The organism is Marinobacter sp. L-13 (genome assembly GCF_056857715.1).
In genome coordinates this window covers 113,220-169,713 of record NZ_JBSXNQ010000050.1, presented here as the reverse complement: position 1 = coordinate 169,713, position 56,494 = coordinate 113,220, and the positions used below count along the sequence as shown (strand labels likewise).

Annotated in this window: 57 protein-coding genes and 2 riboswitches (1 of these 59 running past the window's edge); of the genes, 27 read left to right on the top strand and 30 right to left on the bottom strand. The window is 56.3% G+C overall.

The features are described 5' to 3' along the window. Positions 1-75 precede the first annotated feature (75 nt). From AC13DD_RS08835 to AC13DD_RS08805, 7 genes are all read right to left on the bottom strand, one after another. Positions 76-492, bottom strand: a complete 417-nt coding sequence (locus AC13DD_RS08835; protein ID WP_139043634.1) for a hypothetical protein — start codon at positions 490-492, stop codon at positions 76-78. Between the two features lie 113 nt (positions 493-605). After that, on the bottom strand, positions 606-824 hold the full coding sequence (locus AC13DD_RS08830) for a hypothetical protein (RefSeq protein ID WP_099615972.1): 219 nt from the start codon (positions 822-824) through the stop codon (positions 606-608). Between the two features lie 27 nt (positions 825-851). After that, positions 852-2,207, bottom strand: a complete 1,356-nt coding sequence (locus AC13DD_RS08825; RefSeq protein ID WP_104270555.1) for an APC family permease — start codon at positions 2,205-2,207, stop codon at positions 852-854. Between the two features lie 11 nt (positions 2,208-2,218). Further along, positions 2,219-2,575 carry a hypothetical protein gene (locus AC13DD_RS08820; protein ID WP_199456073.1) on the bottom strand — a complete coding sequence of 119 codons (357 nt, stop codon included), beginning with the start codon at positions 2,573-2,575 and terminating at the stop codon, positions 2,219-2,221. Positions 2,576-2,721: 146 nt separating this feature from the next. Continuing rightward, positions 2,722-3,471 (bottom strand): copper resistance protein B, encoded by a 750-nt coding sequence (locus tag AC13DD_RS08815; RefSeq protein ID WP_092031102.1) that lies wholly within the window; start codon positions 3,469-3,471, stop codon positions 2,722-2,724. Continuing rightward, positions 3,468-5,249, bottom strand: coding sequence for a copper resistance system multicopper oxidase (locus AC13DD_RS08810; RefSeq protein ID WP_482931067.1), 1,782 nt, complete (start codon positions 5,247-5,249; stop codon positions 3,468-3,470). The genes AC13DD_RS08815 and AC13DD_RS08810 overlap by 4 nt, the downstream gene beginning before the upstream one ends. A gap of 87 nt (positions 5,250-5,336) precedes the next feature. Next, positions 5,337-5,864 carry a cupredoxin domain-containing protein gene (locus AC13DD_RS08805; protein WP_482931066.1) on the bottom strand — a complete coding sequence of 176 codons (528 nt, stop codon included), beginning with the start codon at positions 5,862-5,864 and terminating at the stop codon, positions 5,337-5,339. A 201-nt stretch (positions 5,865-6,065) separates the two neighbouring features. Between AC13DD_RS08805 and AC13DD_RS08800 the strand changes: the two genes are divergently transcribed. The 3 genes from AC13DD_RS08800 (at position 6,066) to AC13DD_RS08790 (ending at position 9,613) form a co-directional block, all read left to right on the top strand. Next, positions 6,066-6,731, top strand: a complete 666-nt coding sequence (locus tag AC13DD_RS08800; protein ID WP_053113967.1) for a response regulator transcription factor — start codon at positions 6,066-6,068, stop codon at positions 6,729-6,731. After that, positions 6,718-8,046, top strand: a complete 1,329-nt coding sequence (locus AC13DD_RS08795) for an ATP-binding protein (RefSeq protein ID WP_482931065.1) — start codon at positions 6,718-6,720, stop codon at positions 8,044-8,046. The genes AC13DD_RS08800 and AC13DD_RS08795 overlap by 14 nt, the downstream gene beginning before the upstream one ends. Positions 8,047-8,923: 877 nt before the next feature. Beyond that, positions 8,924-9,613 carry a hypothetical protein gene (locus tag AC13DD_RS08790; RefSeq protein ID WP_053113969.1) on the top strand — a complete coding sequence of 230 codons (690 nt, stop codon included), beginning with the start codon at positions 8,924-8,926 and terminating at the stop codon, positions 9,611-9,613. A 2-nt stretch (positions 9,614-9,615) separates the two neighbouring features. On the opposite strand, the gene AC13DD_RS08785 is transcribed toward AC13DD_RS08790, so the two are convergent. Together AC13DD_RS08785 and AC13DD_RS08780 are read right to left on the bottom strand one after the other, a co-directional pair. Next, positions 9,616-9,915, bottom strand: a complete 300-nt coding sequence (locus AC13DD_RS08785; protein ID WP_008169415.1) for a hypothetical protein — start codon at positions 9,913-9,915, stop codon at positions 9,616-9,618. An 847-nt stretch (positions 9,916-10,762) separates the two neighbouring features. Continuing rightward, positions 10,763-11,230 carry a hypothetical protein gene (locus AC13DD_RS08780; RefSeq protein WP_041343552.1) on the bottom strand — a complete coding sequence of 156 codons (468 nt, stop codon included), beginning with the start codon at positions 11,228-11,230 and terminating at the stop codon, positions 10,763-10,765. 172 nt (positions 11,231-11,402) lie between these two features. Between AC13DD_RS08780 and AC13DD_RS08775 the strand changes: the two genes are divergently transcribed. The 7 genes from AC13DD_RS08775 to AC13DD_RS08745 all read left to right on the top strand — a co-directional run bounded on the left by AC13DD_RS08775 (position 11,403) and on the right by AC13DD_RS08745 (position 17,022). Next, entirely contained in the window at positions 11,403-12,299 is an 897-nt protein-coding gene (locus tag AC13DD_RS08775) for a cation efflux transmembrane domain-containing protein (RefSeq protein WP_482931064.1), read from the top strand. Between the two features lie 4 nt (positions 12,300-12,303). After that, complete coding sequence (lspA, locus tag AC13DD_RS08770) at positions 12,304-12,843, top strand: signal peptidase II (RefSeq protein ID WP_482931063.1); 540 nt, start codon at positions 12,304-12,306, stop codon at positions 12,841-12,843. 70 nt (positions 12,844-12,913) lie between these two features. Next, positions 12,914-13,822 carry a cation diffusion facilitator family transporter gene (locus AC13DD_RS08765; RefSeq protein ID WP_008175827.1) on the top strand — a complete coding sequence of 303 codons (909 nt, stop codon included), beginning with the start codon at positions 12,914-12,916 and terminating at the stop codon, positions 13,820-13,822. 33 nt (positions 13,823-13,855) lie between these two features. Continuing rightward, positions 13,856-14,857 (top strand): arsenic resistance protein, encoded by a 1,002-nt coding sequence (locus AC13DD_RS08760; protein WP_227507881.1) that lies wholly within the window; start codon positions 13,856-13,858, stop codon positions 14,855-14,857. A 44-nt stretch (positions 14,858-14,901) separates the two neighbouring features. After that, positions 14,902-15,540, top strand: coding sequence for a DsbA family protein (locus AC13DD_RS08755; protein WP_482931062.1), 639 nt, complete (start codon positions 14,902-14,904; stop codon positions 15,538-15,540). A gap of 19 nt (positions 15,541-15,559) precedes the next feature. Beyond that, entirely contained in the window at positions 15,560-16,402 is an 843-nt protein-coding gene (locus tag AC13DD_RS08750; protein WP_144779533.1) for a cytochrome c oxidase assembly protein, read from the top strand. After that, complete coding sequence (locus AC13DD_RS08745) at positions 16,399-17,022, top strand: SCO family protein (RefSeq protein WP_023010649.1); 624 nt, start codon at positions 16,399-16,401, stop codon at positions 17,020-17,022. The genes AC13DD_RS08750 and AC13DD_RS08745 overlap by 4 nt, the downstream gene beginning before the upstream one ends. Before the next feature lie 330 nt (positions 17,023-17,352). On the opposite strand, the gene AC13DD_RS08740 is transcribed toward AC13DD_RS08745, so the two are convergent. Then, the gene (locus AC13DD_RS08740; protein ID WP_273073015.1) at positions 17,353-18,978 is read right to left on the bottom strand and encodes a GMC family oxidoreductase; all 1,626 of its coding nucleotides are present in this window, start codon (positions 18,976-18,978) and stop codon (positions 17,353-17,355) included. Next, the gene (locus AC13DD_RS08735) at positions 18,975-20,954 is read right to left on the bottom strand and encodes an alkyl/aryl-sulfatase (RefSeq protein ID WP_482931061.1); all 1,980 of its coding nucleotides are present in this window, start codon (positions 20,952-20,954) and stop codon (positions 18,975-18,977) included. Before AC13DD_RS08735 ends, AC13DD_RS08740 begins: the two co-directional genes overlap by 4 nt. A 144-nt stretch (positions 20,955-21,098) precedes the next feature. Here AC13DD_RS08735 and AC13DD_RS08730 point away from each other — a divergent pair, with 144 nt between their 5' ends. Then, positions 21,099-21,995: a LysR family transcriptional regulator gene (locus tag AC13DD_RS08730; protein ID WP_008177359.1), complete on the top strand. Its 897-nt coding sequence runs from the start codon at positions 21,099-21,101 to the stop codon at positions 21,993-21,995. Between the two features lie 66 nt (positions 21,996-22,061). Here AC13DD_RS08730 and AC13DD_RS08725 read toward each other — a convergent pair whose 3' ends face one another. The 5 genes from AC13DD_RS08725 to AC13DD_RS08705 form a co-directional block, all read right to left on the bottom strand. Continuing rightward, on the bottom strand, positions 22,062-22,364 hold the full coding sequence (locus AC13DD_RS08725; RefSeq protein ID WP_008177357.1) for a monooxygenase: 303 nt from the start codon (positions 22,362-22,364) through the stop codon (positions 22,062-22,064). 98 nt (positions 22,365-22,462) lie between these two features. Further along, complete coding sequence (locus AC13DD_RS08720; RefSeq protein ID WP_053113909.1) at positions 22,463-23,398, bottom strand: DMT family transporter; 936 nt, start codon at positions 23,396-23,398, stop codon at positions 22,463-22,465. Positions 23,399-23,488: 90 nt separating this feature from the next. Then, on the bottom strand, positions 23,489-24,835 hold the full coding sequence (gene gdhA / locus AC13DD_RS08715; protein WP_482931060.1) for an NADP-specific glutamate dehydrogenase: 1,347 nt from the start codon (positions 24,833-24,835) through the stop codon (positions 23,489-23,491). Between the two features lie 13 nt (positions 24,836-24,848). Further along, the gene (gene rnk / locus AC13DD_RS08710) at positions 24,849-25,235 is read right to left on the bottom strand and encodes a nucleoside diphosphate kinase regulator (RefSeq protein WP_482931059.1); all 387 of its coding nucleotides are present in this window, start codon (positions 25,233-25,235) and stop codon (positions 24,849-24,851) included. A gap of 318 nt (positions 25,236-25,553) precedes the next feature. Continuing rightward, positions 25,554-26,153, bottom strand: a complete 600-nt coding sequence (locus tag AC13DD_RS08705) for a trimeric intracellular cation channel family protein (protein WP_227497903.1) — start codon at positions 26,151-26,153, stop codon at positions 25,554-25,556. A gap of 40 nt (positions 26,154-26,193) precedes the next feature. Further along, a riboswitch (glycine riboswitch) is annotated at positions 26,194-26,292 on the bottom strand. Next, a riboswitch (glycine riboswitch) is annotated at positions 26,293-26,378 on the bottom strand. Positions 26,379-26,600: 222 nt separating this feature from the next. Between AC13DD_RS08705 and AC13DD_RS08700 the strand changes: the two genes are divergently transcribed. Then, positions 26,601-27,158: an NADPH-dependent FMN reductase gene (locus tag AC13DD_RS08700; protein ID WP_008177349.1), complete on the top strand. Its 558-nt coding sequence runs from the start codon at positions 26,601-26,603 to the stop codon at positions 27,156-27,158. Positions 27,159-27,228: 70 nt separating this feature from the next. Here AC13DD_RS08700 and codA read toward each other — a convergent pair whose 3' ends face one another. From codA to AC13DD_RS08665, 7 genes are all read right to left on the bottom strand, one after another. Continuing rightward, positions 27,229-28,458 carry a cytosine deaminase gene (codA, locus tag AC13DD_RS08695; protein ID WP_008177348.1) on the bottom strand — a complete coding sequence of 410 codons (1,230 nt, stop codon included), beginning with the start codon at positions 28,456-28,458 and terminating at the stop codon, positions 27,229-27,231. Between the two features lie 33 nt (positions 28,459-28,491). Further along, positions 28,492-29,196 (bottom strand): PucR family transcriptional regulator, encoded by a 705-nt coding sequence (locus AC13DD_RS08690; protein WP_008177347.1) that lies wholly within the window; start codon positions 29,194-29,196, stop codon positions 28,492-28,494. Next, positions 29,197-30,480 carry a cytosine permease gene (codB, locus tag AC13DD_RS08685; protein ID WP_008177335.1) on the bottom strand — a complete coding sequence of 428 codons (1,284 nt, stop codon included), beginning with the start codon at positions 30,478-30,480 and terminating at the stop codon, positions 29,197-29,199. A gap of 250 nt (positions 30,481-30,730) precedes the next feature. Then, the gene (locus AC13DD_RS08680; protein ID WP_053113905.1) at positions 30,731-31,912 is read right to left on the bottom strand and encodes an acyl-CoA dehydrogenase; all 1,182 of its coding nucleotides are present in this window, start codon (positions 31,910-31,912) and stop codon (positions 30,731-30,733) included. A 43-nt stretch (positions 31,913-31,955) separates the two neighbouring features. Continuing rightward, complete coding sequence (locus AC13DD_RS08675; RefSeq protein WP_008177333.1) at positions 31,956-33,110, bottom strand: acyl-CoA dehydrogenase family protein; 1,155 nt, start codon at positions 33,108-33,110, stop codon at positions 31,956-31,958. 9 nt (positions 33,111-33,119) lie between these two features. Continuing rightward, a complete protein-coding gene (locus tag AC13DD_RS08670) occupies positions 33,120-34,316 on the bottom strand; it encodes an acyl-CoA dehydrogenase family protein (protein WP_424005317.1) in 1,197 nt (398 codons plus the stop codon). A gap of 23 nt (positions 34,317-34,339) precedes the next feature. Then, positions 34,340-35,116 carry an enoyl-CoA hydratase gene (locus tag AC13DD_RS08665; protein ID WP_424005315.1) on the bottom strand — a complete coding sequence of 259 codons (777 nt, stop codon included), beginning with the start codon at positions 35,114-35,116 and terminating at the stop codon, positions 34,340-34,342. A gap of 215 nt (positions 35,117-35,331) precedes the next feature. On the opposite strand from AC13DD_RS08665, the gene AC13DD_RS08660 reads away from it, so the two are divergent. The 6 genes from AC13DD_RS08660 (at position 35,332) to AC13DD_RS08635 (ending at position 41,740) form a co-directional block, all read left to right on the top strand. Then, complete coding sequence (locus tag AC13DD_RS08660) at positions 35,332-36,984, top strand: AMP-binding protein (RefSeq protein WP_482931058.1); 1,653 nt, start codon at positions 35,332-35,334, stop codon at positions 36,982-36,984. 36 nt (positions 36,985-37,020) lie between these two features. Next, complete coding sequence (locus tag AC13DD_RS08655; RefSeq protein ID WP_053113897.1) at positions 37,021-37,788, top strand: SDR family NAD(P)-dependent oxidoreductase; 768 nt, start codon at positions 37,021-37,023, stop codon at positions 37,786-37,788. Positions 37,789-37,833: 45 nt separating this feature from the next. Beyond that, on the top strand, positions 37,834-38,616 hold the full coding sequence (locus AC13DD_RS08650; RefSeq protein WP_053113894.1) for an enoyl-CoA hydratase-related protein: 783 nt from the start codon (positions 37,834-37,836) through the stop codon (positions 38,614-38,616). Positions 38,617-38,675: 59 nt separating this feature from the next. Further along, on the top strand, positions 38,676-39,815 hold the full coding sequence (gene aliB / locus AC13DD_RS08645) for a cyclohexanecarboxyl-CoA dehydrogenase (RefSeq protein WP_482931057.1): 1,140 nt from the start codon (positions 38,676-38,678) through the stop codon (positions 39,813-39,815). A gap of 64 nt (positions 39,816-39,879) precedes the next feature. Beyond that, positions 39,880-41,091, top strand: a complete 1,212-nt coding sequence (locus AC13DD_RS08640; RefSeq protein WP_008177323.1) for an ABC transporter substrate-binding protein — start codon at positions 39,880-39,882, stop codon at positions 41,089-41,091. 178 nt (positions 41,092-41,269) lie between these two features. Continuing rightward, positions 41,270-41,740, top strand: a complete 471-nt coding sequence (locus tag AC13DD_RS08635) for a MarR family winged helix-turn-helix transcriptional regulator (protein ID WP_008177322.1) — start codon at positions 41,270-41,272, stop codon at positions 41,738-41,740. A gap of 42 nt (positions 41,741-41,782) precedes the next feature. Here the strand turns inward: AC13DD_RS08635 and AC13DD_RS08630 are convergent, their stop codons facing one another. Continuing rightward, the gene (locus AC13DD_RS08630; protein WP_053113887.1) at positions 41,783-42,175 is read right to left on the bottom strand and encodes a glutaredoxin family protein; all 393 of its coding nucleotides are present in this window, start codon (positions 42,173-42,175) and stop codon (positions 41,783-41,785) included. A 160-nt stretch (positions 42,176-42,335) separates the two neighbouring features. Here AC13DD_RS08630 and AC13DD_RS08625 point away from each other — a divergent pair, with 160 nt between their 5' ends. Continuing rightward, complete coding sequence (locus AC13DD_RS08625) at positions 42,336-44,051, top strand: FAD-binding oxidoreductase (protein ID WP_273018000.1); 1,716 nt, start codon at positions 42,336-42,338, stop codon at positions 44,049-44,051. Here AC13DD_RS08625 and AC13DD_RS08620 read toward each other — a convergent pair. After that, on the bottom strand, positions 44,029-45,198 hold the full coding sequence (locus tag AC13DD_RS08620) for a putative sulfate/molybdate transporter (protein WP_008177310.1): 1,170 nt from the start codon (positions 45,196-45,198) through the stop codon (positions 44,029-44,031). The genes AC13DD_RS08625 and AC13DD_RS08620 overlap by 23 nt on opposite strands. A gap of 38 nt (positions 45,199-45,236) precedes the next feature. Next, positions 45,237-46,121 carry a helix-turn-helix transcriptional regulator gene (locus tag AC13DD_RS08615; RefSeq protein WP_008177309.1) on the bottom strand — a complete coding sequence of 295 codons (885 nt, stop codon included), beginning with the start codon at positions 46,119-46,121 and terminating at the stop codon, positions 45,237-45,239. Between the two features lie 118 nt (positions 46,122-46,239). Between AC13DD_RS08615 and AC13DD_RS08610 the strand changes: the two genes are divergently transcribed. The 7 genes from AC13DD_RS08610 (at position 46,240) to AC13DD_RS08580 (ending at position 51,967) form a co-directional block, all read left to right on the top strand. Then, positions 46,240-46,938: an ABC transporter permease gene (locus AC13DD_RS08610; RefSeq protein ID WP_008177308.1), complete on the top strand. Its 699-nt coding sequence runs from the start codon at positions 46,240-46,242 to the stop codon at positions 46,936-46,938. After that, positions 46,935-47,678: an ATP-binding cassette domain-containing protein gene (locus AC13DD_RS08605; protein ID WP_008177307.1), complete on the top strand. Its 744-nt coding sequence runs from the start codon at positions 46,935-46,937 to the stop codon at positions 47,676-47,678. Before AC13DD_RS08610 ends, AC13DD_RS08605 begins: the two co-directional genes overlap by 4 nt. A 68-nt stretch (positions 47,679-47,746) precedes the next feature. Next, on the top strand, positions 47,747-48,553 hold the full coding sequence (locus tag AC13DD_RS08600) for an ABC transporter substrate-binding protein (protein WP_008177306.1): 807 nt from the start codon (positions 47,747-47,749) through the stop codon (positions 48,551-48,553). A 182-nt stretch (positions 48,554-48,735) separates the two neighbouring features. After that, positions 48,736-49,605 carry a formate dehydrogenase accessory sulfurtransferase FdhD gene (locus AC13DD_RS08595; protein WP_008177305.1) on the top strand — a complete coding sequence of 290 codons (870 nt, stop codon included), beginning with the start codon at positions 48,736-48,738 and terminating at the stop codon, positions 49,603-49,605. A gap of 12 nt (positions 49,606-49,617) precedes the next feature. Continuing rightward, positions 49,618-50,205, top strand: coding sequence for a molybdenum cofactor guanylyltransferase MobA (gene mobA / locus AC13DD_RS08590; protein ID WP_008177304.1), 588 nt, complete (start codon positions 49,618-49,620; stop codon positions 50,203-50,205). Next, entirely contained in the window at positions 50,202-50,693 is a 492-nt protein-coding gene (mobB, locus tag AC13DD_RS08585) for a molybdopterin-guanine dinucleotide biosynthesis protein B (RefSeq protein WP_405418094.1), read from the top strand. Before mobA ends, mobB begins: the two co-directional genes overlap by 4 nt. Before the next feature lie 26 nt (positions 50,694-50,719). Then, positions 50,720-51,967, top strand: a complete 1,248-nt coding sequence (locus tag AC13DD_RS08580; RefSeq protein WP_053113871.1) for a molybdopterin-binding protein — start codon at positions 50,720-50,722, stop codon at positions 51,965-51,967. Here AC13DD_RS08580 and AC13DD_RS08575 read toward each other — a convergent pair whose 3' ends face one another. The 4 genes from AC13DD_RS08575 to AC13DD_RS08560 are packed head-to-tail and all read right to left on the bottom strand — an operon-like array spanning position 51,968 to position 55,987. Continuing rightward, on the bottom strand, positions 51,968-52,444 hold the full coding sequence (locus AC13DD_RS08575; protein WP_008177294.1) for a DUF6505 family protein: 477 nt from the start codon (positions 52,442-52,444) through the stop codon (positions 51,968-51,970). It lies immediately after the preceding gene. Next, positions 52,441-53,145, bottom strand: a complete 705-nt coding sequence (locus tag AC13DD_RS08570; protein ID WP_482902066.1) for a biotin/lipoate--protein ligase family protein — start codon at positions 53,143-53,145, stop codon at positions 52,441-52,443. Before AC13DD_RS08570 ends, AC13DD_RS08575 begins: the two co-directional genes overlap by 4 nt. Then, the gene (locus AC13DD_RS08565) at positions 53,142-53,990 is read right to left on the bottom strand and encodes an Mrp/NBP35 family ATP-binding protein (protein ID WP_008177290.1); all 849 of its coding nucleotides are present in this window, start codon (positions 53,988-53,990) and stop codon (positions 53,142-53,144) included. The genes AC13DD_RS08570 and AC13DD_RS08565 overlap by 4 nt, the downstream gene beginning before the upstream one ends. A 17-nt stretch (positions 53,991-54,007) precedes the next feature. Further along, complete coding sequence (locus AC13DD_RS08560; RefSeq protein ID WP_482902065.1) at positions 54,008-55,987, bottom strand: 4Fe-4S binding protein; 1,980 nt, start codon at positions 55,985-55,987, stop codon at positions 54,008-54,010. Positions 55,988-56,130: 143 nt separating this feature from the next. On the opposite strand from AC13DD_RS08560, the gene AC13DD_RS08555 reads away from it, so the two are divergent. Continuing rightward, positions 56,131-56,494, top strand: partial view of a DUF3305 domain-containing protein gene (locus AC13DD_RS08555; RefSeq protein ID WP_482902064.1) — the 5' portion only. The gene runs 215 nt beyond the window's last position; only the first 364 of its 579 coding nucleotides appear in the window; it begins with the start codon at positions 56,131-56,133; the stop codon falls past the right edge of the window.

Sequence of the window (56,494 nt, the reverse complement as noted above, 5' to 3'; positions counted from 1 at the left end):
CTCGCTTCTTGGTTCCGCATGGGCGAACCGTACTTCCCGAGCAAACAGAGGCTAAAAACTCACCCGCAGATATCCTTACTCCAGTCCATGATGCTTCCCTTCATATACCTTGACGTTCCTTATCTTGCCTCCCTCATTGAGCAATTCGAAATCATTTCCAGACAAAGGCTTTATCTTGTTACAGGAATAGTCGCGACCATAGACAGATGTGCAAAATTTACCGTCTTTGACCTCCCATCTTCCGATATAGTGGGTAAGGTTTCCCTGCTGTTCGCGATATTTGGTCATTCCATAGATCGAACCATCAGGATCATAGTACTCATGAAAAGTTCGAGTGCGAAAATTGTCCTGAGCATCTCGGAATTCCATTTGCACCGTGTTTCCGACGACAACATCTGCGACATCTTCGCCAGAAAGAACTTCTTCAGCGTGCAAAAATGGCGCTTGCAAAAAAGTCAAAAATACGAACAGTTTAAAATTTATTGCTTTCATCTGGTTATCTCCCAGTTTCTTTCAATTATTGTGATCACACGAACAACAGCCTTAAGTCGTATCGTAGGATTGTGAAGAAAGCTCAATGTATCAATTGCATTACAACAGTCCACTTATTTTCCACTCCGCTCAACTGGCCAGTCACTAAAAGCGATGAAGTAGAGCAAAACCAGATTGACGATGGGGATAAGTATCAAGACCCCCATCCACCCCGGATATCCCGTGCGCTGGCAGATACGCCAGGCCGGTATCACTACCACAATGCCAATCACCAGCATCCAGAGCCAGTGACCTGCCCACATTGTGTTGCCAAACATATCACCTTCCATCACGGTGCTGTCCTCCCGGTTGACTACTGATTAGTGGTGATCATGGGCATGAGATTCATCATGTCCCGAATGTCCGGTTTCCTGGAACCTTTTCAGAAAAAACTGCTCTGCTGCCGCAATAACAACCATCGTGCCAACCGCAACGCCAATCACAAACGGGTCAGAGTTCAGTTTGACCCAAACAAACCCTCCGAGTACGAGCAAATCCAGGAGGATGGCAACCGCTGGCACCCACGCCTTTGCCTTCACATCGTGGCGCAAATAACGAAGGACTCCCCAGTGAATGGCAATATCCATTACCAAATAGAATACGATACCTAATGCTGCAATCCGGGAGAGATCAAAGAAAGCCGTCAGAACCAGCCCCAGGACCACGGTGTACACCAACGTGTGCTTTTGGATACTGCCCGGCATACCGAAATGACGATGGGGAACCAGTTTCATTTCGGTTAACATCGCAAGCATACGTGAGACCGCAAAAATACTGGCTAGAATACCGCCGGCGGTGGCCATCATGGCAATGGCAACGGTGAACCAGACCGCGTACTCTCCCAGAGCCGGGCGCGCGGCGGCAGCAAGCGAGTAATCCTGCGTTTCGATGATTTCAGCCAGCGACAGGTTACTGGCCACAGCAAAACCAACCAAAGTATAAATCACCACGCAGGCCGCGATGGAAATAATGATGGCCCGCCCTACATTCCGCTTGGGATCTATGACTTCAGAGCCGCTGTTAGTGATCGTAGTAAAGCCCTTGAAGGCCAGTATTCCAAGTGCCGTCGCACCCAGGAAATTCCCCGTTGCTCCGGCTTCGCCCGTGCCTGAAAAGTCGACTGACAGACTATCTGCAACCCAAACACCCACGACCCCGAAAATCACTATACCTCCGATCTTCAGGATGCCTATGAAGGAGGCCACCCCCTGAATCATTCGGTTACCGAGCAGGTTGATCAGAAACGCCGCCAGGATCAACGACACGCCGAGAATGGGCACCATGCGACCGCTTTCATCGCCACCGAACAGCTGCATGGTGTACGAGCCGAACGTGCGCGCGAGGAAGCTCTGGGCGATCACCATCGAGAAATACATCAGCAGGGCGTTAAACGCCGTCGGCAGACGGTTTCCGTAAGCCTTGTGAAGGTACATGCCAATGCCCCCGGCTGAGGGGTAGGCATCAGAAATCTTGATATAGGAATAAGAGCTGAAGCTGACGATCACCGCAGCCGCCAGAAACGCCAATGGGAAAAGAACACCGGTCATCTGCGCCATCTGCCCGGTAAGTGCAAAGATACCGGCGCCGATCATGACGCCGGTACCGAGCATAACGGTTCCCGCGAGTGTGAGACTGCCTTCCTTATAGCGAGTGGTTCTATCTTGCTCCCTGCTCATTTAACCTCCGGTTATTTTCGTTTCATGGGCGGGATCTTTGAACAGCAAAACGGATCATGCTTGGCATTGGCACGAACGTTGTCATCTGTAAATCGATACCACGCCAGCTTCCTTTGAGCCCACCACCCCGCCTTCAACCGGCCACCATGTGCTCCAATCACCTCCAATAACTCGTCGGTAGACCAATGAGTCCCATCGAAGGTAACGTCTAACAGATTATTTGGCTTGCGTTCGGCAAAATCAACACAGGGGTGATGATTGAGTTCGTGAATAAAGTCAGACCATTCACTCTCTTCAAAACCTTCCACGACAAGTTTCCGTCGCAGCAGGAACTGTTCCTGGTTCGATGCTTTATGTGCTTTAGTCATGGCGGGCCCCTCTTCGCCTTATCATTTCCCCTCAATGACAACATGCGGACCTGAACTGCGACTGAAAATCAGTGAAGGTTTTCGATGAAATTGACGTACATCATAAAATAGAGCCAGGGCAACCCCTGGCTCCTTATTCATTCCGATCAGAACGAGATGCGGGCACCGACGACTGCGAACCAGTCTTCTGTGCCACCGCCTTCGGCTTTAGCGAGATCTGCGGTATCACCGTACTTGCGCTCATGCACCACGCCCACGTAAGGCGAGAATGCGCGATCGATCAGGTCATAGCGTAACCGGAGCCCAGTTTCGGTGGAAACCAAGCCTTTGCCCACGCCAATTTCCTCATCCTCGCTGAATGCTACCGTCGCATCCAGGGTTGCAGACAGGATCCAGTAATTGGTGAAAAGCAGCTCGTATTCCGCGTCGATTTCGGCAGACGTATCACCATCCTTGCTGGCATACAGGTTGGCATCGACTTCAAACCATTGTGGGGCAAGCCCAGCGACACCCAGCACGGCATAAGTGCGATCCGGCCCTTCAGGGGTGTCGAAGCGAACACCCGCTTTGGCGTCGAAGAACTTGGAGATGGGGATCTGGCCGACCAACTGGTTTTCCAGTGTTTCGTAGGCCTGTTCCTCTATCTCGTATTCCCCGGTTGTGAGCAGCCGGACTTTGAACTCGTCGGTGCCATAGAAGGCATCCGCATTCCAGACGCCCAGTTCCTCATCATCATCGCTGTATCGGTACTCAAACTCCTCAAATTGAACACCCCAGGCTGTGAGCGGTTGTTTACGAGCGGTGGTATCGGAAATCATTTCCTGAGCTATCACCGTCGTTGAGAAACCAATAGAGGCAAGGAAACTGACTGCGGCAAGTGATCGAATACAGCTCATGCCTCACCTCCATCTTCAGCAACAACGCCTGTCTTGGCCTGCGTGGACTCAGGGCCACCCTCAACAATCACCTTGCGGAACATCCCGGCAGCCGCATGGTAAGAAAGATGGCAATGGAACGCCCATTGGCCTGGCTCGTCAACCTCGGTTTCCATGTACACCGTAGTGCCCGGGTTCACGCTAACGGTGTGTTTGATCGGGTTCCACTGACCTGCGCCAACATCAAGGATGGACCACATACCGTGCAGGTGCATGGGATGAGTCATCATGGTTTCGTTCACAAACTTGAAACGGACCCGTTCACCATATTTGAGACGAATGGGATCCGCGTCTTCGTATTTAACACCGTTGATACTCCACGTGTAGCGCTCCATATTGCCGGTCAAACGAAGCTCGATCTCCCGAGTCGGTTCGCGGTCTTCGTACAACGGGTCCTGAGCCTTCAGATCAGCATAGGACAGGAACTTGCCACCATTGGCCGCCGTCGGCACAAGGCCACTGCCCTTGGCATAGAAGGGATCGCTGGGACCGCCTTTTCCCATCGCCATGGAACCATGGTCCATGCCGGACATGTCAGAGTGATCCATTCCTTTCATGTTGGAGTGATCCATTCCTTTCATATTCGAATGGTCCATGCTGCCCATGTTTGAGTGGTCCATTCCGGACACACCTTCTGAGCTGCCCATATCCATGTTTCCATGATCCATGCCTGCCATGCTGCCATGGTCCATACCGGGCATACCGCCCATATCCGCCATGGTCAGTCGGGCAGCTTCACGCAGTTGCGGCACGGCCGCTTCCATACCCTCTTCAGGGGCCAATGTTGCCCTGGCATAGCCCGAACGCCCCATGGATTCAGCAAAAATGGTGTAGGCCTGCTCATCTTTCGGACGGACGATCACATCGTAGGTTTCCGCCACACCGATCCGGAACTCGTCCACACTAACCGGCTGAACGTTGTTGCCATCTGCCTGCACAACCGTCATGTCCAGACCGGGGATCCGGATATCAAAGTAAGTCATCGCCGAAGAGTTGATAAAACGCAGCCGAATGCGTTCGCCCGGCTCGAAGATCCCTGTCCAGTTTTGGCTTGGTCCTTTGCCGTTGATCAAGCCCGTAAAGCCATGGATATCCTCAACGTCCGCTTTCATCATCCGCATGCCACCCCAGGCCATACGGTCACTGACGGTGTTCATCAGGCCATTTTTTGACACGTCCGAGAAAAACTCGCCCACAGTTTGCTGCTCACGGTTGTAATAATCCGACATCATTTTCAGGTTGCGCATGATGCGGTCACCGGAATGGGGGTGTTTATCGGTCAGTTGCACCACGTATTCACGATCGTAGCGGAACGGTTCACGGCCCTCGGGCTCAATGACAATGGCGCCATAGGCTCCGTCTGGCTCCTGAAAACCAGAGTGGCTGTGGAACCAATAGGTGCCTGCTTGCTGGATAGGAAATTCATAGGTGAATGTTTCACCCGGCTTGATACCTGGAAAACTGATACCTGGCACACCATCCTGGTCGAAGGGAAGGATCAGTCCGTGCCAGTGGATCGAGGTCATCTCGTCCAGGTTGTTGGTTACGTTGATCCTGACATTTTCACCTTCCTTGAAGCGCATCACCGGTCCCGGAGATGCACCATTGTAGCCGATACCTTCTTTCACGAAATCGCCGGTATCAATTTTTACCCGGTCGACCGTCAGGTCGTACTCACCGGCCATAACCATGGCTGGCATCAGCAGGGTCAAAAGCCCTGTCAAAAGGCGTATCTTCATCTGTTTTATTCCCAACTGCACTTCATTGGAGTTAGGCTGGAAAGCCTTCACCAGCCCTTGCAATCGTGCGGCGCTCAGCACACTGCATTATTCGAAATTTACGTCACCGTACATTCCTGACTGGTAATGGCCCGGCACGTTACAGGCAAATTCGATATTGCCTTTATCAGAGAACTTCCAGACAACTTCCTTGCTCTGCCCGGGTTCCAGTAAGACGCTGTTGGGATCGTCGTGTTTCATCGAATGGCCATTGCCCATATCCATGTTCATCATGTCGTGATTCAGCTTGCCGCCCTGGATCACGCCATGCTCCACCATCATCATCATTTCCTTCTGATGGGCTTCGTGCATATCCGGGGTGCCGATGTTGAATTCATGCACGAGGTTTCCCTTGTTCTCCACCACGAAGCGAACGGTTTCACCCGGCTTTACACTGATTTCTTCGGGCTCGTAATAGTTGTCGTACATTTCCACGGTGATGGTGCGAGCGACCTCGGAAGCCTTTCCGGGCTCTCCGCTGCTAGCCCCGTGCCCGCCACCGTGGACTCCTGCGGCAAAAGCACCCGCTGACATTGAAAAGGCCACACCCGCTACCAACAACTTTGATACATTCATACCATCTTCTCCTGTGAAATCGTTCAGCAACAATTAATTGTATTTTCAGGACACTTGATCAATGTCCAGAATCGTTACATAAGATCGCTTACCAACCTGAATTCTTACTGAAAATTCAAAAAAATTTATTTAGGCTGAATTCAGGACTACTAAAGACATTACGTTGAATTCACAGTCGCCGCTCAGCAAAAAGGAAAAAAAATGCGTTTACTACTGGTTGAAGACGATCAGATGCTCTCAAACAGCCTTTTGCATCAACTTGAAAAATCGGGGTTCAGCGTGGACCCTGCGTATACGGCAAAAGAAGCAATAACTCTGGGTGAACAGGAAGATTATCGGGTCAGCATCTTGGATCTGGGGCTGCCCGACGGCAACGGTTTAGATGTTTTAAAAAAGTGGCGCGCAAAGAACATTGCCTTTCCCGTACTAATCCTGACAGCGCGAGATGACTGGCATGATAAAGTGGCTGGACTAAAGGCAGGGGCAGACGACTACCTCGCAAAACCTTTCCAGACCGAAGAGTTAATTGCACGGCTGAATGCTATTGTTCGCAGGAGCGAAGGGAGAACACATTCATTGGTTAAGGCAGGCCGCTTTGTGCTGGATGAAAATCGTCAATGCTTGTCGGTGGACGATGGAACTGAACATCCACTTACCGGCACAGAGTTTCGTCTCCTGCGCTGCCTGATGAGTAAGCCGGGCCATGTCTTTTCAAAAGACCAACTGCTAGAGCAGCTTTACAGTCTCGAAGATAGCCCAAGCGCGAACGTTATCGAGGCATATATTCGGAGGCTGCGAAGACTGGTGGGAAATTCCACAATCTCAACCCGACGTGGCCAAGGCTATATGTTCAATGACAACGTTTAAGAAACCTGCCTCTGTAAAAGGCACCCTGCTTGTAATACTGCTGCCCGCAGGTGTTGCCTTGATGACAATAGCCTGGTTTGCACATGGTGCTCTGCTCGAAAGAATGTCCCGTGAATTTGTCACGGACAGGCTGAAAGAGGAGGTTTCGTTTTTAGAGCATCAGATTCGGGACAGTGACGGAGCCTTCGACGGACTCAAGACGGGCGATTACTTTCAGCGCGTATTCCACCATGCTTTTGTTCAACACTCCGATTCCAGGACCATCATTTCGCCAGAATCATGGAAACCGCTACTATCGCCGCTCATCAAATCGGAAAAAGAGGGCACGATTCGGGTCGAAAATTCTGAAATAGCAGGGGCCCCAACGGACATATTGGCATATCGGAGTTCCTTCATCGCAAACGAAAAACCGTTTGTTGTTATCGTTGCAGAAGACCTCGGCGCATTGAAGAATAGCCAGGCAGAGCTACATGCATGGACGGCAATCGCATCTCTTTTACTTATCTCGCTAATGGTTTGTGCAATCTGGCTCGGCGTCAATTTGTCCATGCATTCTGTCACACGACTCAAGGCGTCACTGAAAAGACTCCAGGATGGGAGCGTCTCGCGTATAGATATGACTGTCCCCGAGGAGTTCCACCCTCTCGTCGAACAGTTGAACCAGCTGCTTGACTCACTTGATCAACGATTGGAGCGCTCGAGGAATGCGCTGGCAAACCTATCCCACAGCGTTAAAACTCCGATTGCGTCTGTCCAACAAATTCTCAGCGACACTTCTACGCCGCTAGATAGCGAGTTAAGGCAGCAAATAGCTGCGCGTCTCGGGGATATTGACAAACAACTTGAAGCTGAAATGCGCCGCAGCCGGTTTGCTGGGCCGCAGGTAGGAAAAAGCTGCTATCCAGTAGAAAAAGCACGGGACCTTCTGTGGATGATGGGAAGACTATACCCGGCAAAATCATTTGAGTTATCAAGTTCTCTCCCAGAGAATAGCCGTTGGCCAATTGTAGAATACGACCTATCTGAAATACTGGGGATCGTGCTGGACAATGCGGGGAAGTGGTCACATAGAGAGGTGGAGCTAATATTGGAACAATGCGGCCCCTCAAAACGAATTGTCGTGACAGACGATGGTCCCGGCGTTGAGGAAGCTGAATTGAGCAAGCTTGGTCAACGAGGATTAAGGCTGGACGAACAGACTCCGGGCCACGGGCTCGGCCTTGCAATCGTTCAAGACATTGTTAGCCGGTATGGCGCAAAGATTGTCTTTTCCAATCGCCCACGAGGTGGATTAAAGGTCACGATTGAATTTTGAATTCACGAAAGTTAACGAGTGGGTTATCGCGCCTGAAAAACTCTGACAACTCTACCCTTAGCAAGAACCAACGCAGTCAAACAAGTACGATTTGCCACACAACCGCACTGGCCTGACGGTGGCAACCATTCAGCGGGACCACATGCTCGATGTCGATCTCACTGCTGTTCTGGATGACTTTGCCTGTGAACGGACTGATTCAGCGGCCCGAAACCACTCTGCAACGACGTTCATCTGCAAGCCGGACCTTGGTCGTGGATTGTGCAATCAATGCCTCAGTACGGCTGTCTTGACAATCTCCATCGGCGTCTTCCCAACCTTGCCCGAACGCAGACCGTTCGTAGCTTTGTAACTTGCCTTTCTGCTCTTGGACCTGTTGAACCGAGGCCAAAGAGACACCATCCGGAAGTTTACCGCCTGAATCCAGGCAGGCATCAACAGAGTCGTAGGGTTGATATTTCTTGATTCGCTCATACCAACTTCCTTGCGGTGGATGGCAAAGGCCGCTGCTCGACTTTTTATATTGGAAGCATGAGCCGGAGCACTGATAAGACCTGCTACCACAAAAACGAAGAGGGGGAGGATTCTTAAAGCGCAAACCATGATGTGTAAAGGCTCTCTCAAGTGTAAACTTACGGAAGGCTGCACACGTATGGTCCCTCGCAGCCTTACACTCCATGGACGATGCTTCACTCCTAGGAAGCGACAACGATTGACCGAAGGTCGGTGTTTCCAGTTTGCAGCCCAAAGAGACTGAGAAGTTTATTGACCATTTTCGATTGCAGCAAGCTGACGTAGGCCTCAGAGTAGAGCAGGCGACGCCTGCTTGGCTGCGTACTATCTTTAACGTGATTTGGACGGGAAAGATCGACTATCCATGGCTATTAGCTTTTATGAAAAAGGGGAGCTGACCTCTGGCTTCCACGGTTGGCGAGTTGTTGCCACCATCCGAGGCAAACGCTATCAGAAGTATTTCTCTCTTAAGAGGCCGAACAACAGAATTACTCAAGAACTCTGGTACCAGTATCAAGAGACCAGGGCCAAGTACTATGAGGCCCGTTACATGGCCCGCTCCGCAGCACTTCAATATCTGGATTTCATTGGAAAAGACCATCCCTCAACCCTCCCCTGTCGCGGTGTTGGCTTCCAGGGCATCACGCTTGGCATCGGAAGCGGGAAAAGTGCTGCACAGGAAACCTGCTATTTCTCCGTAAACAAACGAGGAGCTGCTAACAAATTCTACATAGATGAGCGGGCATCTCTATCTCAGGCCTGGGAGCATGCCGTAAAACATTGGGGAGAAGTGTTCAATATCCGACCCAAAGACATAGCTAAAAAGCTCGAACAGGTTCCCAGTCCTGATCAGTTCAAATCGCTTCGAAAACAACTGAACAATCACGAGGGCTGCGACTATCAAGCCAGCGTCCTCCATCATGTTTACGCCGAACAACGTAGCCAGCTGGAAAAACATAAGGCTAAGGCAACCACCAGAGGAACGCTCAACGAGGATGATCTTCTGGCAATGTACGCGAACCTAGAGCGCCAGGTGTCAGAGTTTCGGAATTAGATCTATTCAGTGTCTTGGCCGAAGGACCGGCCCAGCGCGTCCGGTTTAGACGAAAAAACCCTGACCATTGGCTGTCGTCCTTCCACGACGCCAACAATTCTGTCATGTCCGATGAAAGCCCCTACCATGTAGACACCGGGGCCAAGCCGTTTGTAGGGCTCAAGAATCATCGTTCGCCAAGCTTCGATATCCAATAGAACCGACTTTAACTCTAGAACTAATCGTAGAATCCTGCGGTCCGCCACGCCGAGCCAATGAGAAAGCTCAATATTATCTTCTGTAACGATGCCGACGGTTTCCATTGACGCAAACGCTTGAAGGGTGGCGTAGTCATATTGTGTCGGCGACGAAACTCCGTCCTCAGCTCGCTAATCCCGTTCACGTGGATTTCCAACTAGTAAGGTCAGAAGGCAAATACCGTAACCTTTCCAAAGGCAATGCGGACAGTAACCGATGCTCATTGAGAGTGATGGAACACCTCTGACCCAAAACTGAATATTCGAACATTATTCTGATAATCCTGATTGACTAGGTCAAGATTGGGTCGATCAAAGGGTGCGAATTGTCACAAGCGGGGGTGGTGCCAAGTCTCTCCTTGGCGCGTCACACCACTGGGCAGGTGTCGCGTTTGCCTAGCATCCGTGCCGGCGTTGAGTCCCGGTCGTCCTGACCAGCTGACTCGGCCCCAACCCTATCATTGTCAATGCAGGATTCGTGTGAGATATATCTTAAAGCTGCGTAGGATCCTGAATTGGGCGTGGCGGCGACTGTCCGACCAGGGATGAGGAGGATTAACAATCAACCTGTTTCGCAAGGTAGGCTCTACCGACCTTCTTTGCATATCGAGTCTAATCTACCGACATATGCCTGAAGTCGTTAATTGAGAAAGACTCAGAAACAAGTTTAAACAATGAATCAGCCAACTGGTCATGCCGCTATAGCGTGGTCGGAAATTGACACAACAAATTATCCTGTGGTCGCAAAGCGAACATTCGAAGTGGTGCCCAGAGCGCCATCTTCCAGCCGTAAAAGGCCAGGGATTTCGTTGAGACCGAAACCCAGCTACTGCGCCGTTTTCACAAACTTCAGCCTATCAAACTCGCCAGTTACTACGCGTCTGTTAAGTAAAAGTATTTGAAGGCTTCTCGATCACTCTACCTTTAGATTTTGCTGGTATTGCAGCATTTGCTCCATCATCAGCTGCATTTGATCCATGCGCTCCTGCATCATCTGAATTTGTTGCTCGTTAGACAGACTACCACCATTCTTTGATTTACCGCCGCCGTTCATCATGTGCTGACCTCCCATCATGCCGTTTTGTCCACGCATCATGCCGGGGCCCATCATACCGTGATGCATAAAACCCATTTGCTCTTGCATCGCCTCCCTGTGTTCTCGCATCAATCGTTGCCGTTCTTGCGGTGAAGCTTCATCAGGAATGCGTTGCATCAGCTGGTTCATGTGAGACCAGTTCTGGTGCATCTGTTGCATTTGCTCCTGATCCATCATCATGCCAGGACCATGCCCTTGCCATGAGCCTTGATCACCATGCGCTAGCACGAATGCAGGAAAAACCAACAACGCAGCGGTTGCTGTAAGTCCTTTAAATGAAATCATAAAGTTTACCCTCGAAATAAAATTAGACGTCCACATCATCGCACTTATCATTGTAGATCTTTATCCAGACAAACGCCGATTTTGACGACTACTAGTGTAGATTAGTTATTGACCCTGTAGTGGCTACAGGGTTTTAAATTGCATCATTTGTACGAAAACCGGAGCCGAGAAAATGAGCAAACCCTGCAATGGGCAGTGTGGTAGTGAAGACTCTGTCGTAGATGACAAGTTTCAGGGACGCGCCACCGCCGAAACAGGTAGCCAGCTAAGCACCTACAAAATACCAAAAATGGATTGTCCCTCGGAAGAGCGAATGATTCGAATGGCACTGACTGGCGTTGAAAACATTCAGTCGCTGTCATTCGATTTATCGGGTCGTACATTGGAAATTATCCACCATGGAGAAACCGGTCCTATTACCAGCAAACTGGAAAACCTGGGCCTGGGTGCTTCCTTGCAGCGGACAGAAGACGCCAGCGCTGAATCCGTCAGAGCGGCTGAATCTTCTAAGGCCAACGAAAGCGAAGAATCCGGCACTTTATGGATACTGCTGGCAATCAACGGCCTGATGTTTCTGGTCGAGATGACGATGGGCCTGATCGCCCAGTCCGCTGGCCTGATTGCAGACTCGCTAGACATGCTTGCCGATGCCGCCGTCTACGGTCTCGCACTTTACGCCGTTGGGCACGGCATCAAAATGCAGGTCAGAGCGGCCCATGTGGCAGGCATCCTCCAGCTTATCCTTGCCGTCGGTGTACTGGTTGAGGTTGGCAGGCGTTTTCTGTTCGGCAGTGATCCCCAGTCGTCAATGATGATGACCGTCGCCTCTGTTGCTCTCGTTGCCAACATCAGCTGCCTTCTTCTGATCGCAAAACACCGTGAAGGCGGTGCTCACATGAAAGCCAGCTGGATCTTTTCGGCCAACGACGTGGTCATCAATCTGGGGGTTATCCTTGCAGGGCTTCTTGTTGCCTGGACCGGCTCCAACTACCCGGATCTGGTTATTGGCGGTATTGTGGGAGGCATTGTACTCATTGGTGCCAAGCGAATTCTTGCGCTAAAAGGATAATTCGATGTCTGAAGACCGTTCTCGCTTTTTTACGCTCACCTTTCTCGGCTTTTCGGCACTTATAGCACTGGCCGACCAGCTTATTAAATGGCTCGTCCAGCAATCCATGGCTTACGGGCAATCGGTTGAGATCACTCCTTTCTTTAATTGGGTGCACGTATGGAATAAAGGCGCTGCCTTCAGTCTCTTTGCCGATGGCGATGGCTGGCAGCGATATTTTTTTATTGCGATAGCCATTGTCGTCTCGGCTGTTCTGGTCAAATTGATTCGGGACAGCCATAAGCGAACCGAAGCCCTGGCCTATGCGATGGTACTTGGCGGTGCATTCGGAAATGTCATCGACCGAGTTTTTCGAGGCTATGTTGTCGATTACCTGGATTTTCATTGGCAATCCTGGCACTGGCCGGCATTCAATATTGCCGACGCCTTCATAGTCCTGGGCGTGATCATGATTTTTGTCACGGGCTTCAGGGCCGAAAAAGTGTGGGAAACAACATGGAAAATCGCCAGAATGGCTAGTTTGCGCGATGTCGCCAACGCATAACCCTCTTAGTCAGGCTTAGCGAGTATTGCGACTACATTTAGTTGAACAGTAACCGAACAAGGAGAAAATAATGGGCCACGAGCATGCTCACATGTCGCCGGATACCAAGGACAAGCGAGTTGCAGTAGCCATCTGGGCGAATGGCGTCCTGACTGTCGCCCAGATCGCGGGCGGGATCTTCGCTGGCAGCCTGGCGCTGATCGCCGACGCTATACATAACTTTTCAGACATGGCATCGCTGGTTATCGCTTTTGCCGCCCGGAAAATTGCACGCCGCCCGGCCGACTCAAAGATGACCTTTGGCTATGGGAGAATTGAGATCGTTGCGGCACTCATAAACTACACCACCTTGATCATGATAGGCCTTTACCTGATCTACGAAGGTACCATGCGATTCATTGAGCCGACGGAAATCAAGGGATGGTGGGTAATCTGGCTTGGCATTGTCGCACTGGTAGTGGACGCGCTGACCGCGCTGCTGACCTACTCGATGCAGAAGGGCAGCGTTAATATTCGTGCGTTGTTTTTACACAACTTGTCTGATGCGTTTGCCTCAATAGCAGTCGTTATAGGCGGTGCCCTGATTCTGCTCTACGACATGCGCTGGGTTGATCCAGCGATCACAATTGGTATCGCCAGCTACATTCTCTACCTGGGCCTGACGGAAATCGGCGGAACCATCCGAACACTCATGCTGGGCAGTCCTGTGGATATCGACACAGATTCGGTCATTGAGGCTGTATCAAACGTAGAGGGCGTTATCGACCTTCACCACGTACATTTCTGGCAGATGGGTGAGCATGATGCCTCCCTTGACGCCCATGTGGTGGTCGAGATAAGTGCATGGAATGAACTTGAGAAAGTCAAGGACAAGATAAAACGAACTTTGGAAAACGAGTTCAGCATCACTCATTCAACATTGGAGTTTGAACATCCTGATCACAGTCACAAAGATGCCCATACTTATGGCCATGGCTAGCAGGGCTGCTGAAATGGGTGCCGTGTGGCAGATATGCTGCGAATGGCCGACATGCCTCACGGTTACGAGCACGCCATGCGAGACGTAATTGAACGCCATCAGGTCTGGGCCTACCTCATCGCGGTTATCCTCGGTCTTGTTGTCGGTTGGACAGGATCTCTCGGCGACAATGTGCCGGAATACCTGATCTGGGCCTTGCTTGGGGTTTTGCTCTACGCCACGTTTACTCAAACACCGTTGACTCACCTGTCTGATGTGTTCCGGGATCGTCGGTTCATGAGTGCCTTGCTCACCGGCAACTTCCTGGTGATGCCAGCGATCACTGCCTTGCTGGTGTTGGCACTGCCGGATAATGACGCGCTGAAGCTGGGTGTGCTTCTGGTATTGCTGATGCCCTGTACCGACTGGTTTGTCACCTTCACTCACCTAGGCAAGGGGGACAGCACCCGAGCCATTGCGGCAACACCGGTTCTGCTGATTGCTCAACTGGGTCTTCTTCCACTTTACCTCTGGCTTTTCATGGGTAATCAGTTCGACGTGAATCTTGAGCTTGGGCGGCACCTCCTGCCGGCCTTTGGCGGGCTGATTATTGTCCCGCTTATCCTGGCATTTCTGACTGAAAAATGGGCCGAAAACTCCAGAAAAGCCATCGGGTTCATTCGCTTCATGGGTCTGATGCCGGTCCCTCTGCTGACAGTCGTACTGTTCATCATCTCAATGACACAGGTCAGCCAGATCGACAGTACCGGCTCACTTATCTGGCCCTTGATGATTCTGTTTCCGGCCTATCTTCTAGCTGCGGCTCTGGTTGGAAAGGCTCTGCGCCGGGTCTTTCGATTACCGGTAGAAACCGGTCGCACCGTCATCTTCAGCCTAGGAACACGCAACTCCTTCGTGGTTTTACCTTTGGCACTGTCAATGCCAGAGGCCTGGGCTGTGGCCGTCGTGGTGATTGTCGTCCAGTCTTTGTTGGAACTGTTTGGAATGATGCTTTATCTGCGGTGGGTGCCTAGTCGGCTGCTACCGGACACCTGAATAATCTGAAACCCGTAAACTCATTTAAAATAGGAAGATCTCCCGTGCAAACCCGAACCCTGGTCATCAGTCTCCTTCTTTTTTGTCTGGTTGTCTTTGCTGGTGCTTTTGTTATTTACGATCGCTCCCAGGGCACTAATGAACCCGCCGTTGTTGAAAAAACGCCACTGGTGAGGGATTACTCTCCCGTTATTGGCCCTGAGGACGCGCCGGTAACCATTGTCGAGTTCTTCGACCCATCCTGCGAAGGTTGTCGCGCCATGCATCCCTATGTGAAACAGATTCAGGCTGCCTACCCGGACAACGTGCGTCTGGTACTGCGCTACGTATTGTTTCACAAAGGCTCGGAAGAGGCCGTCAGAATCCTGGAAACCGCCCGTGAACAGGGGGTCTATGAGCCGGTACTGGACGCTGTTATGGAAGCACAACCGAAATGGCACGATGATCCAAAGGTCGCCGCAGCATGGGATGCGGCGGAGTCAGCCGGACTTGATGTCGAAGCCGCTCGGGCCGGTATGAACTCACCCGAGATTGACGGCATTATTCAACAGGATGCTGCGGACGTTAAGGCGGTTGGAATTTCCGGAACCCCAACATTCTACGTTAACGGAGACATCTTGAGCCGCCTGGGGCCTCAGGAACTGTACGACCTGGTGACATCCAAGGTAGAGTCACTGGAATAACAACAAAACCGGCAACGCTATGTCACTGCTTGACTACCTTCTACCCTACGATTTCTCGCCGCTGACCGTGCTGAGCTACATGCTCGTGATGGGGTTCTATGGCGTCGGGCTAATTCGGATGCCGGATCAGGATCGGCCTGGCTCGCTACGGATTTTTGCGTTCACCCTGGGGGTGCTGATCTGTTATGCGGTGATGCAGACGCGCTTCGATTACTACGCGCAATACATGTTCTTCGTCCATCGGGGCCAGCATCTGATTCTTCATCACATCGGGCCTATCCTTATCGCCCTGTCCAACCCTTTACCGGTCATGCGGTTCTGGTTTGAAAAAATCCGCCCGGGCTGGAGGCGCGCGCTACGGCCTCTGGGTTGGGTTTATCAGGTTCTGCAACAGCCCTTTATCGCCCTTTTCCTATTTGTTGGGCTCATTTATTTCTGGCTGTGGCCATCGATCCATTTCGACGCCATGCTCAGCCGGGAGCTGTACTGGGTCATGAACTGGAGCATGTTGCTGGATGGTCTTCTCTTCTGGTGGTTGATCTTTGACCCAAGACCGCCGGCGATCACCTCATCGTTGGGGTATGGCAGACGCATGTTGGTTCTGGCTGCCGCGGGTGTGCTTCAGATGTTTCTTGGGGCGTGGATCGTGTTCTCACGTGACATGGTCTATGACGTTTACGAAGTCTGTGGCAGGGCCTGGCCGCTGGATCCAGAAGTCGACCAGCTTCTGGGCGGCATGCTGACCTATATTCCTCCGGCCATGATGAGCATTCTTGGCATTCTTCTGATGCTCCGGCGAGCCATGCATCAGGACGGAAAATATACCAACCAATCCAAACAACTTGAGGAAACAGCGTCATGAGAACTCGCTTCTGGCGACAGCGCACCAACATCATATCGGCGACCTTAACGCTGATAGCATCCCTATTGCTGACTGGTTGCTTTGGCAATGACGAGGAAGACTGGAACGGTAAAAACATCAGTGGCTTGATGCCTGAGCTGGAATTCGACCTGATCAATAGCCAGGGCAAGTCTGTATCTGGCGATGATTACAGTGGCCGCGTGAGAATGCTGTTTTTCGGGTTCACCTCGTGCCCCGATGTTTGCCCGACCGCCCTGCAAAAACTCAATCAGGTAACCAGTGGCCTGGACCCCGAGCTTCAGGATGAAGTACTCACTTTGTTCGTGAGTGTCGATCCGAAACGTGACACGCCCGAGCGCCTCGCAAAATACGTGGATTTCTTCGGTGACAATATTGTAGGGCTCACTGGAAAAGAACCCCAGCTTCGTGAACTGGCAAAACGATATAGGACAACCTTCGGTTATGACGAACCTGACGCTGATGGAAATTATGCGGTGTCACACAGCAGCGCGATTTATGTATTTGATCGCGAAGGTAACCCTCGCCTTTTAATGCGGCCCGATTTGAGCGGGGAAGAAATTCGGCATGACCTCGCTGCTCTTATTCAGGAGGATGCCTGAGTTAACGAAGCTTGCCATTGGAAAGTAATGCTTAGCTGCTGCGGAATACGGCAGCAGCCCGTGACTCAAGATTTGATTGTCGGATGCTTATGTTCATCTTTTGCCGGGCTTCACATATCCAGTTTTTTTGGCCTTTGGAAAGCTGGGGGCAGGTCAATCGGGGTAAACATCGGCTTAGCCCATTATCGCTAACTCTATACCGGAATTAGTTGGCACCTGAAAGTTGCTCCATCAACCATGATGAATCAAAGGCCAATGACGAGCTTGGAACCTTCGGGGGGGAGAAGGAAGGCCTGACTCGAATGTTCGCTTTTGTTTATAAGCTGACAATCAGATATCGCAGCCCTCCGCCTTTTCGAGAATCATGTCAGCAGCCTTTTCGGCAATGGCAATCGTAGGCGCGTTGGTATTGCCGCTAATCAGCCGTGGCATGATGGACGCGTCCACCACACGGAGGCCTTCGAGTCCGTGCACCCTGAGTTGTGGGTCCACGACCGCCATCCTGTCAGTTCCCATTTTGCAGGTGCCCACCGGGTGGTATACCAGGCCCACCTTTTCCTTCACCTTTTCGATGATCTGCTCATCGGACTGGCGATCTGCACCCGGGTGGAGTTCCTCACCCCGATAATCGTCAAAGGCCTTCGCCGCGAGAATCCGGCGGGCCTGGCGGATACCATCGACCATGGCTTTGCAGTCATCGGGATCGGCAAAGAAGTTGTAGTCGATTTCCGGCGCCGCAAACGGATCGGCCGACGTTATGGTTACGTTGCCTGAGCTCTTCGGCCGCAGCACACAGACATGCACTGAATAACCGGGGTTGGACATGAGTTTCAGGTCCCGACCGCTATCATCAAACAGCAGCGGCAGCATGTGGAGCTGAACATCCGGGCGATTAACGCTGTCACTGGATTTGATAAAACCGCCAGCCTCGGTGATGGATTTAGCGAGCTTGCCCCGTTTACTGAGGAAGTATCGGATGGTATCCGGGAGCATTTTCAGCAGGCCACCGAACGAGGCAGTGAAGCCACTGTTCTTCCTGCTTGAGACCAGGACGCAGGCGTCCACATGCTCCTGAAGATTCTTACCCACTCCCGGTAATTCGTGCAGGCACCGAATACCCAGGTTTTCCAGGATGTCGCGGTCTCCGATGCCGGAAAGCTGAAGCAACTGGGGCGAGTTGATCGCTCCACCGCTTAGAATGATTTCCCGGTTTGCCCGCAACACCCGATCTCTGCCCTTGTGGCGGAGCTCTACCGCAACAGACCGTTTGCCCTCGAACACCACTTTTTTCGCCTGTGCGTCGGTGAATACAGTCAGGTTCTGGCGAGTCATGGCCGGCTTCAAATAGGCGTCGGCGGCACCGAATCGACGGCCATTCTTGATGTTCAGGTGGAAATAGCCCACGCCTTCCTGGTTGGCGCCGTTAAAATCGCTGTTGCAGGGAAAACCGGCCTGCCGTGCCGCATCTACGAAAGCTTCGGACATCGGGTACTCCGCTGTTTCCGGTGCACTGATGTGAAGGTTGCCACCTTTGCCGTGATAAGGGGTTCCGGAAAGCGTCTCGTGGTGTTCCGATTTTATGAAGTAAGGCAACATCTCCCGATAGCCCCAGCCTTCATTACCGAGTGCCTCCCACTCGTCGTAGTCCTCTTTCTGACCGCGCACGTAGAGCATGCCGTTTATTGACGAACTACCACCAAGCCCTTTTCCCCTGGGGGTAAACAAGGGCTCACCATCTCGCAGTTTCTGGTCGGGCCTGGCGTTGAATGCCCAGTTGTACTTCTTGAGAAACATGTGGGCGGCAAAGGCGCCCGGCGTCCGGATCGTGAACGAATCCCCACCCGGCCCCGCCTCCAGTATGCAGACCGAGTATCTGCCATCGGCTGAAAGCCGATCCGCCAGTACGCTACCGGCAGAGCCGGCACCGACCACGATGTAATCAAAATTCTCGTTCACGGTTTTTCCCCCACCGGTTCAATGATGGAGAAGTTTGCTGGTGGTTTTTCCAGCATTTGCAGCAGGCCAAAGAAGGCATCCACTGCCCCCTCGACCTGGATCTCGCCAGACTCCACCGCCTCCGGGAAGCTGGTTTTTTGAAGAAGGATATTATCCAGTACCGCTCGGTGCATACTCACACTGGCGTGGGCACGCTCGTCCAGCTCCCCCGACCGATGGGTCAGCGTGGCGTTCTGAAGGTTCAGCCGATAATCCTCACCCTGGTCGGTAATAGACCAGTTGATCACCAGATGCTCTCCGGCGGCTTTTTCCGGGTCAATCCTTACTGCCATCGAATCAAAAAACATACTGATTTGCAGTGCCTGCATCAGGTCTGGCTGCAGCCCCACATGTTTCGGTGTAATCACGCCGTGGCGCAATTCGTGCGCACCAACGAGGTAGGCGCTACGCCAGGTGCCCGCCTCGGCCTGGTAACCAAGCTGCTCCAGAGCGTCCGCGCCCAGTTCGCGCGCTTCACGGTTTTCAGGGTTGGCATACACGAGATCTCGCATCACTGATGCAACCCAGCGATAGTCGCCGTCCGCAAAATCTTCGCGGGCCTTTCGGAGCACTTCTGCCTCACCGCCCATGTAGTCGATGGTGCGTCTCGATTCTTCACGAGGTGGCAAAGGGTTAAGGTTGGCGGGATTGGCGTCATACCAACCCATGTAGCGCTGATATACACCGCGGGCATTGTGGCTGACGGTTCCGTAATAACCGCGCGCTGACCATTCCTGGTTCAGGCTTTCAGGTAACTGCAGGTTTTCAGCAATATCGCCTGGCAACATGCCACGGTTCATCATACGAACCGTCTGATCATGGATATACTTGTACAGGTCCCTTTGAACTTCCAGAAAATGCGTGATGTCTTCCGGGTTCCAGATCGGCCAGTGATGCTGGGCCACCTGAATGTCCGTGCGATCAGCGAAGCGAACCAGTACCTTGTCGATAAACCTGGACCAGGAACTGGCGTCGCGAATGGCGGCTCCGCGGATGGTGTAGATGTTATGCAGGTGCTGACTTGTGATCTCGGCGGTGTTGAGCACACGGAACTGAGGGAAATACATCATCATCTCAGATTCGGCTTCGGTGCCGTGCGCCATCTGGAAGTCAATCTCGATACCATCGATGGTCAGGTTGGCGTTGTCAGGCACGGTATCGGTGGGAGCAATAAGGCTGAGCCCACCGCTACCCAGTGCCTTGCCAAGCCCGGTGTCGACATGACCTCTCACGCCCGGAGTCAAACCAGCGCCGAACTGGTAGGTGGCGCGACGGGTCATGGCGTTGCCGGCAATCACATTCTCTGCAATTGCATGCTCCATAAACCCCTCTGGAGCATAGATCCGGACCTTCCCGGCTCGAACATCCTCCTCATTAACGACACCCTTCACACCCCCGAAATGATCCGCATGGTTGTGTGTGTAAAGCACTGCCACCACGGGCTTTCTGCTTCGATGCTGGTAATAGAGTTCCAGACCGGCGCGCGCCGTCGCGGGAGTCAGAAGGGGGTCGATGATGATCAGGCCGCTGTCACCCTCAATGATGGTCATATTGGACAGATCCATGTTGCGGACCTGGTACATGCCTTCGACCACTTCGAACAGCCCATGGATCGCATTCAGTTGCGCCATGCGCCACAGGCTTGGATTGACTGAATCCGGAGCGGCATCGGCCTGCAGGAAGGCGTAGGGCGCCATGTCCCAGGCCACGTGACCTTCATTATCCAGCACCCTGCCATCAGGCAACGCACCCAAGAAGCCACGGCGAGCGTCCTCAAACGAACGGGTATCGGAAAACGGCAGCTCATTCAGTACCGCCTGGTTTAACTGTGCCGTCACGTCCGTTGCCGGCTTGGAGGTTTCGGCCTGAGCGATCATCGGGAACAGTAAACCGGCACCGAACGCTGTCAGCATGGCCTTCTTGAATAGGGGTAGCATGCGGAATCTCCTCTTTTTGGCGGCACCTGGGTTTTGTTGGTTTCGAATCGTGCGCCACGTAACTGCAGTTTGAAGCGAGGTGTTCCGTTCATCCAATGCAATGTTTCTTGACTTAATATGCGCAAAACGCATAGATATAGTGCCATGGACACACGACACATCCGGCATTTCATGGCGTTAGTTGAGTGCGGCAGTTTTGCCCGCGCCTCGGAAGTCGTGCACCTGTCTCAACCGGCTTTAAGTCGCAGCATCCAGGAACTGGAGCGCCAACTCGGGGCCAGACTGTTCGATCGGGGGCGCTTCGGGGTGGTTTTGACCGCGCACGGGCGAGCCGCTCTACCCCACGTCCGGGGCCTGCTGGCAGCGGCAGAATCTTTAAGACAGGAAGTCGAGGCCATCGACGAGCTTGAGACAGGCGAATTGAATATCGGAACCGGCCCCTACCCGGCGCTGGCACTGATGGATAAGGTCTGTGCCCGGTTTGTGGATCAGTATCCGGGAATCCGCCTCAACATTCGGACAGATAACTGGCAGGATTTACGCCTTGCGCTGTTGGACCATGAGATAGAGCTCTTTGTGGCCGATACCGGCGAGTTGTCTGGCGATCCCGATCTGGAAATAACCCACTTGCCGCAGCCCGAAGTTGTTGTGTTTTGTCGTCATGATCACCCGTTGGCTCAGGCGACGGGGGTGGTATGGGGAGATTTACTCGATTATCCAATAGCCATGACACGTGTTCCTGAAGATATGGAACGGAATATTCAGGCCATGAGCGCGCAACAAGGGGGGCTGAAACGAAGAATCGAGTGCGACAATATTGCCATGCTTGCGGCCATTGTTACTGGCAGCAAGGCCATCAGTATCGCACCCAGACCTATAGTGGCCGATTTGCTTGATAGCGGAAAGGTGACAACCGTTTCTGTATCCGGGATTGAGACTCTTCGGACCCGCTATGGTGTCTTGCAGCGTTGCGGGAGGCCGCTTTCACCGGCGGCAGCCAAGTTCCATTCCATGGTTCTGGAATTCGCAAAACTGAAATGAACCAGGAACATGGCATTTAAGGCGCATTCCAGAAAGCCAGGTTTGTGAAGCAGGGGCCAACATGATTCAGACCGGACCGTGATCAATGGCGGAAAGGGCCTCGTTCACCTGGAACACTTTGCCGTTGACCTTCGGCACACCGAATTCTTTCAGCCGGGCCGTATGCTTGTTCAGATAGGCCCTTGCACTGCTCTCATCTTCGAAGAGATAGATACCGCCCGCCTCGCAGGAGTCGGGATTTTCTGTCCAAATCTTCCAGAGAAACCCCGGCTCCCTGGCAATAGACTCGGCAAGCTCGGCCATCGCACTCGCCATCTCATCGCCAAACGGGCCGTCGTAAGGAAAATCCAACTGTAGCAGGGTTCTCATCGTTCACGTCCTCCTGAGTTCATCAATGCATCATAGCCCTAACCCACACTAGTGCAGGCAGGCGTCATTTTCTGGCCCACAAGCCATTTCCCGGAACTTCAACTCTCTCCCGACACCGTGGAATCCAGATCCGCAAGCACTCCCGGTATCTCCTCAGCTTCTGAACGTCGGTTCAGCAGCAACGCCTGCGCAATACCCGCCAGAATGATCAGGGCGCAGCCGGCCAGCTGGAGGCTATTCAGGCCCTGATCAAACAGTATCCACGCAAGCGCCACAACGGTAATGGGCTCCAGATAAGCCAGGGTGCCGAACGTGGCCGCGGGCAGAGACCTCAGAGCGATAACGGCCAACAGGATGGCCAGGAAACCCGGCAGAATACCGGCAGCAATCAACCACCCCCACTGCGCGCCGGAAATGACTTCGCTCTCCAGCAGCACCAGCGGCAACATGCACAAAGCACCAGCGAGCATCTGGTAACCACTGCGGCTGAACACATGAACACGGTCATCCATGGAACGATTGGTTAACATAAACGCCGAGTAACAGAGCATGGCGCAGAAAGCATAGGCCAGACCGATGGCTTCTTCTGCCCGTCCACTCAGGTTGAAGTTGAATTCCATCATCATGGCGAAGCCCAGCAGCGCGAATCCGACCAATCCAACACTGGCCGAGGTGAGGCGCTCTCCGAGAAAGAAATGAGCCGCCACAGAGGCCGTCACTGGTGCCAGATAAAGCACCATAACAGCGTTCGCCATACTGGTGTAATCCATTGCCAGGATGTAAAACATCACGAAACCCGCCAGGAAAGCACCGGTTACCAACACCTTCATACCGGGCCACATAAAGATCTTGCTGTGTTGCCTGGTTGCCAGCAGATAAACCGCCACCAAAACGGCCCCAATGAAGAGCCTATAGAAGGTAACCGTCTCGGCCCCCACCCCCGCATAGACCGAAATGGCACCGATCGTTCCCATAAAAACTGCGGAGAACGCTGCGGATAGTAAAAAGACTCCGGATCTCGATACTGAAGTCATGCTACCTCTGAATTAATGAATACCCCGTTTAGTCCCGCCTCGGCAAAGGGCAGGCCTGCGCTACACGAGCAGAAGGCGCCTCCAGACTATTTAAATAACCCCAAACGCCAGCATCGCATCAGCAACCCGGCAAAAGCCTGTGGTATTGGCGCCAAATACGTAGTCTCCCGGCCGGCCGTATTCTTCAGCGGTTTCAAAACAGGAGCGGTGAATTTCGATCATGATGTCCTTAAGGCGGTGTTCGCTGTAATCGAAACTCCAGGAGTCCCGGGAGGCGTTCTGCTGCATTTCCAGCGCGCTGGTAGCCACGCCACCGGCATTAGCCGCTTTTGCAGGACCAAATAAAATGCCGGCGTCGCGGAACAACTTCACCGCGTCTGGAGTGCACGGCATATTGGCACCTTCAGCAACCGCCAGGACGCCATTGCGAATCAACGCCTTCGCGTCGCCCCCGGTCACCTCGTTCTGAGTGGCGCACGGCAGGGCTACCTGACAGGACAGTTCCCAAATGGACGCCCCGCGCACGTAATCGCTTCCATTCTGCCGCCGGGCGGCATAATCGCTGATTCGGCCGCGTTCCGTCTCTTTGATCTGGCGAACCAGCCCAACATCGATTCCGGCCGGGTCGTAAACGTAGCCACTGGAATCGGAGCAGGCGATCACCCTGCCCCCAAACTGCTGAACCTTCTCCATCGCATAAATTGCGACGTTCCCGGAGCCGGAAACTACCACGTCCTTGCCCTCCAGATCGGAACCTTGAGCCGCCAGCATCTCCCGGACAAAATAAACCGTTCCGTAACCTGTCGCTTCCTTGCGCACACGAGCACCGCCCCATCCGAGGCCCTTACCAGTCAGCACGCCAGATTCGTAACGGTTGGTGAGGCGCTTGTATTGCCCGAACAGAAAACCAATCTCCCTGGCTCCTACGCCGATGTCGCCTGCTGGCACGTCGGTGTACTCGCCAATATGCCGATACAGTTCGGTCATGAAGGATTGGCAAAACCGCATGATCTCATTGTCAGATCGGCCCTTGGGATCAAAGTCGGAACCACCCTTGCCTCCGCCGATCGGCATACCGCTCAGAGAGTTCTTGAAGATCTGCTCGAAACCCAGAAATTTCACCACGCCCAGATTGACGGAAGGATGGAACCGCAAGCCCCCCTTGTAGGGCCCAAGGGCCGAGTTGAGTTCAACGCGAAACCCCCGGTTGATCTGCACGGTACCAGAGTCATCCACCCAGGGGACCCTGAAAATGATTTGCCGCTCTGGTTCGCAAATACGCTCAAGGAGCTTCGCTTCCTTATACTCGGGATGCTTGGCAATCACCGGCGCCAGCGAGTCGAGAACTTCCAGAACGGCCTGATGAAATTCAGGTTCCGCGGGATTTCTCAGGACGACCTGCTCATACAGCTGGTCAAGGGGGGCTTTCTGGTGCATGCATCTTCCTCGTTCAGTTTGCGTGAGTCACATGGATAATTTTCAGACGCAGCTGGTTCTTTCCAGCCAAAGGCCAATCAATACGATCGCCTACCCGAAGACCCAGCAAGGCTGCACCCGCCGGAGCCAGGACGGATACACACTCCTCGCTTCCGTCTCGCGGGGTCGAGTACACGAGTCTCTTCGTGTACTCGGCGTCGTTACTCTCATTTTTAAAATGGACCAGAGAATTCATGGTGACGGTGCCGGAAGGCAGCTTTGCGGCATCAACCAGAGTTGCTCTATCAAGCTCGAGCGCAAGCGCTTCGGCTGTTTCAGTGCCATGTAGCTGTTTCTCCAACATCGCAGATAAACGATCAAAATCCTGTTCTAAGACATAAATAGCTGGACGTTCGGACATACCGACTCCTATAGGCCCGCAAGGCAAGGTTCAGTTGGGGGATGTGTTCAGAGGGTTTCGCCGAATTCGACGAGGGATTCGACGAATTCAGCGAAAGGAATGGCAAATACGGCGAGGCCCGGCAGCCAGAAATGCCGCCGCTGATAAAACGGAATGGATGAAGTAAAAACCGGTTTTCATTTTGAAACTCAGCGACTCTGAAAAAGGAAAAATCTTAGCAAGCTACGTTAGCTCAGTTCACGAGGAAATGAAACGATGAAAAGGTCTGAGGCTAGACCATGCCCACAATTCGAGGGCTTTCTCAAACCCACATCGCGCTCATTCCCAGCGTGTCTGCGAATAGCTGAATACTGGCAACGACAACCCCCAGCGAATGGCCGCCATACGCAGAAGCAGCCCGAGACTGAAAGCGGCCAAAAGAGTGACATTCTCGCCCACCCCTTGGCGAAGCAAGGTCAGGTACAGGAAAGCCACCATCAGTGAAACGCTGGCGTAGAGTTCGTGGCGCAGCACCTGCGGGGTGCGGTTACATAAGATATCCCGGATGATACCGCCAAAGATCCCTGTTGTGATGCCGGCCATGACCACCACCACGGTGTCATAGCCCAGCTTGAGCGCGACATTGCAGCCAATAACCGTAAAAGCCACCAGACCTATGGCATCCAGAACCAGAAACAACTGATGCAGATGCCGCATGAAGCGCGCAATCACGATGGTGACCAGGCCACCGGTAATGGTCATGTAGATATAGCGAGGGTGCTGGGTCCAGGTGACTGGGAAATTACCCAGAAGAATGTCCCGGACAGTTCCGCCACCAAGGGCGGTAAAAAACGCAATTACAGCGACACCAAACAGATCCATGTTCCTCCGCCCGGCGGTGAGGGCTCCCGACATGGCTTCGGCGGTAATGGCAATCATATAGATAGAGGTCAGCACACAGGACTCCTGAGTTTCTGTGGCCTCTCCCCCTGTCCCTGATACCTGAGAGTTTACAGAGCCTGGCTCTGCTTGCCCCTTCGGTGGACTGCGGTGGCAGTCGCTCTCCAGACGGCGTTAGATGATGCTCGCAGTACCTGTGCCTGAGCGTTTATGGGAGTTTGCGCCTTCGGCGGGGCCAACGGCCCACTCTCCTGCGAGACCGGGCATTATAGAGAGATAGGAAGCTAACGTCGAGCGAGGCGGCGGGCTGATAGGCTCAGAATTTTTGACTAATTCTTACTGGTTACTCCGTTATCTTTTTGAAGAGGCGCCCTTTATGCTGCTTTTCCAAGCAGACATTCCTACACGGATTCACTAAGCAGCCATTCCTACACGGATTCACTAAGCAGCCTTCGACGGCTTGTGGCCGCTATCTAAGGACACCCCATGAAACTACAAACCATCATCTGCAGCACGCGCCCCGGCCGAATCGGCCCTTCCATTGCCCACTGGTTCAATTCTCTGGTCAATGACCAGGGAACGTTTTCCAGCGAACTGGTCGATCTAGCTGAGTTCAAGCTTCCGGTTTACGACGAGGCCAACCATCCTCGCATGCAGAAATATGAGCATGAGCACACCAAAGCCTGGTCAGCGAGCGTAAATAAGGCAGATGCCTACGTCTTCGTCATTCCCGAGTACAATTTTTGCCCGCCGCCATCGTTCACGAACGCGTTGAACTACGTATACAACGAGTGGAACTATAAGCCTTGCGGGTTTGTCAGCTACGGCGGTGTTTCCGGTGGACTCCGTTCAGCCCAGGTTGCCAAGCAGCTGGTTACTACGCTGAAAATGATGCCGATGGTGGAAGGAGTAATGGTGCAGATGCCGTGGGAGAAACTGGATGACCAGCGCAACTTCCTCCCTGCCGAGCATCACACCGGCTCTGCCAATGCCATGCTGGACGAAATGGCGAAATGGGCAACGGCCCTGAAGTCGCTACGCTGAACACCAGAGTAGTTGAGCAGATTCCCCGGTTAGCAAACCGGGGAATCTGTAGCTTCTACTTCAACGGGCATCAACCCTGCCGGTTTATCAGAACACGGCCATCACGAATAGACGCGGCAACCGGCAACTGGCCCAACAGCACCTCGTAGGGCGACTGCCCCTGCAGAACAACACAGCGAGCCGGAAGTCCCTCCTCGATGCCGTATTCGTCCAGATCCAATGCTGCAGCACCGTTGTCGGTGATCAGCTCCAGCGACCGATCAATCCAACCCATGCCCAGCATGTGGCAGGCGTGCAGGCCTACGTCCAGGGTACGGAGCATGTTGCCGTTGCCCAGTGGATACCAGGGATCGCGGATGGAATCCTGGCCGAAGGCCACCTTCAGTCCCGCATCCAGCAGTTCCGGAACCCGGGTCAGGCCACGACGTTTCGGATAACCATCGAAGCGGCCCTGCAGGTGCAGGCTTTCGGTGGGCATCGACAGGAAGCGCAGGCCGGATTTCTTCAACAGGCGGAACAGCCGGCTGCAGTAATGGTCGTTGTACGAGCCCATGGCACAGGTATGGCTGGCGGTGACCCGTGAGCCATAATCCAGCTTGAGCGCCTCGGCAGCGAGCACTTCCAGGAATCGGGATTCGGGATCGTCGATCTCGTCGCAATGCACGTCTACGAGAAGGTCGTTTTTGTGGGCCAACGCCACCAGCCATTGAACCGATTCAACGCCGTAATCTCGAGTGAATTCGAAATGGGGAATGCCACCGACCACATCGGCCCCCAGACGAACCGCCTCTTCCATCAGCTCCTTGCCCTGGGGAAATGACCAGAGACCTTCCTGGGGAAAAGCGACAATCTGCAGGTCTACTGTGTCAGCCATACGCTCACGCACTTCCAGCATGGCCTTCAGCCCTGTCAGCTTGGGGTCCGTCACGTCCACGTGGGTGCGGACGTGCTGAATGCCGTTATCGGCAAACAGCTTCAACGTCTGTTCGGCCCGACCGATCACGTCGTCGTGAGTCAGGCTGGCTTTGCGCTCAGACCAACACTCGATACCTTCAAACAAGGTACCACTCTGGTTCCAGCGTGGCTCGCCGGCGGTCATGGCCGCATCCAGGTGGATGTGCGGCTCCACGAAAGGAGGAGCGACCAGATTTCCGCCGGCGTCCAGCTGGTTCTCGGCAACGCTTTCAGTCGCATCCTGCGCCGTGACACTGCTGAATTTTCCATCGGTGATGGTCAGCCGGAATAACCCCTCACGGCCCTGCAACCGAGCATTGGTAATAGCGTTCAGATTTTCACTCATAACATCTCCACACAGATTTTCCGCTGGCTTGAATCATGGCCGCGACAACAGATGGGCCAGCACCAGGGTTTTGAAATATTCATTCGGTTCAGACTCCGGAGGCATCTCCGCGACCAACCGATTCATCCGGTTCCGGATGGTATTTCTATGGCAGCCAAGGGCTTCAGCCATGGCGCACTGGTTTCCACGCTCCTGAAGCCATACCTCCAGGAGATCTCGACTACTGTCCAGCAACCCGGCTTCCACCTCAGGCAGGTACTGCCGGATAAGTCCTTCGAGCTGATGACTGCCGATACCGGCTATCAGCGCCTCCGCCAGCCCGCCTTCCCGGGGCTCTTGCGACCGCTCCGATGCGACAATCGCCCGGGCGATGGTTTCGGTCACATCCACCATTGGCAGCGAGTAAGGCTGCTCAAACAACGGCATGGCCAGCTCATCCGCCAGACGACTTAACATGGCCGGTAGCTGCCCGATGTAGGCATCGCCGGTCAGCACAACCAGCCCCGATATACCGCAGTCCCGACCTTCATAGAGGCACTCGGCCAGATTGGCCGGGCTGCGGTGGCGGCTGATACCGGTGACAAATACCAGCTCGCCACCCCTGACCCAGTTGGTGAAAGACCGGTTCTCCGCCAGATAAGGCCAGCGCACCGTGTTGTCTGCGCCGGAACTCCCACCCCGCAGATGGATGGCCCCAAGGCCAGGGAGCTCCGGAATGTCACGGCACGTCAGGGCCATTTACACCGCTCCCAGAACCTGGGCCCGGCGATCACGAACGGCCTCACTGACCACAAGCACTACACCATAACTGGCCGCGGCAACCAGTACGCCAACAATCGGCGCGATCCATGGCGAGGTATAGGCCGCTGCCGAGCCTATGGCATAGGCCGCCAGCCCGGGAATATTGAACGCGGGCAAGGTCGCCGTTTCGAGTGACGGGTACTCGCGCTTATAGCCAATGAAATAGCTGGCCATGATGACGCCGCCAATGGGCGGAATGAAGGTTCCAAGCAACACCAGGAACGGGATAAGCCACTCATACATACCCAGAACAGCCAGCACTGTGCCGATGGCGGCACCGCCCACCGTCACCAGCTTGCGCCGGCGGGTTCGAATCATATTGCAGCCGGCCACGGCGAAGTTGTATACGGTATTATCCTGCGTTGTCCAAAGATTCAGGAAGAGCATGAGAATACCCAGGGTCGCCAGCCCCTGCGCCACCATGATATCGACGATATCCGCCTGCTGGTAAACCAGAGCACCAAAGGCGCCAATCAGCGTCATCAGTCCATTACCGAGGAAGAACGCCAGTAGGGTCGCAATCACCGCCGTTTTTCCGGATTTGGCAAAACGGGTCCAGTTGGTAGCCTGGGTGCCTCCACTGACGAAAGTGCCGAACACCATGGTAATGGCCGCAGCTACGGTCATTTCGTCTGAGGGGGTAATGGCGAGTAATCCCGAAAATCCACCGGCGTCCGAGGTGGCGATTGTCATACTCACCGCTACCAAAATAATCATCGCCGGCACCGCAAAGCGGGACAGCATTTCCAGCCCCTTGTAGCCAATGAACGCGGTGATACAGAAGCCGAAACCGAACACCACCATCAGCGGCGTGGTCCAGCTCTCGGGCAAGCCCGTCAGCTTGACCAGGAGAATGGCCATGGTCGCCGTGCCCCAGGCGTACCAGCCGATCTGGGTAAAGCCCAGGATGAAGTCGGAGAGTTTGCTACCCAGCTCACCGAAGGTAAAACGGGACATCAGGGCCGTATTCAGCCCCGATTTTGCAGCGATGTAGCCAAGAATGGCGGCGTAGGTACCCAGAAGAAGGTTACCGGCTGCCAGCACCAGCAGCATCGTTGAAAAATCGAATGCAACACCGATACTGCCGCCCGCCCACATGGTGGCGGTGAAAAAGGTGAAGCCAAGCAGAACCAGGCCCATGGACCAGATACTGCGGCGCTGGTCCATGGGCACCGGGCTGAGCGGGTAATCCTGTTCCTGTGGAGTTACTTGTGAGGTCATTGCCTTGTCTCTCTTTGATGAAAACACGAGAGAAAGATGGCAACGTCTGTGCCATGTGGTCCTCACGACCATGATTTGAGAGAGTGGATGACACCTGACCTGTGCACTTTGCACAATCACACCAGGTCGGGATGTCGTCGCATCCCGGGTTCGCCCTGACCTGGTGCAAAAAAGCAGGCCAACGCTCATTTCAGTGCAGGACTGCCCAAAGACCAGACCCTGCAATACCGGCAATCCTGGATGAGAATGATCAAAAGAACGCCTGAATACCGGTCTGGGCTCGACCCAGAATCAGAGCGTGCACATCGTGAGTGCCTTCATAGGTATTCACCACTTCCAGATTCACCAGATGTCGCGCCACCCCGAATTCATCACTGATGCCGTTCCCCCCGAGCATATCCCTGGCCAGGCGGGCAACATCCAGAGCCTTGCCGCAGGAATTGCGCTTCATGATGGAAGTGATCTCGACGGCAGCCGTGCCCTCATCCTTCATCCTACCAAGACGCAGGCAGCCTTGCAGGGCCAGGGTGATATCGGTCTGCATATCTGCCAGCTTTTTCTGGATCAGCTGGTTGGCCGCCAGCGGCCGACCGAACTGCTTACGGTCCAGCACATACTGGCGGGCGGTGTGCCAGCAATCCTCGGCGGCACCCAGAGCACCCCAGGAAATACCGTAGCGGGCGGAGTTCAGGCAGGTGAACGGCCCCTTCAGCCCTCGCACGTCCGGGAAGGCGTTTTCTTCCGGCACAAAGACGCCGTCCATCACGATCTCGCCAGTGATCGAGGCCCGCAGCCCTACCTTGCCGTGAATGGCCGGGGCACTCAGGCCCTCCCAGCCCTTCTCCAGAACAAAGCCGCGAATTGCGCCGTCATCGTCCTTGGCCCAGACCACGAACACGTCAGCGATTGGGCTGTTAGTGATCCACATCTTGCTGCCAGTCAGGCGGTAACCGCCGTCCACCTTGCGGGCGCGGGTCGCCATGTTGCCGGGATCGGAGCCATGGTCTGGTTCGGTCAACCCGAAACACCCGATCCATTCTCCGGAAGCGAGTTTGGGCAGATACTTCTGGCGTGTTTCCTCATTACCGAATTCGTAGATGGGCACCATCACCAGAGATGACTGCACACTCATCATGGACCGGTAACCGGAATCCACCCGCTCCACCTCGCGAGCGATCAGGCCATAACACACGTAATTCAGGCCGCTACCGCCGTATTGCTCGGGAATGGTACATCCCAGCAGGCCTGTCTCGCCCATCTCCCGGAAGATCTCCGGGTCGGTCTGTTCGTTGCGGAAGGCTTCCAGCACCCGGGGCCGGAGCTTACTTTCGGCAAACTGGCGAGCACTCTCGCGCACCATACGCTCGTCTTCGGTCAGTTGCTGGTCCAGCAACAGCGGGTCTTCCCAATTGAAACTTGCTTGGTTGGCCATGTCGGTTGTCTCCGATTGTTGATCTTGTCTTGATGGCGGGTGGTCAGGCCACCTGCTGTGAAGCCTGCCGGGGTATCTCCAGCAGGGCCGAATACTGTCCGAGGTGGAAGTCGTCATCCCCGAACTGATGAGTCAGCATCACCAGGCGCTTGGCGTGGTGGGCCAGTGAATATTCCCAGGTCATACCAATACCGCCGTGCAACTGGACAGACTGCTCGGCAATCAGCTGCGACGCCCGGGCCACGGTGAACTTGGCAGCAGCAAGCCGTCGGCTGCGACTTTCCGAATCCGGGTCGTCTGCCACACAGGCTGCAAGAATGGTCATGGAGCGCGCCAGCTCGAGTTCGCCGCGCATTTCCGCCATCCGGTGCTGAAGCGCCTGGAAGCGGCCAATCGGTGAGCCGAACTGCTGGCGCGTTTTCAGGTAGTCCAGAGTCAGCCGGAAGGCCTCCTCCATACTGCCTACCGCCTCGGCGCACTGCGCGGCAACCGCACGGCCACGCTGATAGGCCAGCGCCGGCGCGGCCTTACCCGCCGGTCCGAGCAGGCTGTCCGCCTCGACGTAGACATCCGCCAGTGCAAGATCACAGGCCCTTGGGCCGTCTATGCAGGGGTAGCTGGTGCGCGAAACACCCTCAGCCGCCGGGTCCAGCAGAAACAGGCTTACACCTTCACCATCACTCATCCGGGCAGTGACCAGGATGGTGTGGGCAAGCTCGCCGCCGATCACTACCCGTTTGCGGCCGCTCAGACGCCAGCCCCGTTCACAGGGCACCGCCTGGCATTCAATCGCCTCCGGATGGTAATGGCTACCTGCTTCCTCGTCGGCCACCGTCAACAGACGCTCGCCTGCCGCCACCGCTGGCAGAATCGACTGCCGCTGTTCGGCGGAACCCAGTTGCTCAAACAGGCCGGCAGCATAGATCTGGGAATGCAGGTACGGCTCAAGACACAGGCCCCGGCCGAGCTCCTTCATCACCAGCATGTTTTCCACGCCTGTGCCGCCGAAGCCTTCGTACTCGGCAGCGATTGGCACCGAGGTAATGCCCAGCTCTGACAACTGGCGCCAGAACTCCGGGCTGTAACCCCGGGGGCTCTGGTAGAATGCCTCCCGCTGCTCAAAACTGTAGGTGTTGCGGACCAGACGCTCGACCGTATCAGCCAGCATCTGTTGCTCTTCGTTCAGTTCAAAATTCATAGTCCCCTCCTACAGCTCCAGAACCAGCTTGGCGATGATGTTCTTCTGAATTTCGTTGGACCCGCCGTAGATAGACAGCTTGCGCAGATTGAAGTACTGGCTGGCCGGCGACGCGCCGTAATCCTGATACAAAGGCTCGCCATGGAAGTCGGGTTCCAGCTCCGGCTCCAGGAACGGCAGCGCGTTCGGCCCGAGCGCCTTGCGCATCAGATCGGTGATCGCCTGACGGATCTCCGAGCCCTGAATCTTCAGCAACGAGCTCTCCGCCCCTGGCACCCCACCATCGCGGGTGGCGGCCAGAATGCGAAGGGTGCTCATCTCCACCGCCAGCAGGCGCATTTCCAACTCGGCAATCCGGGCGCGGAACAGGGGATCGTCAATCAGTGATTGGCCGGCCACCGTCTCGGCACTGGCAATCTGCTTGAGGTGTGACAGCGCCGCTTTTGACTGGCCGATACCGGCCTGGCCAGTACGCTCGTGGGTGAGCAGATACTTGGCACAGGTCCAGCCCTTGTTCTCCTCACCAACCAGGTTTTCCACCGGCACCCGAACGTTGTCGAAGAACACCTCGTTGACCTCGTGTTCACCATCGAGGGTGATGATCGGGCGCACAGTAATGCCTGGCGTATCCATGTCGATCAGCAGGAAGGAGATGCCCTCCTGCTTCTTGGCGGAAGGATCGGTGCGAACCAGGCAGAAGATCCGGTTCGCATGTTGGCCCAGGGTGGTCCAGGTCTTTTGACCGTTGACTAGGTAATGATCGCCATCCCGCTCGGCGCGGGTTTTCAGGCTGGCCAGGTCGGAGCCGGCGCCGGGCTCGGAATAGCCCTGGCACCACCAGTCCTCGCTGCGCAGAATCCGCGGCAGGTAGTAATCCTTCTGGGTCTGGGTGCCGAACTTGATGATTACCGGTGCCACCATGTTGACGCCGAACGCCACCAATCTGGGCGCTCCAGCGGCGGCGCACTCCTCGTCAAAAATGTGCTTCTGCACCACGGACCAGCCGGTACCGCCATGCTCGACCGGCCAGTTGACGGCATACCAACCCTTCTGGTTAAGAATCTTCTGCCAGCGCTGATGACCCTCTTTGGCAAGTCGACGGCCCAGACGGACCTTCTCTGCAAGGTCGGCCGGCAGATTCTGTCCCAGAAACGCCCGCACCTCACTGCGGAAAGCCAGCTCTTCGGGGGTGAAATGAATATCCATAATCGCTCCTGAGCTTGTAAAGGTTAACGGTGCTTCCACTGGGGCTGACGTTTCTCGAGAAAGGCGGTCATACCCTCGCTTCGATCCTCGCTGGAAAAACTGGACCACAGCAGCCGGCGTTCGTATTCAACGCCCGCCCTCAAAGGGGTCTCGAACGCCTGATTGACCGCATCCTTGTTGATCATGGTGGCCATTTGCGAATAGCCGGCGATTTCCCCTGCTACCGCCATGGCCGTATCAAGCAGATCTTCAGCTGGCACGACCCGGCTGACCAGGCCACTGCGCTCAGCTTCCTGCGCATCCATCATTCGACCGGTCAGGCACAGGTCCATGGTCTTGGCCTTGCCAATAGCCCTGGCCAGCCGCTGGGTACCACCGGCTCCGGGCAGGGTGCCAATCTTCACTTCCGGCTGGCCGAAGCGGGCGTTATCGGCGGCTATCAGCAGGTCACACATCATCGCCAGCTCACAACCACCACCCAGCGCCAGCCCCGCCACCGCCGCAATCACCGGTTTGCGACACCGGGTCACGGTTTCCCAGTTGGCGGAGATGAAGCGCTCACGGTAGGCCCGGGAAAAGTCCAGGGCATGGACTTCGGCAATATCCGCGCCGGCGGCAAAGGCTTTTTCGTTACCGGTAATGACAATGGCGCGGATGGCCTCATCCGTTTCCAGGACTTCCAGAGCAGAGGTCAGTTCGTTCATCAGTGCGTTGTTCAACGCGTTGTAGACCTTTGGTCGGTTGAGTCTGACCAGGGCCACAGCCTCATGCTTTTCAAGCAATATGTTGCTGTACTCCATAACCACCTCCACTAACAGATTTTTTCTTATTACTTCTTTATAAAAGCTATGGAAGCTTATTTGTCCGATTTTCAGAGGCTACACCCGAATATTTTTTAAGGCAACATGTTGACATAATATTTTGAGAAGGCGTATGTTGAAACTGACAAGGCAAAGACCTGCTTCTGCGGGCTGGCTACCCAACAAAAACAAACCGGACACAACAGGTGAATCAGATGGACACAGGCATCACTCTCAATCCGGAACGCCGCGTCGCCATGGTCGAGAGCGGCGCATGGAACGACAAGCGCATTACCGACTACCTGGACCAGGCCGTGGCCAGCACCCCGGACCGGGAAGCCATCGTCGGCTACCAGGTCACCAGCGACACCCGCACCGCCCTCACTTATCGGCAACTCAATAACAAAGTCACCCGCATGGCGGCCGGCCTGGCCGGCATGGGCATCGGTAAAGGCGACGTGGTGGCCTGCCAGCTACCGAACTGGTGGCAGACCACCGCCCTGCATCTGGCCTGCATGCGCATCGGCGCGATTCTGAATCCGCTCATGCCTATTTTCCGGGAGCGGGAACTGCGCTTCATGCTCAAGCATGGCGAGGCCAAACTGCTGGTAATACCAAAGGTCTTTCGTGGCTTTGACTACGAGGCCATGATTGACGGTATTCGGGGGGAGCTGCCGGATCTCGAAACCCTGCTGGTCATCGGGGGAGAGGGCGAGCGTAGCTTTGAACAACGTCTCACGGAGACCCCCTGGGAAGAAAAGCAAGACACCAAGGCCCTGTTTGCCGAGCGCCAACTCACCGCCGACGACGCCATCCAGATCCTTTACACCTCCGGTACCACCGGCGAACCCAAGGGGGTCATGCACTCCTCCAACACCCTGTTTTCCAATGTGCGTCCTTACGCCGACCGCCTGCACCTGAGCTCGGACGACAAGGTGTTAATGGCCTCCCCGGTGGCCCACCAGACCGGCTTCATGATGCCCATTTACCTGGGCACCACCGCCATCCTCCAGGACATCTGGGACGCAGACTACGTCTGCAAGGTGATTGCCGCCGAGAAGCCGGCCTTCACCATGGCCGCCACACCGTTCCTGGCGGATCTGGTGAAAACCGCACCCAAGCACGAGGGCGAACTGGATTCCCTGCGGATCTTTGTCTCAGCCGGCGCCCCCATCCCCAGTGCCGTGGTGGAACAGGCCGGCAAGGTTCTGAAGGCAAAGATTGTCTCGGCCTGGGGCATGACCGAGAACGGCGCGGTCACCATGACCTGCCCGGAAGATCCCGCCGAGCGGGCCAGCCAGTCCGACGGCAAGGCCCTGCCCTACATGGACGTGAAAGTCACCGACTTCCAGGGCAACGAACTGCCTGCCGGTGAGGAAGGCAGCCTGCTGGTTCGGGGCTCCAGCCTGTTTGTCGGCTACCTCAAGCGCCCCGAACTCTATGGCGTGGACGAAGCCGGTTGGTTCAATACCGGGGACCTTGCACGCATAGACAAGGACGGCTACATCCGCATCACCGGCCGCACCAAGGATGTGGTCATCCGGGGCGGTGAGAACATTCCGGTCGTGGAGGTGGAGAACCTGCTCTACAAGTTCCCCGGTATTGTCGATGTCGCCCTGGTGGGCTGCCCGGACGAACGCCTGGGTGAGCGCCTGTGCGCCTACGTCACCCTCGACGAGAACGCCACCGATCTGACCCTGGACCAGGTCAAGGCCTATCTGACCGAGCAGCAACTGTCCAAAAACTACCTGCCGGAATATCTGGAAGTGATCGAGGCCATGCCTCGCACCGCATCCGGCAAGATCCAGAAATTCAAACTGCGGGAACAGGCGAAAGAAGTGCGCCTGGAGCCGGCCAAACGCGCCTGACCCGACCCATTACTCTGAGCAACAGGAGAACAACCGATGAAAGGTCTTAACGGAAAAACAGTCATTGTTACCGGTGGTGGTGGCGGCATCGGCCGCGCCGTATCCCTGCGCTTCGCCGAAGAAGGCAGCCTGGTTGCGGTTCTGGACCGTGACGAAGCCACAGCCCAGGCCACGGTGGACCTGATCACCGAAGCCGGTGGCAAGGCCCGCGCCTACGCCGCCGATATCACCAATTATGCGGCTATTACCGAGACGGTGGCGGCTATCGAAAGCGATCTGGGCGTGCCCACGGTGCTGGTCAACAACGCCGGTTTCGACCGCTTCATGCCGTTCCTGAAAACCGAGCCCAAGCTCTGGGACCAGCTGATTGCAGTGAACCTCACCGGCGCCCTCAACATGCACCACGTGGTGCTGCCGAAAATGATCGCTGCCGGTGGTGGCAAGGTCATCAACGTGGCCTCTGACGCCGCCCGGGTCGGCTCCTCCGGTGAATCCGTCTACGCCGCCTGCAAGGCCGGCCTGGTGGGCTTCAGCAAGACCGTGGCGCGGGAACTGGCCACCAAAAACATCTGCCTTAACGTGGTCTGCCCCGGCCCCACCGACACCGCGCTGCTCAAGGGCGTGGCGGAAACCGCTCCGAACCCCGAGAAACTCCTGGAAGCCTTCCGCAACGCCGTGCCGATGAAGCGCCTGGCCCAACCGGAAGACTACCCCGGCATCATCGCTCTGCTCGCCAGTGACGACGCCAATTTCATTACCGGTCAGGTGATCAGCGTGTCCGGTGGCCTGACCATGGCCGGCTAAGCGCCCCTTTCCACAAATCAAGACAACGAATCAGGAGCACGCACCATGAACTACGAAGACATTCTCTACGATGAATCCAACGGTGTCGCCACCATCACCATCAACCGCCCGGACCGTTACAACGCCTTCCGCGGCCAGACCTGCATGGAGCTGCTGGACGCCTTCAACCGCGCAGGCTGGAACAAGGACATCGGCGTCATCGTGTTCACCGGCGCTGGCGAAAAAGCCTTCTGCACCGGCGGCGACCAGGGCGCCCACGAAGGCCAGTACGACGGCCGCGGCCTGATCGGCCTGCCGGTGGAAGAGCTTCAGCGCACCATTCGCGAAGTGCCCAAGCCGGTGATCGCCCGGGTCAACGGCTTCGCCATCGGCGGCGGCCACGTGCTGCACGTGATCTGTGACCTGAGCATCGCCTCGGAAACCGCCATCTTCGGCCAGGTCGGCCCGAAAGTCGGCTCGGTCGATCCCGGTTTCGGCACCGCTTACCTGGCGCGGGTCGTCGGTGAGAAGCGCGCCCGGGAAATCTGGTACCTGTGCCGCAAGTACAATGCCCAGCAGGCGCTGGACTGGGGCCTGGTGAACGCCGTGGTGCCGCCGGAGCAACTGGACGAGGAAGTACAGAAGTGGTGTGAGGAAATCCTGGAGAAGAGCCCCACTGCTCTCACCATTGCCAAGCGCTCGTTCAACGCCGATAGCGACAACATTGCCGGTATTGGAGCCCTTGGGATGCAGGCCCTGAGCCTGTATTACGACACGGATGAGTCCAAGGAAGGTGTTAACGCTTTCAAGGAAAAGCGCAAACCGGACTTCCGGAAATTCTACAAGTAAGCGGACCGCTCCGGTGGTCTCAAAGGCCACCGGGTCACAAACAATGCCCGGAGAACACTATGAATTTCGGATTCAATGAAGAACAGAACGCGATTCGCGAGGTTGTGGCCCGCTTTAGCGCCGAGGTGCTGGCTCCGGGCTATCGCAAGCGGGATCAGGAAGGCGTCATCGAAAAGGATGTCATCCGCCAGCTCGGCGAGATGGGGCTGCTTGGTGGCGAACTGCCGGAAGAGTTCGGCGGCAGCGGCATGGACTGTGTTACCAGTGGCCTGATCATCGAGGAAATCTCCAAGGGGGATTTCAACGTTGGCTACATTCCGCTGCTGACCTCCCTGAATGGTCAAATCATTGCCAGCCACGCTGCCCCGGACCTGGCGAAGGAGTGGCTGCATGGCATGACCAGCGGCCAGAAAGTGGCCTGCATCGCCCTGACCGAACCCCACGGCGGCTCCGACGCCGCCAACCTGCGCCTGAAGGCGGAGAAGAAGGGCGACGTTTACGTACTTAACGGTGAGAAAACGTCCATCTCCATGGCCGACCAGGCCGACGTGGCGGTGGTGTTCGCCCGCACGGGCACCGTGGAACAACGGGCCTCCGGCATTAGCGCTTTGCTGGTGCCCATGGACAGCCCGGGCATCACCACCACCCGATTTGAAGACAACGGCCAGCGCGCCATCGGCCGCGGCTCCATATTCTTCGACAACGTGGAAGTGCCGGCCCACAACATGATGGGAGACGAGGGCAAAGGCTTCAAACAGGTCATGCAGGGCTTCGATTACAGCCGCGCGCTGATCGGCCTGCAGTGCCTGGCGGTGGCCCAGCAGTCCCTGGATGAAACCTGGCAGTGGCTGACCGAGCGTACCGCCTTTGGCCAGCACCTGTCGGCGTTCCAGGGCCTCACCCATCCACTGGCGGAATACCAGACGTACGTTCATGCCGCCCGCATGCAGTGTTATCAATCGCTCTGGCTAAAAGATAACAACCTGCCTCACAACGCCGAGGCGGCGATGAACAAATGGTGGGGGCCAAAGCTGGCATTCGACGTAGTCAAGCAATGCCTGCTGGCTCACGGCCATACCGGCTGGGGTGAGGATCTGCCGTTTGCCCAGCGCCTGAGAGATGTCCTTGGCCTTCAGATTGGCGATGGCACAGCCCAGATCATGAAAAACATCATCGCGAAGGAATACCTACCGAAGTAATCAAACTGATCAACCTGACAAAAGCAACAAGAACCCAAACCAGTATCGTAGCGGAGATGGAACAATGAAAAATACAAAAAAGATTCTGCCCTCAGTCGTTGCCTCAATTCTTATGGCAGGCAGTGCCCAGGCTGCCATATCTGGAGATACGGTTAAGCTTGGGTATCTCGCTGACATGTCCGGCACGTACCGTGACCTTGCCGGCCCGAATGGTTTGACGGCGATGGAAATGGCGGTTGCTGATTTTGGTGGCAAGGTCAACAATGCCGCGATTGAGGTAGTCAGTGCTGACGACCGCAACAGCCCGGACGTTGCCTCCAGCACCGTGCGACGCTGGGTAGAGAATGACGGAGTCGACATGGTTGGCGGGTTGGTGGCCTCTTCTGTGACAATCGCCACCACGAAGATCCTTGAGGAGAACAACAAACTGGGACTGATCTCCGGCTCCGCAGCCTCAAGCATCACCAACGAACACTGCACCCCAAATCATATTCAGTACGTCTATGACACCTACGCACTGTCCATTGGCACTCCAACCGCAATCGTTCAGGAAGGCGGCAAATCCTGGTACATATTGACCGCAGACTATGCCTTCGGTCATGCCATGGAGGCGGACGTCACACGGGTTGTAGAAGCCAATGGTGGTAAGATTCTGGGAAGCATCCGCCATCCATTCCCGACTCCTGACTTCTCTTCATTTATTTTGCAGGCCCAGGCTTCTGGCGCCGATGTCATCGCTCTGGCAAACGCCGGTGCAGATACCACCAATGCGATCACCACTGCGGCAGAATTCGGTATTACCCAGTCAGGCCAGACCATTGCCGGGCTTGTCGTATTTATCAGTGACATACACGCTCTCGGTCCCCAGGCGGCTCAGGGGCTGCAGCTTACTACCGGTTGGTACTGGGACATGAACGACGAGACTCGTGAATGGTCTGATCGTTTCATGGAAGAGACCGGCACCCGTCCAACCATGGTGCATGCGGGCATCTACTCCAGCACGATGCAATACCTGAAGGCGGTGGAAGCTACTGGCTCGGATGACTCCCAAACTGTCCGCCAGCATCTGATAGAGACTCCGATCAACGACATGTTTGCCAAAAACGGTCGTATCCGTGAGGACGGCCGCATGGTTCATGACATGTTTCTGGCTCAGGTGAAAACTCCGGAAGAATCTACCGGCGAGTGGGATCTGTACAAGATCGTTCGAACTATTCCCGGCGACGAAGCGTTCCGACCGCTTTCCGAGAGCAAGTGCAAGCTGATCACCAACTGAGTGAAGACTGCGACTACGGAGTTTCCTGCGAGATCTCAGGAAACTCCGGATTCACAGTGCCCTGCTCCTCCGGCGTGACCCAAGAAAATGCGGAAGATCACCCCGGATCTATGTGAAGATATCGTTGATGAATAGACTCAAACGTCTTGCGAACCATTCTTTACCAACGGGATACGAAATGATCGTCAACGAATCCGGAGGCATCCCCAACCGCCTGTTTTTCCGTCTGTTCCAGACAGGAAACATCCTGCAACGCCAGGTTCAGAATGAAATGGGCATCAGCGCCGTGCAGTGGGCAGTACTGGGTGCATTATCTCGAGAAGGATTCGAAGATGGCACCTCATTCAACCAACTGAAAGAGTACCTCTACGTCAGTCGCCAAAACCTCGATGGCGTGCTCAAACGAATGGAACGAGACGGGCATGTTGTTCGGATACCGGATCCCCAGGATCGCCGAGCTCGACTCGTGGTTCTTACCGAATCTGGCCGCACTTTCTGGAATCGACTTCAGGACACTATTGCCGAATTTTACAGACAGGCCATGCAGGGGATGAGTTTTGATGACGGCGTCAGCCTGCTTCACCTTCTGAAAAAGCTTCAGCATGAACTCATCGACATATCCCTGGAATCGAACATCCCAGGGGAATGATCGTGACTAGCTAACGCCCTCTCCAAAAATCAGCAACGGCAATCAGGCCGGCTCAAACCGCTCCTGTAGCCACGCCTTGATCTCGTCAGACTCATACAGCCAACGATCACTGCCATCCTCCTGATGAATCTTCAGGCAGGGCACCTTGATTTGGCCGCCGCCGGCTTCCAGCGCCGCACGATGTTCCGGGTCATGCTGGGCGTCGCGGGTTTCAATGTTCAGACCGAGCCGTGCGATTTCCTTTCTTACCTTGATGCAGAACGGGCAGGCCTTGAACTGGTACAGGGCGAGGTTTTTGCTGGCCTCGTCGGCGCGGGCTTGCTCTTCAGCACTGCGGGTCACGCTTTCAGGCGTGCTGAGCTTTTCACTGAGCAGCATGAAGGGCGTCAGTACCAGACGCAGGGTGCGAAAAAAATAGCGAATAATAACTCTCATGAGTAAGACTCAAACTCCGGGTTTCTTGGTAAAAGTCGGCCTGAACGATGTCGGCATTCAGGATTGATTTGCGTACTTGATAGCGGTGTACGAGGATATCATTTCAACAGATGAAGTGTTCAGAGTAACGGGGGCAGACCCCTCATTGATGGAGAATCCGATGTCTGAGTCCGGCACCAAATCTCTGCGCAAACCCCTGCGATTCTGGGGTTGGGGCTATGCGGATGAGGATCTGCATCCCGAAGAACACGCCATGATCGAGACCGTTACGAAAATGTTGGTGCCGGAAGGCCTGGTGGAGATTGAGCCACCAAAGGTTGAAGACTTTGACCTCCCAGCATCCCGGTTGCTTTCTGTTCCCGAGCATCTCTCAGACATCATTTCCACTACGAACTACGACCGCCTGGTGCACAGCTACGGGAAGTCCTACGCCGACATGGCCAGGATGCTGATGCGAAAAGTGCCCAACCCGCCCGATGCCGTCGCCTTTCCCAAGACGGAAGACGATATCCAGCAACTGTTTCGCTATGCGGCCGAAGACAATATTGCACTGATCCCGTTCGGTGGCGGCACCAGTGTCTGCGGCGGCGTTGAGCCCGATGTTGGCGACACCTACCAGGCGACGATCAGTGTCGATATGGAAAACCTGAACCAGATTCTGGAGATTGATCCTATCAGTCGTCGCGCCCGGATCCAGGCAGGAATCAAAGGCCCGGATCTCGAGCGGCAACTGAAGCAACATGGTTTGACACTGCGCCATTACCCACAGAGCTTTCCGTTCGTGAGTCTGGGCGGCATGCTGGCAACCCGCGCTGGCGGCCATTTTGCGACCGTATACACGCACATCGAAGACATGGTGGAAGCAACCCGGCTGGTCACGCCAAAAGGCATCATCGAGACCCGCGCTCTGCCCGGCTCAGGCGCGGGCCCTTCGGCAGACCGCATGATCTGTGGCTCAGAAGGTACGCTGGGGATCATTACCGAAGCCACCATGCGATTACAGCATCGACCAAAGTGGCGGGCCACGGCGTCCGTCCGCTTTGATCGCTTCATGAACGGTGTCGATGCTGTCAGACAGATCGCGCAATCGGGTTTATTCCCGTCGAATTGCCGTCTACTGGATGAGGCCGAAGTGGTGATCAACCGGATCGCTGACAAACCCTGCGCCATTCTGGTTCTTGGTTTCGAATCCGCAGATCATCCGCAAGACCAGAAAATCGAGCGGGCCGTCGCCATTGCCGAAGAACATGGCGGTGTTCTGCAAAAAGATGGCATTAGCTATAACCCGGATCATGCAGAAAAAGGGTCCAGCGAAGCCGAGTCCTGGAGAAATGCCTTTATCCGAATGCCCTACTGGCGCAATCGATTAACCGCCATGGGCATGATTGCCGACACCTTCGAAACCGCGATCACCTGGGACAGGTTCCCGAGCCTTTACAAGGCAGTAAGATCAACCATGGAGTCCGCGCTTCGCGAGATCACGCAACGACCATTTTCATTCTCCTGCCGCTTTACCCATGTTTACCCGGACGGGCCTGCGCCCTATTTCACGTTTTATTGCGTGGGCGACACTACCGGCGATCTGGGCAAAGCCCTGGAAAAGTGGAAACAGCTCAAGCGCATCTCCATGGAAGTGCTGGCCGAGCAAGGCGCTACCGTCACACATCACCACGCCGTTGGCCGGGATCATCGCTTTGGCTATGAGCAGCAGACATCACCGCTGTTTCGTCAGACCCTGGCGGCGGGCAAGCACTTCCTGGATCCTCAGGGCATCCTGAATCCGGGCGCTTTGTTTGATCCGCAGGATAAAAACGTTGGCATTCGGGGTGTGTTATCCGATTCGGACGATGCTCTCAGTCCTGATGAGCACCGCTAATCCTTCCCCGCACCCAGGCGGCCCTGAAAGTCTCCGAAGCAACCCCGGCCAGGAATCCGAAAAACGGATCGGCCCAGAAGGTGACCAGTGCCGTTATCCCGATCACTGGCCAACAGGAAGGTTTGGCGACCCAGAGACGCTTAGTCAGGCCAAGCTCGACAGCCGCCACCATTAGCAGGGCACCGAGACCGGCCGCGGGAACGGCGGCGATGAACGACAGACCGCCGGGCACGAATGCGATCAGGAGCAAACCGGTGCCCAACAGAACCGGCGCCAGGCCAGTCCTGGCGCCGAAGCGGTAATGAGCCGCCACACCACCCGCGCCGTGGCACATGGGCAGCGCACCGAACGGTACCAGGAAGAGATTGGCCAGGCCTGTTGTCACCGACAGACGTGCTGGCGAGACCCGGTGTGACTGATCCCCGAAATAATCCCCAACCACCAGGGCCGTCAGAACGATGGCGTTGGTGATGGTCAGCGCCAGTTGTGGCAGCACCAGGATGGAAAAGCCTTGCTGCCATTCATCCATTGACGGCAACTGGGGCATAGAAAAGATCGCCGGATCAGCCGGCAACGGCAGCCCGGGCGAACCTAGCAGGGCCCCGAGAACCATGGCCAGAGCAAGGCCCAGCAGTGCCGCAGGCCAACTGGGGAAAAGTTTCAGGGTGATGGCCAGCAACGCAAGGATAACGAGGCCCAACGGCAGAGAAGTGGCCATCAGTTCCAGGCTCATGCTGGCCAACAACAAACCCAGCCCCAGCTGAAGGCCGCTCAGCACCGACCCCGGCACCAGGCGGGCCGCCCGGTTGATCCACCCGGTTGAACCCAGAAGCAAGAGAATGGCACCGATCAGAACGCCACTGGCGATAAGGCTCTGGGCACTGACCTGGGTGGTAAGCAGGAGCGCGGCCACCGCTTTCATGGGCTGCACGGGCACCGGCAGACGATAATACAGCCCGGTCGCGATATAGAAGACGGCAAACCCCAGCAGCACCGGTACCGGCGCCAGTCCTGCCACGCCAATGGCCCCGAGACTCAGCGGCAGCAAGGTGCCGATATCCCCCAGCGCACCACTGAGTTCGTGAATAAGATTCTTTCCGGCCGAACGCTTGTGTCCGTTCGAACCTTGCATTCCGGTCGAACCCATGCGGGCTCCTGCCAGATTGGTCTGTTTATTGTTGTGGTTCAAGCGTTATACATCACTTTACCAAGCTCACTTATATCATACCCCCCCAACGCCTCGGCGCGCTGAACAAAACGCTCGCAACGGGCGAACTCCAGCAAACGCTGCATGGCCGGCTCGAAGTAATGGCGCCTGCGCATGGCCAGGTCAAAGTGCTCCTGCTGCAGGGGAATAAATGCCAGCCCCTGGCGCCTGGCAGCCGCTTCAATACCCACGCCCACATCCGCCTCCCCCTGGCGAATGGCCAGTGCCAGATCGTCCTCACTGAGCGAGGGATGGGCGGCCCAGGTAAGCTGACTGCCATCTATACGATGGCGGGCAAGCAGCCCCTGCAGCAGATGGCTGACACCGGCATCGGGCTGGCGGTGGGCAAGGCGAAGGCCTGGTCGGGCGATATCCTCAAGCCGCGTGAGTCCGTGAGGGTTGCCGGGCGCCAGGAGGAGCCCCTGCTGGCGCTTGGCCCAGCGAATCAGCACCAGGTCCCTCATGCCAGTCAAACCCAGGGTGGCCGGATCGTTGTATCGCTCACTCTCCGCGTGCCAGATGTGCATGCCAGCGACCATCGCGCGCCCGTCCACCAGGCGCTGAACCCCATCGCCGCTACCCTGGCACAACATGGCAAGCTCGGCGTTGCTCTCCTTTACCGCCCACTCCAGCAGCGGGTCCTGGCTACCCACTAGCACCGGCAGCGTTGGAGCACTGATCGCATCGTCACCTTCAAGGTGGTTCATCAACCACAAATCAATACGCTGGCGCGGGAACAATAGCTTTCCTGTGACCCGAACGCAGGGAATAACACCCTGGCTGACGAGATCATAGACCTTGCGTTCTTTCAGGCGCAGATACTCAGCAGCCTCGGCCGTAGTGAGGTAGGCGGGAAGGGGCATCAGAATCTCCGGAGGATCAGGTAAAGCATCAGGCTGTTTTTGACTGCATATTTTTCAGCAGGCTGTGCAAAGCGTAGTTAAAAACGCCACGATGCTCAACATTAAAGGAGACGCAGCTGTGGAAGAAAATGCGTTTTACGTGGCGCTGTCGCTACTGGTGAACCTCGACGCTTCGCTGTACCAGATCGTGGTGCTTTCGCTACAGGTTTCGCTTCTGGCGGTCCTGATAGCGGCGTTTTTGGGGTTTCCCCTGGGTGCGGCAGTTGCATTGTGGCAATTCCCCGGGCGCGGCGGTGTGGTTGTTGCGCTGAATGCCTTGATGGGGTTGCCTCCGGTTGTGGCCGGGCTCGGCGTTTACCTGCTGTTATCGCGGGCCGGACCTCTGGGTGAACTGGGCCTTCTGTTCACGCCCAGCGCCATGGTGATTGCGCAGGTGATACTGGTATTGCCCATTCTCGCCGCGCTCTCGCGCCAGAAAGTGGAGGAGTTACTGGGTGAGTACCGGGAACAGTTCGTATCGCTGGGCATGTCCCGGGCGCGGATGATGCCCACCCTGTTGTGGGACGCCCGCTTTGCCTTGCTGACTGTTCTGCTCGCAGGGTTCGGCCGGGCCAGCGCAGAAGTGGGCGCTGTCATGATGGTAGGCGGCAATATTGATGGCGTGACCCGGGTCATGACCACGGCCATTGTGCTGGAGACAAGCAAGGGTGCCCTGCCCCTGGCGTTGGGCCTGGGCATTGTCCTTCTGACACTGGTCATGGTGATCAACGCCACGGCCTACATTTTGAGTGAAACGGCTAAAAGGCGCATGGGATGACTTCACTGAACGTGCCCGTTAACAACCCGATCGAACTCAGTGCACCGCCGTCGCTGCAATTCGAGAGCGTCGAGTTCAACCCTTTCGGCCACCGGCTTTTTGGCCCCTGTTCGTTCAAGCTTGACGGACCCGGCCCCACGCTGGTGATGGGCCCCAATGGCGCCGGCAAAAGCCTCATGCTGCGACTGGCGCACGGACTGCTCACACCGACGGAGGGCGCCGTGAGCTGGTCAGGCGCCAGCGCGCCCCGCCAGGCCATGGTTTTCCAGACGCCGATCCTTTTGCGCCGTTCGGCGCTGGCCAACCTCCGGCACGCACTGGCGGTCAACAATGTGCCACGCAAGTTGCGCACAGAGCTGGCTCTCGAAGCCCTGGCCCGGTTTGGCCTCTCCTCCTGCGCCGACACGCCTGCGCGGGTGCTGTCCGGCGGCGAGAAACAACGCCTGGCACTGGCACGTGCCTGGTCGCTTTCACCGGCAGTGTTGTTTCTGGATGAACCCACCTCCGCACTGGATCCTGCCGCGATTAAGGCCGTGGAACTCGCCGTACAGGAATTTCACAAGCAGGGTACACGCGTCGTAATGACCACCCACGATCTCCACCAGGCCCGGCGACTGGCCGGCGATGTCCTGTTTCTTTCGGAAGGCAAGGTACAGGAACACACACCAGCGGACATGTTTTTCCGTGCCCCGGTCTCGCGGCAGGCACAGGCCTATCTCAACGGCGAGCTCGTAGCCTGACCCACCAATAAGAAACCGCATCGGACCACCGATTTCTTGGTGAATGAATACCAAAAGGAGAAAACAAAATGAAAAAGACCCTTAACCTGGTTCTTGCAGCCGTCACTACCGTGGGCCTGGCCTTCAGCGCCCACGCCGAAGATTACATAACGCTGGCCTCGACAACCTCAACCGAGAACTCGGGCCTGTTTGATTCGATCCTGCCAAAGTTCGAGGACGCCACTGGCATCGAAGTGCGCGTTGTCGCCGTTGGTACCGGCCAGGCCTTCGAAATCGCCCGCCGTGGTGATGCCGACAGCCTTCTGGTGCACGACACCGCCGGCGAAAAACGTTTTGTGGAGAACGGCTACGCCACAGAGCGGGCCGACGTGATGTACAACGACTTTGTATTAATTGGCCCTGCCGATGATCCGGCCAACATCAGCGCAGCGAAAACCGCCGCTGAAGCGCTGTCTGCCATTGCCGAAGCAGAGGCACCGTTTGCCTCTCGTGGTGACGACAGTGGCACCAACCGTGCAGAACTTCGCCTGTGGGAAAGTGCCGGTGTTGAACCGGGCGGCAGCTGGTATCGCGAACTGGGCAGCGGCATGGGCCCGACCCTGAACACTGCCGCCGCCATGGATGCCTATGTGATGTCAGACCGCGCAACCTGGGTCGCGTTTGAAAACCGCCAGAACCTGAAGCTGCTCTTCGAAGGTGACAAAGTGCTGTTCAACCAGTACGGCAGCCTGCTGCTTTCTGAAGAGAAGCACCCGCACCTCAAGCATGAGATGGCCGCGAAATGGCACAACTGGCTAATCTCCGAAGAAGGTCAGCAAGCGATTGCCGACTTCAAGGTGGATGGACAGCAACTGTTTTTCCCGAACGCCAAGTAATTCAGCAGGGCCAAGGGTCACTGGCCTCACCCTGTCTAACCCTGTATTACCTGAACCCCGGCGCTGCCGGGGTTTTTTATTGGTGTAAGGCAGCTGTTTTTCCCCAATGCCAAATAGGCTAATCTCTGGCAATCTCCGTAGATATTCCATTCCGCGGCATTCACGAAACGGCTACAACAAAAATGACGATTGATCCCATACTTCCCGATCCCAAAGATCCCCGACTGTCCCGGCCGGTGGAGGGTGTTGACGAAAACGGCGAGGCCAAATCGATCAGCGTGATCGAGGAACGCCCCCTGACGATCTACCTGAACAGTCAGGAAATCGTCACCGCCATGACCATTGGCGATCACCCGGAGTATCTGGCCCTTGGCTTCCTGTTGAACCAGGGCATGCTGAAAGAGAGCGATCAGGTCACCGGGATCGATTTCGACGAGGAACTTGAGGTCGCGGTGGTGCGCACGGCGGGCGTTACCGATGTTGAGGACAAGCTGGAGAAGAAAACCCGTACCTCCGGCTGCGCCGTGGGCACGGTCTTCGGCGACATGATGGCGGGCCTCGAAGGGCTGTCGCTACCGGACACCCCGGTACACACCAGCAGCTTTTACGATCTCTCCTATCAGATCAACCACACGCCCAGCCTGTACATGGAAACCGGCGCCATTCATGGCACCGCGCTTTGCCAGGGCCAGACAATCCTGGCCTACATGGAGGACGTTGGACGGCACAACGCGGTCGATAAAATTGCCGGCTGGATGCACCTGAACAACATTTCTGCGGCCGACAAGGTCCTCTACACCACCGGACGACTGACCTCGGAAATGGTGATCAAGACATCGCTGATGGGCATTCCCACGCTGATCAGCCGCTCGGGTTTCACCGCCTGGGGCGTTGATATCGCCCGGCAGGTCGGACTGACTCTGATCGGACGGATGCGAGGCAAGAAATTCACCTGCCTGAGCGGCCAGCATCGTCTGGTGTTCGATCAGGACTTGTCGCAGGTACCCGATGAAGACAAGAAGCTGCGTCGCAAAGGCGCTCAGAATGATTAATGGAGGCACTGCATGACTGATTGTGCAGTCATCCTGGCGGGCGGCCAGGCAAACCGCATGGGCGGCGGCGACAAAGGCCGGCTCATGCTCGGCGACCAGTCACTGATCCAGCGGGTAATTGAGCGGATCACGCCTCAGGTCGACGCCGTGGTGTTGAATGCCAACGGCGATTCAAGCCGGTTTGACGACCTGGGGTTGCCGGTAGTGGCCGATTCCATCGAGGGTTTTCCGGGGCCGCTGGCAGGCGTGCTCGCGGGCATGGACTGGGCCGCCGAACAGGGCCATGACTGGCTGATCAGCGTTGCGGCCGATACTCCGTCCTTTCCCAGGGATCTGGCTGTCAGGCTGGCTGAACATGACACCCCGGTGGTGCTGGCGGCCACGCCGGACCCCGAACGGGGCCGGCTGCCCCAGCCGACCTTCGGCCGCTGGCAGGTCGCTTTGCGGCATGATCTGCGAGCCGCCCTGAACGATGGCGTGCGCAAGATCCGCCAGTGGACACAGGCCCAGGGCGAAACCCTGGTAGTGTTCGACGAGGGCGACTTTTTCAACATCAATACGCCGGACGATCTGGCCTGGGCGGAGCAGCACCTGAAGTGAACGTAATAGGCATCGTAGGTTGGAAAAACTCCGGAAAGACCACACTGGCCGCGGCTCTGATTCGGGAGCTCTCCAGCAGAGGGCTAACGGTCAACTCGATCAAGCATGCCCACCACATGGTGGATGTGGATCAGCCCGGAACAGACAGCTACAAGCACCGGTACGCCGGTGCCCGTGAGGTCATACTGGCCGGTGGTCAGCGCTTCGCGATCATGCACGAACTCCGGGGGGCAACAGAGCCAACGCTGGACGAATTACTGTCCCGGCTGGGCCCCTGCGACTGGGTGGTGGTGGAGGGTTTCAAGACCCACTCCCACGCCAAGATCGAGGTGCACCGGCGGGAGGGTTCGCGGTCACCGCTGTTCACCGAGGATCCGAGCATTGTTGCCGTGGCGTCGGACTACGCTGCCGAGTTCTCGGGACCCGTGTTCGACATCAACGATATCCCCGCCATCGCTGATTTTATTCTCAACCGTCAGCCAGCCTGAACAGCCCAACCAGGAGCCGAAGATCCATGAAACCGCTTCGCAACGACTGCTTTGCCCTACCCCCCGGCGTCAACTGGACCCCGGTTGAAGAGGCCCTTGAGCGTTTGCGTTCACGGTTACATCCTGTGGTGGAGATTGAGCGCGCCGTTCCCCTCTCCCAGGTAAACGGCCGCATCCTGGCAAACGATGTCCATGCGCCCCGGGCTCATCCCCCAAGCAACAATTCCGCCGTCGACGGCTATGCCCTGGCCGGACCGGTGACGGACGTGCCCTGCACCCTACCCCTGGTCGAAGGTCGCAGTGCCGCCGGTGAGCCATACACAGGCCAGGTGCCCGAAGGCCACGCAATCCGGATTCTGACCGGAGCGGTCATTCCAGCCGGCACAGATACCGTGGTTCTGGAAGAAGACTGCGATGTCGCGGATGGCCATCTGCACCTGAACGGCACGCTAAAAGCAGGCGCCAATGCCCGCAAAGCCGGAGAAGACATAAAGGCAAAGGACAAGATCCTCACAACCGGAACCCGCCTGAGCCCGACCCAGATTTCGGTACTAGCCAGCGTGGGCGTGGAATCCGTCGACATCTATCAACGACTGCGAGTTGGTGTGCTGTCCACTGGTGATGAAGTGAAACCGGTCGGGGCAACTGTTACCGACTGGCAGATTTACGACGCCAACCGCCCTATGCTCAGCGCCCTGGTTTCGCAACTGGGCTACGAGCTCGTGGATCTAGGCCATGCGCTGGACCGGGCCGAAGAGGTGAAAGCAGCGCTTGAGCGCGGCGCGGAACACTGCGACCTGATCCTGACCAGCGGTGGCGTGTCTGCCGGCGACGAAGACCACGTGTCAAAAACACTGAAAGCCCATGGCGACATCAGCAACTGGCGCATCGCCATTAAACCCGGCCGGCCTCTGGCGCTCGCCATGTTCCAGGGCACGCCGGTCGTTGGGCTGCCGGGTAATCCGGTGGCCGCCTGGGTCTGTGCCCTGCGGTTTGGTGCTCCGGCCATGGCGTTGTTGGCAGGCGCGGAATGGTTTGAGCCACAGGCCTATGTGATGCCGGCCAATTTTTCCAAGAACAAAAAACCCGGGCGCAGCGAGATGCTGCGGGCACGGGTTCGGGATGGGCAGGTTGAGGTGTTCGGTTCGGAAGGCTCCGGCCGGGTGACCGGCCTGGCCTGGTCCGACGGACTGGTGGAACTGGATGAAAGCGCCCAGCAGATAGAGCCGGGCACCCCCGTGCGGTTTATTCCCTACGGCAGCTTCGGGCTGTAATCAGTCAACGCTGCCGTGCACCGCAAAGGCCTCCAGTGAAGCATCCTGCGGCCCCCGGGAACGGTAGGTTTCCTCGACACCCAGCTCGGTCAGCGTGCGGCTGACCATCAGCAAGGTGTTGTCCTCGAAGTCTTCACACATGTTGCGCATCTGATCGATTTCTGCACAGGCCACCGGATAGGCAGCATCAATACTCGGCGCGCCATAATGGTCAACAAATGTCTGGGCGAGGGTTCGTCGCACCTGCTCCAGTTCCGGCTCGGTGATATTGCATACACCCACGAAACTGGCGCGGCCGCCAGACTCAATGCTGTACCAGCCATTAGTGAACGCCTGGCGGGCTTTCCCTTTCAGGTCTGCTTCGGTCCAGTTGGAAAACTCGAAGCCACCGGAGATCGCCCATTCGCCGCTGGGCGCAGGCTTTTCAAATACGTTCTCGTCCGATATATCCAATTGCAGGGTTCGGGCCAGCTTCATACGTGCTCCGCGAATTCAATCAAGCTCAATGTCTCGGTCATCACATCCTGACGCAACAGCATCCGGCCTTTCTCATCCAGGCCAACAAAAAGTCCGGGCCGGGGCCGTTCGATTGTCTTGCCCAACGTGTCACAGCGGGGCCGCCATTCGTTGTGCACCCGCTCGAAGCCACTGTCCATAAAGTAGGTCAGCCACAACAGCGTGTGTTTGGACCAGCTTTCCAACAGGGCCATGGGCGTGATTTCAACGCAGCCTTCTTCGTACAGACAGGTTTCGTTCGGATTTTCTCCCGGCTCGTCGGTCATCGGGATAAAGGGCACCTCAACGCCAATGACCAACCAGTTAGGATGCGCTTTCGGATCAGACACGTCCGCAGCAAACCGGACGATTCCGCAGACAGCTCCGTTGACCTTGATGCGGTCGGGCCATACAAAGTGTACGGGGACTTCGGGCGGGGCCAGAGCACCCAGACTCTCGGCCAGACCTATCTGGGCGACATAGACCGCCTGAATGGCCTCTTCCAGGGGTGTTTCCGGCGCCAGCACCAGGGCCGCACGCAGGCTGTCGCCTTGCTCGGAGTAGAACACCGTGCCGGAGTCAACGCCCGCAATGGCCCGGCTCACGGCCTTGTCAAAAGGGTCGGTGTGCCTGGGTACCACCTCCCCGGTCAGTAACGGTGGGAACTGGGGTGTATCGATCATTGGATGGCCCGGGCGTAGACGTCAGAGGCAACAATTTCATCGGCGATGCGCTGGAACGCTTGCGCCTGGGGACTATCCGGCTTGGATACCACAATCGGCACTCCGCCATCCGATCCCACCCGGATATCGAGATCCAGCGGAATCTCTCCCAGGAACGGCGAACCGAGTTTCTCGGCTTCCGCCCGCGCGCCACCGTGTCCGAACGGATGGTGCTCTTTGCCGCAGCCATCGCAGATAAACGAGGCCATGTTTTCAATCAACCCGAACAGCGGCACATCCATCCGCTTGAACATATCAATACCCTTGCGGGCATCCATCAGGGCGATGTCCTGGGGCGTCGAGACGATAACCGCTCCTGCAACAAAGAACTTCTGGCTCAGGGTCATCTGGACATCGCCCGTGCCCGGCGGCAGATCCACCAGCAGCACATCCAGCCGTCCCCATTCCACCTGGTTCATCATCTGTTGCAGGGCGCCCATCAGCATCGGCCCGCGCCAGACGATGGCTTCGTCTTCCGGGGCCATCAGGCCCAGGGACATCAGCGTTACGCCGTGGTTTCTCAGCGGCAGGATGGTGCTTCCATCCGGGCTGGACGGCCGACCGGAAACCCCCAGCATGCGGGGCTGGCTCGGGCCGTAGACGTCGGCGTCCAGCAGGCCGACCTTGAGACCTTTCGAGGCCAGGGCAACCGCCAGGTTGGACGACACGGTGGATTTGCCAACGCCACCCTTGCCCGAGGCGATGGCGATGATCCGATCAACGCCCCTGGGGTTTTTGTCCTGAGGCCGGGGAGCGTCGGTTCCGATCAGGTTCGGTTTTTTTCCTACTTCGGTGTACTCAACCATGATGTGTCCTGTTGTTTTTAGCTGTCCAGATAATCATCACTGGTGCGGACCCTGGGGCGTTCACCGGCCGCCATGGGTGCGTTGTCACCATGGAACTGGGATTTGACCCGACAGTCGTCGCACATCTTGATCAGCTGCACGTTATCAGAGTTCTTGTACATCCAGTGCTGGTTTTCCAGTTTCTCGACGATCCGGTTAATGGTGCTGGCAACGCCGAACGGGGTTCCGCACTTGATGCATTCGAATGGCTCCTCACCGTGCAATGCCCGGGCACTCAGCGCCGCCTTGGACACATCCAGCTGGGGCTTCAGGGTGATGGCGGTCTCAGGGCAGGTACTCTCGCAGATACCACACTGGACACAGGCGTTTTCCGTGAACTGGACCTCGGGGCGATCCGGGTGGTCACCAAGGGCGCCCGTCGGGCAGAGTGATACACAGGCAAGGCAGAGCGTGCATTTATCGGAATCAATTTCGATCGCACCGTATGGCGCGCCTACAGGGAGCGGAATCGGCTCTTCGATCTTGTCCGACATCGCAGCCACTGTCACCCGTGTGATATCCCGGCGACCGCCAACCAGCAGAACCGGATCGCTCACTCGCCCGGCATTGTCACCCGCATCGCAGAGTTCGATGGCGGAAATGACCCGCACCCGGCTCGGCGAGTTGTGGGTGCCTTTGAGCATGGCCTGGGCCAGTTCCACTTCCGCAGTCACCGCCCGGCGATCCAGCTCATTGTCCGCAAGGATCAGAACCTCGGCGTAGCCGGCGCCGAACGCCGCCATGATTTCAGCGTGCCCAATCCGGTCGACATGCTCGAGCCCCATCGGGATCAGATCATCCGCGAGGCCATTATCGTAGCGGGCCAGGTTGGCAATGGCCTCTGTGCCAGCCTCCAGGGTATGGAACACCAGGCGTGGCGATTCGTGAGTATGCTCGCGATAGACCTTGGCCATCACTTCAACAGCCTTGGTGATCGCCTCGAATGGCGTCTCATTCATGGTCACCGCAGAGGTGGGACAAACGGCGGCGCAGGAGCCACAGCCGGCGCAAATGTCCGAATCGATCTGAATATGGTCGCCAAAGGAGAAAATGGCTTCCGTCGGGCATACATCCAGGCAACGGGTACAACCGGGCTTGTTGGCCCGGGAGTGCGCGCAGAGCGACTCTTCGAGCCTGAAGTACACGGTTTTTTCGAACTCACCCACCATTTCCCTGGCCGTCAGGGCAATGCGCTCCAGCTCGCCGGTCTTCTTCGGGTCGGCCCAGAAGTAACCGTTGCGCTTCTCGTGGCTGGGAAATGCCGGGGCACCGCCACGCAGATCGATGAACACGTCGCATTCGCTGCGGGCGGTGGGCTTGGCTGCCTCATAACCCAGCTTACCGCGACCGGCCGGATGCAGGGGTTGCAGGTGCGCAAATTCCAGCTTGAAATTGCCCAGTGCGCCGTAGGCGCCCGTCAACTGCCCTTTGGCCACGTCGTAGGCAGCAGATGGCAGCTGGATCGGGCCGGCATCATTAACAATGCAGGTCACGCCCAGTTCGTCCTGCACCAGTCCGGCCATCCTTATGGCCTGTTCGGTGGGACCCACAATGCAGCACACGCCGCTGGACTGGATGGTTTTTGCCGGCGCCATTGGTGCCGGCAGCTGGGCAGCGGCAACCAGGGCGGCCTGCTTGGCGTGCAACCGTTCGGGCTTCGCGTCGGGGGCACTCCAGCCGGCGCGATCCCGGATATCAATGGATTGGAGCGGCGCTGAGTGCTGGGTCTCGGCGTAAACGTCCTCCGCAAGGCGCTCGAAAAAAGCCGCCTGCTGGCCACAGGCAATAAGCACGTCACTGCTGGCGCCCAGGTGCTCGGCGGCAATACTCATTTCGTTGCCGCACAGTTGATCCACTGCGATGACCTGATCCGCGGCCGCGGCTTTGCGCAGGGCCTCTGAATCGAAGGTCTGTGATTTGTCGCAGCTACATAGTAATAAGGTCTTATGTGCCGTCATCAGGAAATTGACTCTTTCGTTGTTTTTATACGTATACGCTTACGTATCGCTTTTCGAGCATGCCACAGGCATTATCTTTTGGACAATTGGATAATCTTTTGGGCCCTGCTAGTTTTACGCTATAACAAAAAATGAGAAGCACCATGAGTAGTCGTACAGAACAGTGGAAACGCGAGCTGAGGGTTGGCGCTGTCGTTCGTCGATCCCCGGGCGTCACTCGCTGGGTAAAAGAAATCTGGAAGCCGGTTGCCGTCATACCTGGTGCACCTGATGCATTCTGGAAAGAATTGGTTCGCGAGGGCGACGTGGTCGATTACCACGCGGGCACGGTTACGATGGAGCTGTTCCGGGCCGATGTTGAAGGCTATCTGGTCTCCCTGAACATGGCTGCCCCTTCGGTCTGGATCATCCTGGACAAAGATGTAACGAGCCAGTCGCCGTCCGGGTGGGTTGTCAGCACCGTCACAGCCAGCGCCCATGAGGCTCTGGATGCCCTCGACAGTGGCG

Bases quoted from the DNA above. Each gene is read 5' to 3' on its own strand.
- AC13DD_RS08835 (WP_139043634.1), bottom strand. From the start codon at position 492: ATGAAAGCAATAAATTTTAAACTGTTCGTATTTTTGACTTTTTTGCAA.
- AC13DD_RS08825 (WP_104270555.1), bottom strand. From the start codon at position 2,207: ATGAGCAGGGAGCAAGATAGAACCACTCGCTATAAGGAAGGCAGTCTC.
- AC13DD_RS08820 (WP_199456073.1), bottom strand. From the start codon at position 2,575: ATGACTAAAGCACATAAAGCATCGAACCAGGAACAGTTCCTGCTGCGA.
- AC13DD_RS08815 (WP_092031102.1), bottom strand. From the start codon at position 3,471: ATGAGCTGTATTCGATCACTTGCCGCAGTCAGTTTCCTTGCCTCTATT.
- AC13DD_RS08810 (WP_482931067.1), bottom strand. From the start codon at position 5,249: ATGAAGATACGCCTTTTGACAGGGCTTTTGACCCTGCTGATGCCAGCC.
- AC13DD_RS08805 (WP_482931066.1), bottom strand. From the start codon at position 5,864: ATGAATGTATCAAAGTTGTTGGTAGCGGGTGTGGCCTTTTCAATGTCA.
- AC13DD_RS08800 (WP_053113967.1), top strand. From the start codon at position 6,066: ATGCGTTTACTACTGGTTGAAGACGATCAGATGCTCTCAAACAGCCTT.
- AC13DD_RS08795 (WP_482931065.1), top strand. From the start codon at position 6,718: ATGACAACGTTTAAGAAACCTGCCTCTGTAAAAGGCACCCTGCTTGTA.
- AC13DD_RS08790 (WP_053113969.1), top strand. From the start codon at position 8,924: ATGGCTATTAGCTTTTATGAAAAAGGGGAGCTGACCTCTGGCTTCCAC.
- AC13DD_RS08785 (WP_008169415.1), bottom strand. From the start codon at position 9,915: ATGGAAACCGTCGGCATCGTTACAGAAGATAATATTGAGCTTTCTCAT.
- AC13DD_RS08780 (WP_041343552.1), bottom strand. From the start codon at position 11,230: ATGATTTCATTTAAAGGACTTACAGCAACCGCTGCGTTGTTGGTTTTT.
- AC13DD_RS08775 (WP_482931064.1), top strand. From the start codon at position 11,403: ATGAGCAAACCCTGCAATGGGCAGTGTGGTAGTGAAGACTCTGTCGTA.
- lspA (WP_482931063.1), top strand. From the start codon at position 12,304: ATGTCTGAAGACCGTTCTCGCTTTTTTACGCTCACCTTTCTCGGCTTT.
- AC13DD_RS08765 (WP_008175827.1), top strand. From the start codon at position 12,914: ATGGGCCACGAGCATGCTCACATGTCGCCGGATACCAAGGACAAGCGA.
- AC13DD_RS08760 (WP_227507881.1), top strand. From the start codon at position 13,856: ATGCTGCGAATGGCCGACATGCCTCACGGTTACGAGCACGCCATGCGA.
- AC13DD_RS08750 (WP_144779533.1), top strand. From the start codon at position 15,560: ATGTCACTGCTTGACTACCTTCTACCCTACGATTTCTCGCCGCTGACC.
- AC13DD_RS08745 (WP_023010649.1), top strand. From the start codon at position 16,399: ATGAGAACTCGCTTCTGGCGACAGCGCACCAACATCATATCGGCGACC.
- AC13DD_RS08735 (WP_482931061.1), bottom strand. From the start codon at position 20,954: ATGCTACCCCTATTCAAGAAGGCCATGCTGACAGCGTTCGGTGCCGGT.
- AC13DD_RS08730 (WP_008177359.1), top strand. From the start codon at position 21,099: ATGGACACACGACACATCCGGCATTTCATGGCGTTAGTTGAGTGCGGC.
- AC13DD_RS08725 (WP_008177357.1), bottom strand. From the start codon at position 22,364: ATGAGAACCCTGCTACAGTTGGATTTTCCTTACGACGGCCCGTTTGGC.
- AC13DD_RS08720 (WP_053113909.1), bottom strand. From the start codon at position 23,398: ATGACTTCAGTATCGAGATCCGGAGTCTTTTTACTATCCGCAGCGTTC.
- gdhA (WP_482931060.1), bottom strand. From the start codon at position 24,835: ATGCACCAGAAAGCCCCCCTTGACCAGCTGTATGAGCAGGTCGTCCTG.
- rnk (WP_482931059.1), bottom strand. From the start codon at position 25,235: ATGTCCGAACGTCCAGCTATTTATGTCTTAGAACAGGATTTTGATCGT.
- AC13DD_RS08705 (WP_227497903.1), bottom strand. From the start codon at position 26,153: ATGATTGCCATTACCGCCGAAGCCATGTCGGGAGCCCTCACCGCCGGG.
- AC13DD_RS08700 (WP_008177349.1), top strand. From the start codon at position 26,601: ATGAAACTACAAACCATCATCTGCAGCACGCGCCCCGGCCGAATCGGC.
- codA (WP_008177348.1), bottom strand. From the start codon at position 28,458: ATGAGTGAAAATCTGAACGCTATTACCAATGCTCGGTTGCAGGGCCGT.
- AC13DD_RS08690 (WP_008177347.1), bottom strand. From the start codon at position 29,196: ATGGCCCTGACGTGCCGTGACATTCCGGAGCTCCCTGGCCTTGGGGCC.
- codB (WP_008177335.1), bottom strand. From the start codon at position 30,480: ATGACCTCACAAGTAACTCCACAGGAACAGGATTACCCGCTCAGCCCG.
- AC13DD_RS08680 (WP_053113905.1), bottom strand. From the start codon at position 31,912: ATGGCCAACCAAGCAAGTTTCAATTGGGAAGACCCGCTGTTGCTGGAC.
- AC13DD_RS08675 (WP_008177333.1), bottom strand. From the start codon at position 33,110: ATGAATTTTGAACTGAACGAAGAGCAACAGATGCTGGCTGATACGGTC.
- AC13DD_RS08670 (WP_424005317.1), bottom strand. From the start codon at position 34,316: ATGGATATTCATTTCACCCCCGAAGAGCTGGCTTTCCGCAGTGAGGTG.
- AC13DD_RS08665 (WP_424005315.1), bottom strand. From the start codon at position 35,116: ATGGAGTACAGCAACATATTGCTTGAAAAGCATGAGGCTGTGGCCCTG.
- AC13DD_RS08660 (WP_482931058.1), top strand. From the start codon at position 35,332: ATGGACACAGGCATCACTCTCAATCCGGAACGCCGCGTCGCCATGGTC.
- AC13DD_RS08655 (WP_053113897.1), top strand. From the start codon at position 37,021: ATGAAAGGTCTTAACGGAAAAACAGTCATTGTTACCGGTGGTGGTGGC.
- AC13DD_RS08650 (WP_053113894.1), top strand. From the start codon at position 37,834: ATGAACTACGAAGACATTCTCTACGATGAATCCAACGGTGTCGCCACC.
- aliB (WP_482931057.1), top strand. From the start codon at position 38,676: ATGAATTTCGGATTCAATGAAGAACAGAACGCGATTCGCGAGGTTGTG.
- AC13DD_RS08640 (WP_008177323.1), top strand. From the start codon at position 39,880: ATGAAAAATACAAAAAAGATTCTGCCCTCAGTCGTTGCCTCAATTCTT.
- AC13DD_RS08635 (WP_008177322.1), top strand. From the start codon at position 41,270: ATGATCGTCAACGAATCCGGAGGCATCCCCAACCGCCTGTTTTTCCGT.
- AC13DD_RS08630 (WP_053113887.1), bottom strand. From the start codon at position 42,175: ATGAGAGTTATTATTCGCTATTTTTTTCGCACCCTGCGTCTGGTACTG.
- AC13DD_RS08625 (WP_273018000.1), top strand. From the start codon at position 42,336: ATGTCTGAGTCCGGCACCAAATCTCTGCGCAAACCCCTGCGATTCTGG.
- AC13DD_RS08620 (WP_008177310.1), bottom strand. From the start codon at position 45,198: ATGGGTTCGACCGGAATGCAAGGTTCGAACGGACACAAGCGTTCGGCC.
- AC13DD_RS08615 (WP_008177309.1), bottom strand. From the start codon at position 46,121: ATGCCCCTTCCCGCCTACCTCACTACGGCCGAGGCTGCTGAGTATCTG.
- AC13DD_RS08605 (WP_008177307.1), top strand. From the start codon at position 46,935: ATGACTTCACTGAACGTGCCCGTTAACAACCCGATCGAACTCAGTGCA.
- AC13DD_RS08600 (WP_008177306.1), top strand. From the start codon at position 47,747: ATGAAAAAGACCCTTAACCTGGTTCTTGCAGCCGTCACTACCGTGGGC.
- AC13DD_RS08595 (WP_008177305.1), top strand. From the start codon at position 48,736: ATGACGATTGATCCCATACTTCCCGATCCCAAAGATCCCCGACTGTCC.
- mobA (WP_008177304.1), top strand. From the start codon at position 49,618: ATGACTGATTGTGCAGTCATCCTGGCGGGCGGCCAGGCAAACCGCATG.
- AC13DD_RS08580 (WP_053113871.1), top strand. From the start codon at position 50,720: ATGAAACCGCTTCGCAACGACTGCTTTGCCCTACCCCCCGGCGTCAAC.
- AC13DD_RS08575 (WP_008177294.1), bottom strand. From the start codon at position 52,444: ATGAAGCTGGCCCGAACCCTGCAATTGGATATATCGGACGAGAACGTA.
- AC13DD_RS08570 (WP_482902066.1), bottom strand. From the start codon at position 53,145: ATGATCGATACACCCCAGTTCCCACCGTTACTGACCGGGGAGGTGGTA.
- AC13DD_RS08565 (WP_008177290.1), bottom strand. From the start codon at position 53,990: ATGGTTGAGTACACCGAAGTAGGAAAAAAACCGAACCTGATCGGAACC.
- AC13DD_RS08560 (WP_482902065.1), bottom strand. From the start codon at position 55,987: ATGACGGCACATAAGACCTTATTACTATGTAGCTGCGACAAATCACAG.